This is a genomic window from Roseomonas sp. BN140053, assembly GCF_047690175.1.
Lineage (GTDB): Bacteria > Pseudomonadota > Alphaproteobacteria > Acetobacterales > Acetobacteraceae > Roseomonas.
Map to the genome: position 1 here is coordinate 1 of NZ_JBLLEB010000033.1, position 48,418 is coordinate 48,418.

Sequence of the window (48,418 nt, forward strand, 5' to 3'; positions counted from 1 at the left end):
CCCGCCGCGGCTTCCGCCGATCCGCATGAGCGCTCCCTCGAAGCCTGGCAGCGAGGCGCCCTGCACCTCCCGGATCGGGTCGTCAGGGAAGACATTGGCCGAGTACTCGCGGGCGAGGTCGGCGATCTGCACCGGGAAGCGCCGAGGGCCGTCGGCCACCAAGTTCAGCATGAGCGTCAGCTGGCTTGCCCAGGCCCGGGGTCCGACCGGGAGCTTCACGAGTCCTTGCTCCAGATGTCCACCATCTGGCGGAGCTTCTCCTTAGTCTGGGGGTCCAGGCTCCGGTACTGCCGGTAGAAGGCGTCGTCGGCGACGGCCTCCGTCGGGGTCGTCTGGCTGCCGTCGATAAGGAAATCCGCAGTCACCCCGAGCGCCTCGGCGATCCGGCCCACCTTCTCGGCCGAGGGCCGCGGCGGGTTCTTGTTCTCCAGCTCCCAAATGTAGCTCTTGCTGGACCCGGTCAGCTCGGCCAGCCGGTCGAGGGTGTAGCCCTTCTCCTTGCGGAGCTTCCGGATCTTGTCTCCCAACGCGTTCGCCATGTCCTTGTCCCCCGGGGTGTAAGTTCAGAGTAGGCGCATTTTTTTTCCTTGACAACGGCCACGCGGATCCGCAGCTTCGTGTTCGGAGTAGGCGTATTTCCTTTGCGCCGATTGCTCGGAGTTCCACGCGCGATGAACGACCTCACCCGGATAGCGGGGTACCCGACGGCGGAAGACCCGCTCGCCAACCCGCTGGACGCATTGCTGGCGGATATCGCCATCAGCGTGCAGCTCCCGCCTGGGCTGCACGCGAAGGCCTGCAGCAGGAAGGACAGCGTACAGGCCTTCCTGCAGCGTGAGGGCAGTCCTCTCCGCGGGCTGGTCGCTCGGTTCTACCCCCAGGGCTCCATGGCCATCGACGCCACGATCTCCACCCGGGGGACGGACGACGAGTACGACCTGGACCTGGTCGCCGAACTCCTTGTCCCGCCGGGGACGCCACCTGCCGTTGTCATGGAACTCCTCTGGCTGGCGCTGAAGGATTACCCGGTCGAGGGGGGCGTCACTCGCCAGACCCGGTGCGTGACGATCCACTACGCCGACGGCATGCACCTCGACGTCACGCCGTCGAGGCGGCTGCCGTTCACGGACGACTTCGCCAGCGTGATCTTCCATGCAAAGCCGGATGAGCCTCCGGCCCGGCACGCCGAGGTGCCCATGAACGCCTTCGGGTTTGCGGAGTGGTTCAAGCAGAGGACGCCGGTCGAGGATCGCTTCTCCGCCTCCTACAACACCCGCCTCCTTGCCTTCGACACCGCCATGAAGGCCGAGGCGGAGGTCCACGAGGTGCCGGAGCAGGTGCCGTTGCCTCGGAAGAGCGTCACCACGGTCGGGCTCCAGCTCGTCAAGCGGTTCCGGAACATTTGGAGCAGCACCAGGGAAGGGCGTTACCCGCCGTCGGTCATGCTGTCGTGCCATGCGGGCTACGCCGCCCAGCCCGGCATGCGCCTCAGCGACATGGTGGTGCGCCAGGCCCGATGGACGGCCAAGGCCATCGACGAGGCCGAGGCCCGGGGCAAGCTGGTCGATGTCCGCAACCCCAAGATGACGGAGGACCGCTTTACCGACCGCTGGCCCGAGAACCACGGCCAGCAAGGGGACTTCGCGGCAGCTCTCCATGGGCTGGCAGATGTCCTCGAACACGTGAGCCGCACCGGTGCCCAGCTCGAGGATCTTCAGGAGTGGCTCCGGGGATGCTTCGGCCCCTTGGTCGTCTCCCGCTCGGTCAAGGCGTTGAACGACCGGAACGGCAGGGCCCTGCGGTCAGGCACTCATGGCTACACCAGGAGCGGTGGTCTCCTCGTTCCCGCTGCGCCCGCCCTCGTGGGGGCCGCGAGCCCAGCGGCCGCGTTCGTCGCTCCGCGTCGCCACACCAACATGGGGGAGAGGCGGCCATGAGAGGGCCGCTGACCATCGACGAGCAGATCGCGGGCATGGCGATGGTCTGGCCGCGGTTCAGTCTCCTCGCACGGGACCGGGACAGCGCCATTTGGGAGGGTGAGGTCCGCCCCCTCTTCCAGACCTTCGCCATCCGCGTGTCGTATCGTGCCCCCCTGGTCGTTGAACTCCTCGACCTGAAGCGCCTCCAGCCGTGGGTGAGAGTCGTCGACCCGCCGCTGAGGCCCCGGAGAAACGACCCCGAAGGGCAGCTCCCGCACGTCTACTACACGGGCGAAGGCGCCCTGGACGTGGTGCTGTGCATGTTCGACCCGGAGGCCAACGAGTGGTCGCCGACCATGAGCCTCGCCGAGACCACCATCCCGTGGGCGGTGGACTGGCTGGCTTCCTACGAAGGATGGCGTGCGACCGGCGAATGGACCGGTGGTGGTCGGCACCTCGAAAGCCCCGTTCTGGATGGAGACCCCCGATGAACTACGTGCCACCGCGGCGCTCCGACGGCACCCACCAGGGACGGCGCCAGCAGCTTCCCTGGCCCAAGGACCGGCCCTTCCGGATCCTCTCCATCGACGGTGGCGGAATCTGCGGGATCCTGCCCGCGGCTATCCTTGCCGAGCTGGAAAGCAGGTTCCTCGGCGGACGCTCGGTCGCGGGTTACTTCGACATGGTCGCGGGCACCTCCACGGGAGGGATCATCGCGCTCGGGCTCGCCCACGGCCTCACGGGTCGCGACGTGCAGCGCTTCTACATGGAGAAGGGCGAGCAGATCTTCCCGAACTCGAACGCCCTGGTTCGGTGCTGGCGGTGGGCCCGCAAGTTCCATCGGAGTGCCTACGACAATCAGCCTCTCGAGCAGGAGCTGCTGAAGATCTTCGGCGACACGCCGTTCGGGGATGCAAGGATCCGTCTCTGCATCCCGAGTTTCGAGGGCATCCACGGTGAGCCCTGGATCTACAAGACGCCTCACCATCCGGACTACAGGAAGGACCGCGTCGAGCGCATGGTGAAGGTGGCGCTCGCCACTTCGGCAGCCCCTACCTACCTGAGGGCCGTCCCGAACAACGGTTACCTGATGGTGGACGGCGGTCTCTGGGCCAACAACCCGGTCATGAACGCCGTCACGGACGCACTGGCCTGCTACGACATCGAGCGCTCCCAAATCCGGGTTCTCAGTCTCGGGTGCGGGGAAACCGCCTTCAAGGTCGATCAGGCACGGTCCGGGGGTGGGCTGTTCCAGTGGAAGAACGCCATCAGGGCGGCGATGCGCGCGCAGTCGCACAATGCTCTCGGCCAGAGCTGGCTTCTTGTGGGCAAGGAGAATGTCGTCCGCCTCGACGCGCCCGAAACCAGCAATCCCATAGCCATGGATGACCACCGGCGTGCCGCGGCCGAGTTGCCTGCGATGGCGCGTTCTCTGGTGGAAGGGGCGGGCCAGCACGTCAAGGAACTGTTCCTGAGCGACATCGCCGTGCCCTACGAACCCTGTGCACTCAGCCGAGCCGTTTAACCGGACCTTAAGTTTGTCCGCTTCGCGCCCATTCCAGTCGCCTGCGCACCGCTGAAGGTTACCCAAAAGCGAACCTTCCTCGGTTTAACCGCGCTGATTCGAGGCGGCTATGCGGCCATTTCCGCGCTTCCCAAATTCTGGAGATGGCGGAAGATGCGCGCCGCGTCCTTGGCCGGAGGAGCCCCGAAGAAGCGGGCGTACTCGCGGCTGAACTGGGTCGCGCTTTCATATCCGACGTCAAAGGCCACGTCGCTTGCCTTCACGCCGCCGCTGACCAGCAGCAGCCGTGCCTGCAGCAGTCGGATGCGCTTCTGGAACTGCACCGGGCTTAGTGCCGTCGCGCTCTTGAAGTGCCGGTGGAAGGCAGAGGGGCTCATGGCGGCAATGGCGGCGAGCGCCTCCACCCGCAGCGGCTCGGCGAAATGCTGTCGGATCCACCGGATGGCGAGGTTGATCCGCGCCAGCGCGGTGCTGGGCGTGGCGATGTCGCGGAGCAGCGCCGCGTGCGGCCCTTGCAGCACCCGGTAGAGGATCTCGCGCTCGTAGGCAGGGGCCAGTGCCGGAATGTCGTCCGGCCGGTCCATCAGGCGCAGCATGCGGACCCAGGCATCCAGCAGTTCTGGTGTCACCGCAGCCACCGAGAAGCCCGCCATCGGCGCCTGTGCCGCCGGTGAGGGCAGGTCCGTCAGCAGGGTTGCAATCACCTGCGGGGCCAGCGTGAGGCTGACCGCAAGGTAGGGCGTGCCTAACGTGCTAGGGTGGACAGCCCCGACCGCAGGCAGGTCGACCGACATCACGAAGTAGGTCGCCGGATCGTAGTGCAGGGTCTGATCGCCGACCGTCATCGACTTGCTGCCTTGCAGGATCAGGTTGACCATCGGGTCATAGCAGGCGGCGAGTTCATGCTCGGGCACCTGTCCCTGAACCATCGCCACGCGCGGAATGCCCGTCTCGGTTTTCCGGTTCCCGGCCCGCGCAGCCAGGGCGCGCAGTTCAGTCAGCTGCTGTTCCATGCCTGTCACAGTGTTCTGCCCGGTCAGGGGAAGCAACCCGGAAAGCAGGAATAGGCAAGATTCGGGTAGGAACCGCGACGCGCGGTTGGGTCGTGGCCGCATAGCTTCGTTGGCAGATATCGGAGTTACGCACCATGGAAGTCATCGCTATCACGGGCGGCAGCCGGGGCATCGGTGCGGCCGCGGTACGAGCCTGCGCCGATCGCGGCCTGGGCGTCATCCTGACCTACAACAGCCATCCCGAGGCCGCCGAGGCTGTCGTGACGCAGATTGGGCAAAGTGGCGGTCGCGCGGTGGCGCTGCCGCTCGACGTCGCTGACACGGCGAGCTTCCCCTTGTTCCGGGCGGCAGTGACGCGCGCGCTGGAAGAGACCTGGAACGGCGCCAGCCTGCGCGGCCTCGTCAACAATGCCGGGTTCGGGCTCTACAACCCAATCGAGACCGTTACCGAGGCGCAATTCGACGGCCTGTTCTCAGTGCACCTCAAGGGGCCGTTCTTTCTGACGCAGGCGCTGCTGCCGCTGATCCGCGATGGCGGGGCCATCGTCAACCTGACCAGCGCCACCACTCGCGTGGCAACAGCAGGCGTGGCGCCCTATGCCAGCTTCAAGGGTGGGCTGGAGGTGCTGACCCGCTACATGGCCAAGGAATTTGGCCCGCGCCGAATCCGCGCCAATGCCGTCTCGCCGGGCGCGATCCGAACCGAGTTGGGCGGCGGCCTGACCGACGAATTCGAGGTCATGCTCGAGCCGCAGACGGCGCTCGGCCGTGTCGGCGAGGCGGAGGAGGTCGGCCGCGTCATCGCCAGCCTGCTGGCGGACGAGTTCGGCTGGGTGAATGGCCAGTCGATTGAGGTCGGCGGTGGCTATTGCATCTGAAGGAGCGGTGACCATGCTCGACCACGTTTTCCTGCCGGTCAGCGACCTCGGGCGCTCGATCACCTTCTACCAGGCGGCGCTGGCGCCGCTCGGCATCATCGACCGCTTGGATTACAATGGCCGCAACGGCCCGCCGGGCCATCCGGACCTCAAGGGGTTCGGCGCGAAGGGGCGCGTGTTCTTCTGGCTGCGCCAGGGTGAGGCCAAGGGCCAAGCGGCACATGTCGGCTTCGTGGCGCGCTCGCGCGAGGAGGTCGATGCCGCCCATGCCGCCGCAATGGCGGCGGGTGCTGCGGACAATGGCGCGCCAGGCCCGCGGCTCCACTACGACCCGCGCTACTACGCAGCGAATGTCCTGGACCCGGACGGCTACAGCCTCGAGTTCGTGTTCAAGTCCTGGCAGCACCCGCAATGACCCGGCTGATGATCTACGGGGCGACCGGCTACACTGGCCGCATGGCAGCCGCCCATGCCAGGGCAGCCGGGCTCGACCTCATCCTGGCTGGGCGGGATGAGCCGCGGCTTGCGGAACTCGGCGGCTCTCTCGGCGTGGAGCACCGGGTGTTCGCACTGGACGAGAATACGGTAGTTCATGCTGCGCTGCAGAACGTCGCGGTGCTGCTGAACTGCGCAGGTCCGTTCCAGCGCACGGCCGACCCGCTGATGCGTGGGGCCATTAGAGCGGGCGCCCACTACCTCGATATCGCCGCCGAACTCGACAGCTATCGCTTGGCCGAGGCTTATGACGCGGAGGCGCGGGCCGCCGGGATCATGCTGCTGCCCGGCAGCGGCGGCAGCGTCGCCATGCTAGGATCGCTGGCAGGCCGGGCTGCTGAGCGCATCATCCGCCCCCACACTATCCGCGTCGCACTTCACGTTGCCGGGACAATGTCTCGCGGCTCTGCCATCAGCGCGCGCGAAAATCTGACGGCCGAGTGCCTCGAACGCGCTAACGGCGCTTTGCGGGCCTGTGAGCCGGGCATCACGAGGAATTTCGATTTCGGCAGCGGCCCCGTGCCCTGCTTCCCCGTCACGCTGCCAGACTTGGTGACTCTCTGGCGGGCACTACAGGCACCGAACATCAGCACCTTCGTCCACGTTTCCGGCAGCGCTTTCCCGAGCGGCGAGCTGGATGCCCTGCCGGACGGTCCCTCTGCTGAGGAGCGCGAGGCCAACCGCTACCAAGCCTCGCTCGAGGTGACTGGCGCCGGGGGGAAGACCGTCCGCGCCATCCTCGACACCGTCAATGGCTACAGCTTCACTCCGCTGGCGGCCGCCGAGGCGGCGCGCCGGGTCCTCGCCGGAAAGGCGCGGCCCGGCTTCCAGACCCCAGCGGAACTGTTCGGCAACGGCTTTGCCGAGTCCATCGCCGACACAACCATCCAAATCCTTCAGGACTGACCATGACCATCATCGATAAACCCGTCGCCCTCGTCACCGGGGGATCCAGCGGCATTGGCTTGGCCATCGCCCGCCGCTTCGCCGAGTTGGGCATGCAGGTCGTCCTGGTTGGACGGCGGCAGGACGCCCTGGACACGGCGGCTTCCAGCCTGGGTGCCGCCGCAGTGGGCCTCGCCGCCGATGTGACCAGTCCTGCCGACCTCGAGCGGCTGTTTGCCGAGGTGAAGGCGCGGTTCGGCCGGTTGGACGTGCTGGTGCCCAATGCGGGTGGTGGGCAGCACGCCCCGTTGGGGCAGATCACCGAGGCACAGTTCGACCAGCAGTTCGCCACCAACGTGAAGGGGGTCGTCTTCACGGTGCAGACAGCCTTGCCGCTGATGAAGCCCGGCGCCGCCATCGTCATCATTGGCTCGACGGCCTCCATCGATCCCGGTCCCACCATGAGCATCTACGGCGCGACCAAGGCGGCCGTGCGGAACCTGGTGCGGAGTTGGGTGAGCGACCTCAAGGGCAGCGGCATCCGCATCAACATCGTCAGCCCTGGCCCAACGAACACGGCGTCTCTCCGGGAGGCCTTCGGCGGGCATGCGGAGCAGGGGCTGGCATTCCTGACAGCCAAGAGCCCGATCGGCCGGATCGGCGAGCCGGAGGAGATCGCGGCGGTCGCCGCCTTCCTGGCCAGCGACGCCGCCAGCTACGTCAACGGCGTGGAACTCTTCGCTGATGGCGGGGCGTCGCAGGCGTGACATGGTCCATCCCGCAAAAGCGGAGTGAGCCGTGACCGCGAAGAAGGAGTTACCTGCGCCTATGGGCGATGCGATCCTCGACCACATCGAGTTCACGGTGGCTGACGCGGAGCGGTCGCGCCGCTTCTACGAAGCAGCGCTCCACCCCTTTGGAATGACCGTCGTCATCCGTGTCGGACCCGAGCGGACGCGCACGGGCGGCACACGGTACGGCTTGGGCCGAGATGGGTACCCGAGAATCTGGTTCCACGATGGCGAGGCCCCGGGCAGTCCCATGCACCTCGCGCTTGCGACCACCAACCGTCGTGTCGTGGACGCCTTCCACGCGGCCGCGCTCGCAGCCGGAGGCACGGACAATGGTGCCCCCGGCATTCGGGAGCGCTACCACCCTGCCTACTATGCCGCGTTTGTCCTCGACCCGGACGGGAACAACATCGAAGCCGTGTGTCAGGTGCCCGAGCGGGAGGTGATGCCCAAGCCGTAAGCGTATGGCGTCGTGCCGGAGATAGGCACTCTGCTGCTCGAAGTACGTGCGCATGAGACAGTGCCCGATCCGTGGCGGGCAGACACTGTGCTGGCATGTCCGGAAGGCCGCGACGGTTCCGCCGTCATGTTCGCTTCCCAGCATTCTGGTCTCGGAAGCGGACTGGCCGCTTCCGGCCAGACTCTGTCGTGACGACTTCGCGCTCGAAAGCAGTCGCCGAATGAGCAAAATCGACTTCCTGGGAGCAGACGTCGGCGTCTGAACAGGCTTGTTCATCGAGTGACTGGCTTCCTCTGCCTGATCATGCAGGCGGAAGTGTTGCGGCCGCGCCCCTGTAGCGCATGACCTCAACGAAAGCCGCGAAGGCGGGCGAGTTTCGCTTCCGGCTGGGGTAGTAGAGGTAGAAGCCGTCGATCATCGGGCACCAGTCCGCCAGGACCTCGACCAGCCTGCCGTCAGCGAGGTACGGCGCTGCGAGTTCCTGCGGCACAAAGCCCAGGCCGATGCCGTCAACCGCTGCCCCGAGCACCGGCATGGCACTGTTGAACGCGGTCTGCCCCTCGACCCTCAGGTTGAGGTCACGCCCGTCCGGCAAGCGGAACTCCCATGGCCAATATCCGCCAGCAGTCGAGAGCCGGAGGTTGATGCAGTTGTGGTTGCTCAAGTCATAAGGCGTGGCTGGCGCGGAACGGCGCTCGAAATAGGCCGGTGACCCAACGACACTGAAGCGCCAGTCCGGACCGACGCGTGTGGCGACCATGTCCCGCTCAATGGATTCCCCGATGCGGACACCGGCGTCGAACTTTTCTTCGACGATGTTGGTCAACGCGGGGTCCATGCTCATCTCGACGCGGATGTCTGGGTACTTGCGCAGGAAGGCTGCTAGTCTTGGGCGGAACACGACCTCGATGACCACATCGACGCAGGTGATCCGGATGTTGCCTGCGGGCCTGTCGCGCAGCGCGCCGATGTCGTCCAGTTCAGCGCCGATTTGCTCCATCAGCGGACCGACCCTACGCTGGAGACGCTCTCCTGCCTCGGTCGTTGACACGTTGCGGGTTGTCCGGGAGAGGAGGGGTACCCCGAGGCGGGTCTCCAGCCCCTTGATGGTGTGACTCAGCGCAGAGGACGTGACGCCGAGTTGCCCGGCCGCCTTGGTGAAGCTCCGCTCCCGGGCGACGGCGAGGAAAGCGGCGATCTCGTTGATATGGTCGCGGGGCATTGCTGAGCTTATTTCAGTACCTCACGAACTTTATGCCCGCTAATCGTAGGGATCAACGGCCGATACACTCCTAGGACCATCCTAAGGAGACGAGCGTTGGAAATCATGCGTGCGGGCCGCCCCTCGATGAAGGGGCCGAGCGACTGGTTCACCGGTCAGGTGCGGGTCGACCCGCTGTTCAACGAGCACGCGCCCGAGCGGGTGCAGGGCGTCAGCGTCACCTTTGAGCCCGGTGCCCGCACCGCGTGGCATACGCATCCCCTGGGGCAGACCCTCATCGTCACGGCCGGGATCGGCCAGGTGCAGCGCTGGGGTGGCCCCATCGAGCAGATCCGCCCCGGTGACGTCGTCTGGTTCGCGCCCGGCGAGAAGCACTGGCACGGCGCGGCCCCGCAGACGGGAATGACCCACATCGGCCTCCAGGAAGTCGAGAACGGCCGGATGGTCGACTGGATGGAGCATGTGACCGACCAGCAGTACGGCGGCTGAGGTTGTGACGGTCCGCACTCCTGGCACAGAGGCCGGAACAAGGCGGCCATCAAGGCAGGCGATTGGGTGGTCGCGACGGGTCGCAACGTTGGGAAGATCAAGGCGGCGCTCGAGGGGATCGCGAGCGACAACCTTGCCATCATCGAACTCGACGTGACCGACGAGGCGCAGGCCAAGGAGGCTATCGCGGCCACGATCAGCCGCTTCGGGCGCCTCGACGTCCTGGTCAACAACGCGGGCTACGTCCTGTCCGGCAAGTTCGAGGCCCTCGCGACGTCGCAGGTCCGGCAACTCTTCGACACCAACTTCTTCGGCGTGATCAACCTGATGCGGGCTGCCTTGCCCGTCATGCGGGAACAGCGCGCCGGTCACATCCTGAACGTGAGCTCGGTCGCGGGCGTTCTTGGTATGGCGAACAGCAGCGCCTACGCCTCATCCAAGTTTGCCCTGGAGGAATTGTCGCTGTCGGTGATGCATGAGGTCGCGCCCTTCGGCATCAAGCTCACCGTGGTGGAGCCCGGCTACTTCCGAACCGACTTGGTGAAACCCTCGAACATCAAGTTCGGCGAGAACAAGGTCGCCGACTATGAGAACGGCGGCGACACTAGGCAGAACATGGCGAAGGTCCACGGGAACCAGCCCGGCGATCCGGACAAGTTCGGCGACGTGCTCGTGCAGGTCGTCGGCATGGAAACCCCGCCGAGGATCTTCGTGGCTGGCAGTGACGCCCTGACGATGATCGCACCCTCGATCGACATGCGCCTCGAGGACATGCAGGCCTTTACGGATCTGTCCAAGTCCACGGACGGCCAGTTCTAACCGCCGCGTTGGCTGCGCCGTCGGCCGCCCGGCCGTCGACGCCGCCATAAACCAACGCATCTAGTACATCGGCGCCGCAGGGCGTCTGGACAGGGCATCCTTCCATGAATGCTACACAGCCTGTTTCACGCCTTCTCGACGGCCGCACGGTTCTGGTCGTAGGCGGCACCTCCGGGATTGGCCTGTCCACCGCCCTTCAGGCCAAGGCGGCGGGCGCCGAGGTGACCGGGCAGGAACATTGTCGACGCTTGCAGTCCTCCGCCGGGCAGCGCCAATGCCCTGGCACGGGAAGCCCAGGCCGAAGGGTTAGGCGTCGCCTCCCGGCCGGGCTCCTTCCTGGTACACGTCTTCTGCCCGCCCTCAGCATGGCTGACGCCACTGCCCTGGATCCTTCCTTCCGCCAAGTCTCCCAGGCACTTAAATCGCTAATCAATCTCTGGGCAAAGGTCGCCCGGACCGCCGCCCAGCCTTTTCCAGATGCCTGACGTTGGCCAAGCAAGCCCCGTCGTGTCGCGCCAACTTCCTTTTCATTATTTCCCCTGTAAGCTTGTCCCGTGCACCAGATTCCTTGCTCTTCCTCCCTGGGCTCCAGCCTTCGTGCGGCGCGCCGGGCGGCGTCAAACACTCAGGTTTCCTTGGCAGCTCAGGTCGGTATCTCTCTTCCGTCGCTGCGGCAGGCCGAGCGCGGCCAGGGTGCTCTCGGCACCTTCACGGCGCTCGCCTCCGCGCTTGGGTTGGAGCTCGGCGGACGTTCTCTTCCCCCAGGGGATACACTCGGTTCACGCCTCGCGACGCTTCGAAAGCGACGACGGCTTGGGCGGCGCGTTCTCGCCGAAATCGCGGGGATCAGTCCGACCACGCTGGCAGCCGTCGAACAAGACCAAGGCGCCCATCTCGCGACGGTGGCTCGAATCGGAGAAGCATTGGGTGCCCGGCTCCGTCTCGTGCCTATAGGATCGCCGCCGGATTTTTGGACCGCCGCCGCAGCATCGAGTGCGCATGACGGGTGGACTACACCGCTCGAAGTTCTCGAGCGCCTCTACGAGGTCGTGGGCAGTTCGTTCGATTTGGATCCCTGCTCCCCCGCCAGATCTGGCCTGCGCGCGTTGGTCCGGGCCCGTATTCGCTACGTGGCGGAGGACAACAGCCTTGAGCTCCCCTGGGTAGGAGCGGTGTTCATGAATCCACCGTACGGCAGAGGCCTGTCTTTATGGACCACCAAAGCACGATTGGAAGCGGCAACCGGCCGGGCTTCCGTCATCTTCGGACTCATCCCGGCCCGCACCGACACGCGCTGGTGGCACGCGGACGTCGCGGGCCACGCGGATGTCTGGCTCCTGAAGGGACGTCTGTCATTTGGGGATGGACAGCAAGCTGCCCCATTCCCATCGGCCATCGTCGTCTGGGCTGCGACGGACGAGCACCGTACTCGGATGGCCAAAGCCTTTCCCGATGCGTGGCACGTTCCATCCAGTAAGGCTGCTTCCTTGCGTGAGGAGACGCTGCTGATTGCCACTGACAACTGAACTAGCTTGCCGCAGCGAGGTGCTAGAGTGAGTTCGTCCTTCAAAGGTGCAAGACACAGGCCCGGGGGCACTGGGGAAACCTGACGCCTCCGGGCCTTGTCGCATCCTAGGCCCCTAGTGGATTTGTCATCCCCATGGTGACGATATTCTTGCTCCCGCGCCACTCGCTCCGTCACCCTGGTTTCCAGGAGCGAGGAGGGCACCATGGACGCGCCGCTCGAGATTTCCGTCGGGTCAATGGACGCCGTGATCGACTGCCTCCGGCGTCTCGCCGCGATGCCCGACCTTGGCTCCGACGAGACCTTCGTTGGCGCCGTCTCCCGCCGCGTCGAGCTGTCCGCAGGCGCTGCGCTGGCGTGCCGCAAGATCCTCGCGCGCCACCGGGACCGGTTGCCCGAGCACATGGTCGCCGTGGCTCTCGGCGAGAGCGAGCCTCTTGCGGTCGAGCCCGCTAGCTGCGAAGCACTCGACGAGATGCTCGAGATGCTGGGGCACCCCGCGTTGGGGGCTTCCGTACCCTCGGTCTCGAAGCGGGGTCGGGGCAGGCCGCCCAAGGGCGACGGGGCGATGAGCAAGGCGGAGCGGAACCGGCGGTGGCGGGAGGGGAGGGGCATCGTCTCCCTCGAAGTTCCGGCCGCCGTCGCGGAGCGGGTCCGGCAGCTCCGCGACGGCCGGACAACGGCGCAGCTGCTGCTAGCCGCCCTGGATGCCCTTGAGCGGGCGGAAGGATCCCGGGCGACCTGACAATGCCGCTTCTCGCGCGAACACAGGAACGGCATGATCCGACCATGAAATTGTTCCGGGAAGCTAGGACCCTGAAGGGCAAGGCGCTGTGCTCTCTCCGCAGGGCGGTAACAGCGTTCAATGGGTGCGATGAGGATGGAAGGGTCACCTGCGTCCTCCTGCACATGCAGCACTCCGCTGAGATGCTGTTGAAGGCCATTCTCGTCCAGAAGCGGGTGAGGGTTTTCGACCCGGGTAAGCGCACCAGCATCGGGTTCGCGAAGTGCGTCAACCTGGCCATGCAGCACGCCGGTCTGACAGCAGAGGAAGCCGGTCTGCTGCGCGCAGTCGATGCGTTCCGGGACGCCGAGCAGCACTGGCTCATCGTGGTGCCGGAAGACGTCCTCTACCTCCACGCCCGTGGGCTGGTGACCGTGTTCGACGACCTGCTCCGGCGCACTCTGGGCGACACGCTCGCCAGCCACCTGCCGGGCAGGGTCCTACCCATCAGCACACAGGCGCCAGTCAGCTTCGACCTGCTCGTGGATCGCGAATACACCCAGATCCGGGAGCTTCTGCAGCCGGGGAAGCGGCAGCGCCACGAGGCACGCGGCCGAATTCGCAGCTTGTTGGCGATGGAGTCGCACGCCGCCGAGGAGGTGGACGTCAGCGAGGCTGACATCGACCGTGTGGAGAAGGCCATCCGGGGCAGCAAAGCCCGAAGCGAGGTGTTTCCCCGCCTCAACGGTCTCGACACGCAGATCTCGGGATCGGGCGCGACCATCACAGTGCGCTTCACGAAGAAGGGTGACGAGGCGGCGCCAGTTCGCCTCATTGCCGCCGATGACCCGTCCGAGGCGGCCGCAGTGCGCGAGGTGGACCTGCAGAAGAGGTTCTACCTCTCGGCGACGACCCTTGCGAAGAAGCTGAAGCTGACACCTCCGAAGTCGCACGCTCTGCGGAAGACGCTGGGAATCGATGTCGACCCCCAGTGCATGCACATCTTCACCTTCGGCAAGTCGAAGCACCCGATGTTCTCCGACAACGCCTTCGTCCGGATGAGGGATGCCCTGGCGGCGGCGAAGGCTGCGTCTACCGCAACTGCTGCCCCCAGCATCAGCACGGCGAAAGCAGCATGAAGGCTTTCCCTTTCGGCGGCGGAAAGCAGTGAAGGGCGTCTTCGACACCAGGGCTGGGACCGTTTACGACGACGATATCACCAGCCGATACCATTTCCCGAACCGATACCTGGAAATCGCGAGGCAGTCCGTCGGAGACTGGATCATCTACCGCGAGCCGCGGCGGGGAGGGGGCAGGGAGGGCTACGTGGCCGTCGCGCGTGTGGAGGACCTGGTGGTCGACACCGCCAAGTCCGGGTTCACCTACGCGATTATTACCGACTACCTGCCCTTCGACGCGGTGGTCCCCTTGCGGCGGCCGGGCGGCTTCTACGAGGGCTTCCTGGCCCAGGTCGAGAACCCGAGCCGTATCGGCGCGGCGATGCAGGGGCGGTCGCTGCGGACCGTCACGGACGCGGAGTTCGGAGCCATCGTCAGGGCGGGCCTGCGGGAGACGCTGGCGCCCGCGAACGCAATCCGGCTGGAGCTGGATCCTGCTCACCTCGATGCCGAGGCGCGTGCCCTGGTAGAGGCGCCGCCTGAGGAGCAGGAACGCCGCATCGAACAGGTGCTAGTGAACCGGAAGATCCGCGACGCCGCCTTCCGGAAGTCGGTGGTGGACGCCTACGACGGTCGATGCGCCGTGACAGGCCTCCGGCTCATCAACGGTGGCGGCAAGGCGGAGGCCCAGGCCGCGCACATACTGCCGGTCGCTGCGGGCGGCCCCGACGTGGTCCAGAACGGCATCGCCCTGTCGGCAACCGTCCACTGGCTCTTTGACCGACACCTGATATCGCTGACGGACGAGCTGGGACTGCTCGTGTCCCACAACCGGGTGCCCTCGGAGTTGCGCAGCCTGTTCCAGCAGCAGATGGAGCGTGTCCATCTGCCCAAGGACCGTAACCTCTGGCCTCATCCCCAGTACATCCAAAGGCACCGGGAACAGTTCGCGCCGGGGTAGCCGGTCAGCTCACCAGGGCTTCCCACATCTCGACTGCCTTGGGGGACGCCTCCACCTCGATGAGGCGGTCGCGGATCGTGTCCACCGCCAGAAGTGCAGCCTCGGGCTTCGCCGACGGCGCCCAGAAGAGGCACTGCTCCGCGAACTCGGTCCATGATGTGAACAGGGTCATGCTAACGCCGATGCTGGTCGACCAATCGAGGATCTCACGGCCGTCAAGCTGGGGTTGGCGCTCGGAGACGAGGACCATGGCCGCTTCCCGAACGCCTCTCTCCATGCAGGTGCGGCCAAATAGGGCCACGTCGGAGAATCGGACAGGCTTATCGCGCACCTCGAAGGCCTTCTCGTAGATCCGCGCATCGGTCTCCGAGGAGTCGACCGCAAGAACCGCCACGTCGCCGGGGTAGTGGCGCGACGGGTCGTTGACGCGGCCGCTCTCGATCCTGCTCGTTCCCTCGACGACATCGAGCAGACCTGCCACGACGGCCTGAGCCCGTCGCCCGCCTTCGGAATCCTCCCCCACCAGCTGCCGGATGGCAGTGATCAGCTTTTCCGGAGAGATCGCGGATCTGGCCAGGGTCTCGGTGTAGCGGCGCTGGTAGCGGCGACGGACCGCGATGAAGGCGCGGAGTCCACGGCGTGCGTTCTCCGGTGACGATCCCTGCAGCTCGTCTACCAGTCCGACCATGTAGTCGAAGGCGGTCTTGGCCTTCCCTCGCACGGGTGTCGCGTCGCCCAGGTAGACCATCCGGAAGTAGGGCTGGTTGTTCAGAGGTTCCCGGCCGTTGACGCCGAGGCTGAAGCCCAGCTCGGCCGACAGGGGGACGAGTGTCCCGTGGCAGAGGCTGCGGGCCGAGTAGGCGTTGGCGTTCCCACGCGCGTGACTCGGCTTCACGATGCGCAGGTCGGCATCCGGGTCCAGCGAGCGGGCAAGGATGCTTGTCCCCAGGAAGGCGATGTGTGTCCGCGACGAGCCGCGCTCCTCGCACAGCCTGGACAGTTCCTCGATCTTGCCCTGCCAAGCGGGATCGATCCTGCCGTTCTCCGCCTGGGACGCCTCCTCACGGACGACGGCCTCGGCGTGCTTAGAGTCGATCTTCATGCCCTACTCGCCGCGTCGGAAAGGGCGACATCAAGTTCGAGCAGGTCGCCTGGAGTGCAGCCGCAGGCAAGGCAGATCTTCTCGATCATGGATAGGGTTGCGTTGTAGCCGGGCCGAGATCCGATGGACTGGAGAGTGGCCACCGCTATGCCTGTTTGTGCTGATAGCACCTCGTAAGTCATCCGCCTTCCTGTCCGTTCGGAGCAGGCGCGCATGACTTCCCGCAGGCGAACCCTGATCATAGGGTTTTCTTGTATTGACAATACAAATTCATCCCGGCAGTCTGCGCGCTATGCTAGTGACCGATATGCTAGCAGAGTGTCAGGGAGTCGCCATGAGAGCCATCAGCCTGTTTTCCGGTATCGGCGGGCTGGACTTCGGCTTCGAGGCGGCCGGTTTCCAGACCCGGGTCGCACTGGAGATGGACCGGCACTGCTGCCGGGCGATCCGGTCGAACCGGCCGGACTGGGCGGTGATCGAGGACGACGTGAACGCCGTTCCTGGAGACGACATCCTGTCGAAGGCAGGCCTCGCGGCCGGGGAGGCCGACATCCTGATCGGCGGGCCTCCTTGCCAGCCCTTCTCCAAGTCTGGCTACTGGGTCCGCGGTGATACCCTGCGGCTGGACGACCCCCGCGCTGGCACGCTGCGGGGCTACCTCGACGTGCTGCGACACACCCGCCCGCGGACCTTCCTGCTCGAGAACGTTGGCGGGCTGGCCTATGCGGACAAGAACGAGGGCCTGCGCTTCATCCTCGATGGTGTCCGCCGCATCAACGCCGAGACCGGGACCGACTACCGGGTGTCGTGGAAGGTCATCAACACCGCTGAGTACGGCGTCCCTCAGATCCGGGAGCGTACCTTCCTCATCGGGTCGCGGGACGGACGCGAGTTCCGCTTTCCCGAACCGACCCACACCTCGCTGCCCGTGACGAACGGGGCAGACCTGTTCTCGAGCAGCGGGCCACAGCCCTTCCGGACCGCGTGGGACGCCCTGGGCAACCTTTCGGAGCCGGGGGGAGAGGAGCGTCGCAAACTGGAGATGGGAGGCGCCTGGCGGGACCTGCTGCCCTCGATCCCAGAAGGGGAGAACTACCTCTGGCACACCGACCGGAAGGGCGGCCTGCCGCTCTTCGGGTGGCGCACCCGGTACTGGTCCTTCCTTCTCAAGCTGTCGAAGCGCCTGCCTTCCTGGACGGTGCAGGCCCAGCCCGGCAGCGCGATTGGCCCCTTCCACTGGAATAACCGTCGCCTGAGCTTCGCCGAGCTGTGCCGGATCCAGACCTTCCCTGACGGGTTAGCCGTGGAGGCGGGGCGGACCGAGATGCAGCGGATGCTGGGCAATGCCGTGCCGTCGCTGATTGCCGAGGTGCTGGCGCGCGAAATCCGGCGGCAGCTGCTCGATCAGGCCGTGAACGAGCCACTCCATCTCATGCCGCCGCGCCGGGCGCATGTCCCCGCCGCGGAGGTCCCGCTTCCCGTCCCGACGAAGTATCTCTCGATGCAGGGTGATCACGCGGCCCATCCGGGAACGGGAAAGGGCAGCGCGGCGCGCCGTCGGGCCGAGGAGCAGAGGAAGGCGGCGGCATGACGGCCGGAGCAGCCCGCGAGCGCCGCTGGCTGCTGCTCGCGGAGTCGGGCGATCACTCCTGGCTCGGCCGCGCCACGGATCCCACGGAGGACGAGATCGGTGCTGCCGAGGGCTCGCTGCGCCGCGCAGGCGTGGGTGGGTTCCTGGCGATCTCGGAGGGCGACTACTGGAGCAGGGGGCCGATGAGCCTGCTCGAGGTGCGTCGGCTCAACACCCCCGGTGCTTCCTTCGATGCGGCAGTCTCGGCATTCCTGGTGAAGCGGCAGATGGCCGTGGAGAGTGCTTCCTGAACGGTCCGAAGGACGCATGCCCGCCAGGGCGGAGGAATCATTCCCTTCCGGAACCCTGACGACCGTTTAGTCGACTTCGCCGACGAGTTCGCTTTCGACCTCGGTTTCGGTCATCTGGCTCAGGACGTTCGCTTCCATCCTTTCGTATCGCCTCACGATATTGCCGATATCCGGGTCCGCAAGGCGCTCCTGCGTTCTCCTGAGCTTGTTCATGGCGTCATCGAAGGTCTCGCGGGCACCGCTGTATTTTAGGATATTCAGCCCGACGCTGCAGTAGGCTCCGAACACCGCGCTCGAATTCACGTGCTTGGTCGTGGCTCGGACCGCAGATTCCCGCGCCTGGGCCAGGATTGCCATCCGGTCCTCCAGGAGGATGCCTTCCGTCTCCGTGGCCCGGGCGACGAGCAGCTCTACCTTGAGCCTCGCGACGGGTGCATCTGTCCTGAAGTCCTTCTCGAATATCCTGATCTCGGTCTGAGCCTGATCGAACTGACCCATGGTCGTAAGGTTTCGGATGAGACGGTGACGCGGGACCCGCTGACCGGGCAGCAGGGAGATCATCTTTCGGAGGAGACGGTTCTGGGTCTCCTTGTTCGGGATGCGCGGGATGCCTGTCTGGATATTGCAGAGTTCGATCATGGATCGGACTTCGACGTCATAGGTCGGTGACGCGGTGTCGATGACGTTCTCGAAGAGTGTCACCAGCTTGTCGACCTCGTTGTACTTGTAGTGGGCGACGATGGAGCTGATCACCGGATGCCTGCCCCGCCAAGCATAGATGTGCTGCTGTCTCTCGTTGAGCGTGTACTCGTTGATAATGTCGGTCATGCTGTCGAGCACCGACACGATAGTGTTCATGGGTATGCTGAGGAGCCGGATGATCAGCTGCCTATGGACCTTGATGCCAGCGTTCTCCAGCGCGGCCACATGGCGGTAGACGTCCTGGTGGATACCGGCGAGGTCGGCGAACTCCCGCAGGATGATGTCGTCGAAGCTCTCCGACGCGAAGATGTTCCGCATGCAGACGAACATGTCGGACTCGCAGCGATCGGTTAGGCGGCGTCTCTTCTCGGCCCGACTGAACCCGGAGAAGCTTGTCTCGACGACCTTCGCTAGGTCCTGGTTGCTATCCACCAGGGACACCAACCGCTCGATCTCCTCGGACCCGACCTTGGACAGGACAAAGAGCTTGCCGCGCTTGAAGATGTTCGGCGACTTGATCCGCGGCTTCCAGTGGTTCCGGCTGGACGCCAGCATGAGGCCCAAGGAAGAAAGATTGGAGGTCGCGAGCTTGTCGACGAGGTCGTTGATGTCCCGGATATGGTGATGGGCCTCGTCGACGAAGAGGACGCCCTTGCGGCCCGTCTTGTCGAGCCTGCGCGCGACCCCCGCCCACTCCTCTGCATCCAGGGTAAAGTCCTCCTGGTGCTCCCAACAGAGGTACCCCGCCCTGGAGAGGGAGACGATCGCCTGTCGGACGGCTGTCGTTTTGCCTACCCCGCTCGCACCGACGAGGGTAACGCAGATCCCCTCCCCGGACGTGATGAAGGCGACCATGTCCTTCGCCAGCGTTCTCTCGAACGTCAGCCCCTTCGCGATGTCCGCATAGTTAGCAGGCCACCCGTTGAACATGCGGCTGACGTCGGCGGCTCCGGTCTCGATCTGGTGCTTCACATCGAGGACCGTCGGCACGAGCACCGGATGGGCCTCGAGAACCGAGTCGGTCGGCTGGTAGTCGAAAAGGGGGCCGGGAGACTTCTTCGCCATGTGGGCGAAGAAGTCGTCGATGCCCCCGAACACGACGTTCAGGCCTTGCCCCCGGTACAGGTCGGCGCGTCCCTCGTCCCGCTGATACATCAGGAGGGTGATCCGGCCTCCTACCATGGCCTTGCTGTTGAGCTGGACGGCCTTGGTGATCAGGGGCTTCACGTCTTCATCGGACAGCGAACTCCCGATGATGACCAGGTGGGACTCCGAGAGGTCGGTTTGAAGGGAGTTGAAGAGGTGCTCCCGGAAGTCCAGAGCCACAGTGTAATCGCCCTGGGTTATGATCAGGCGGGCCGCATCCCCAAACGACACATCCTTCTCGATGGTCCCATGAAGCTTGTAGAGGCGGGTCAGGGCGGCCTTGGGACTGTTCCCGAAGTCGAAGTTCGAATTTACGACCCCGAGCATCTTGCCCTTGCGGTGATAGGCCTGCTCGACGAGGTCGTCGTAATTCGTGGTGTAGATCGATTTCCAATCGTAGAGGGGCAGGTTGAGTAGCCCTGCCGTCGGACGCAGCCCTTTGAAGAGGGTGCGCAGCTCGGTGATCATGCGCCTGCGATCCTTGGATCGCTGCTCGACCAGTTCCGTAAATTCCGAGAGGTTGAAACCTGGCGAAGGGATGGAGAACCGCTTCGAGAGGTGGTCGATGATTGCCTGAGGGGTAGGGGCGTGGGATGGAAGAGAGGATCCCGCGCCGAAAAGAAGGATGGTCCGCTCGGGGCTGACGTCTCGGACGAACTCCGTCAATTCCATATTCTTTACCTCGTGGGCCTCAGGCCAAAAAGCGCTCAGTTGGGGGGCTTTGCTGGCCCTGGCCGGGAGGCCGGGGCCACCTGTGGCTACAGGCTTTGCCCATTCGGATAAGATTCGCACGACCTGCCCACACGGGCAACGAGTTGAACGCATGGAAGTCGAGCCCACGAAGAGGTTGGTGTGCTGCAGGCCGGGGCTACCATCATCCGCGTAGAGATGCTGCTTGGCTGCTGCTAAACCCGGGCGGCCTGCTTCTCACCCAGGATCTTCACCATCTCGGCCTCCATGGCCGCGCTGTTCTCGCCGAAATGGGCCTCACGGTGGTGCCTTGGGCAAAGAGCGATCACGTTCGTCATCCGGTCCTCGCCCTGGGCCGCCAACGCGATAATGTGGTGGCACTCCAGGTACCGGGTCCCATCCGCCTTCATAAATCCTGGCTGCTGGCAGAACTCGCACCGGCCTTGGGCGCGCCTCATCACTGCGTCCCGGACGGCCTGATCGCGGACGTAGCGGCGGCCGACCGTCGCGATCACCGGCGCCTGGTCGATGCCGAGGTCGTTCAGGCTGTCCAACCCCGGCGGCGGCGGCTCCTCGCCCTTGAGGCGCGCCACCATCACCTCCTGAGAGATGATGGTCCGGACGTGCTCCCAGGCCTTGCGGTTCCCCATGCCGAGGAGATCATCCAGGGCGCCGCGCATCGCGTACTCGTCGGCCTCAGAGAACTCGTGCGCCTCCGCCTCGACGATCAGCATGTCCCGCAGCTCGGGTAAAGCGTCCTTCACCCAGGCATCGGGGTTGATCTCGCCATTTGCGCTGCGCACCGTCCAGAGCGCCATCAGGGGCCGGTGGGAAAGGGTCGAGGCAGAGTCTAGGAGGTCGCAGACCTGTGCAACAGCCCTCGCGTGCTTGATCGGACGCCCGATCTCCAGGGCCAGCCCCTGGTAGGTCAGCTTGGCTCCTGTCCTCGCCGCCTTGGCGATGATCGGCAATGCCTGGCGCGCCGCCTCGTGCTGCACGCCTGCTGGGAATCCTTCGAGGTTGAGGTCGCCAGGGTTAGCCGCCTCAAGGCCGTCTCGCGGCAGCGCGTAGCGGATGAGGAGCGTGGCGCCAGCGCCGCTGGGTGGGCTGCGGAGGATCTTGTCACCGTCGCGATACTCCTGCCGCATAACGCCGCAGCAGACGGGCATTTGATGCCCCAGTCCAGGGTACCCGCCGAGCATCACATGCAGATCCTTCGAAAGGACCTCGATGCAGGGGTTCCCCGCCGTCTGTGCCTCGTCGAAGATCTTCTTCAGGCCTGCACGGAACTCGATCGCCGTGGGCATGCTCAGCTTTCCTCCATCAGGCGTTGCGATTCTGCAATCATCGTCCGCGTCTCCCGCGCCAACGGCGCCATCCGCTCCTTCCTAGCCTGAGGAACATCTTCGGGAACCTCCGTCTTCACCGGCGCCTGTTCTGCCTTCCACACGATTCCTGCTCTCCTTCTGACGTGGTCTCTGCGCCGTCCGCGGACGCGACATGCCTAGTGACCTGCCCCTTTCCGCACAGGCAGTCCGCGTGCTTTCAGGTGTCGTGCCCGACGCAGGTCATCACAGGAAGTCCTCGCCTGCATGATCGGTGTAGCGGTCGCTCGCGCGCACGTAGTCGGACAGCACCTGCACGCTCTTGTGCCTGCTGACGTCCCGCATCTTCCAGATACTGGAGCCCGCGGCAGCCGCGCTCGTCAGGAACCCAGAGCGCAGGGAGTGGGCCGAGAAGTCCCCGGGCGCGTAGCCCGCCGCGGCGACGCGTCGCTTCACGATGAGGCCCACTGACTGGTCAGAGAGGGCGCGCCGGGACACGGAGCCGTTGACCGTGTTGCGGAATAAGGGTCCCTCCGTGATGCCCGCCCATTCGAGCCACGCAAGCAGATGCGCTACCGGCCGGAGGCGGCGTCCGTCGGGCACCGCGATGGTGACGCCCTTTCCTTCCTGGTCGGTCTTAGAGCGGGAGATCCGGACGTCCATCCCCCGAGGCGTGCGCGTCAGGTCGGCGACGGTCAACGCCACCAGCTCGCTGCGGCGGAGCGCGCAGGCCATGCCGAACGCGATGATGGCGCGGTCCCGGAAGTCCTTCAGCGTGTCACCCTTGATGGACCGCAGGACGTCGCGGACGACGTCGCTGTCGGCGGCCGCCTTGCGGACCGGCGGCTTGCCGTGGCTGCGCCGGATCCCGGCGAGCACGGAGAGGATGAGCTGCCCTCCGTCGGTCTTCTGGGGCGGCTGCAGACCGGCGAGGCGGTGCGTGTAGCCGATAGCGGCGACGATGCGGTTGACGGTGGAAGGCGAGAGGCCCCGGTCCGCAGCCTCGGACACGTAGGCCGCCACCGTCTCGGGGGCCGCGGGCAAGTTCGGCCGTCCCTGAGCCCGGCACCACAAGGAGAAGGCCGCCCAATCGCGCTTGTACTTCTCGCGGGTGCTGTCGGCCCTGGACGCCAGTGCGTAGCGCGTGACCGATGCCACGGTGGCGGGCGAGAGCGCGGGCAGCCGGTCGTCGTCGAGGGGGACGAGCGCGTCCTCGTCAGCCAAGCCTGAACGCCTCGCGCAGCGCCGCCTCGAACTCCTGGCGCATCTCGTCCTCGTCCATGGCGCCCCACGTCTTCCCGAACCCGATGGCATGGAGCAGCTCCGTCCGGACCCACCGTGGCACCGCGTCGGGTTCCTCCGGGTCGTGCAGGCCCAAGGCGATGACGCGGGCCTGCTGGTGGACGGTCCCGGGATCCAGCACGAGGTCGGCTGCCACGGCCTCCCGGCTCAGGCCGTCCCGGAGCATGCGCCGGACCGGCGCCATCTGGTCGTCTTCGATCATCCGACCCCCCTTCCCCGCCTTCCCAATCACATACCGGGAATCGCACTTTCCGCTACCTGGGTGCGGACCGTAGCCGGACGTCCTGCCCGCCGCAACGTCCCGAGACACCCCCTTCAAGCCCAGGAGGATTGCACCCCGTGTGGTATGGATGCCTCGGGCCCTCCGGGGTATCCGGTCGCTATGGCCGATCTTGCGACGACGCGTGAGGGTTTCAGTCCGCCACCGGAGCACCGGCTCCCCGACGCCGCCGACGAGGCGCGTCGGCTCCAGTCGCTGCTCCTTGCCCACGGACCCCTCACGGTCGACGCGCTGGGCGAGACCTTGGTAGCCGCCGCCTTCGGTGGCGCCCGCATGAAGCGGAACAACGCCGACTTCGACGTGCGCTGCCCCCGGTTCGGCCTCGTGGAAGTGCGGAGCCGCGTGCTCGGCACCGACGGATGGCTTCCGCGCCTCACGCTGCGCAAGGCCCCCTTGGGCGTCTACGACCATGTCGCGGCCCTCCGCTTCGCGCTGGACCTCTCTTTCTGGCGGGGCGTGATCCTGCCGACGGCCGCGCTCATCCCGCTCTACGAAGCCCGGAAGCAGGCGTCCGGCATCGCCCACATCGCCTGGAATGACGCGGTCGCGCACTCGGCGGCCTTGGACATCACCGGGGAACTCCGGGCGGTCATTGCTCCGTAACCGGTTGGTCGTGGCATCCTCCTGAAGACGGCGCGCCCGAGTCGGGCAGCCCGGGTGTGGAAAGGAGCGAGGGTACCGGTACCGGATACCCACAAGGGGGCGTGGAATCCAGCGAGCGGACTGTGGAGTCCAGCGAGGGCCGGTGACGAGGATTCAAAGGGTTAGCGGAGTTATCCCGTGGAGATCAGCGAGCAATCTAATAGTAGGAATCTAATAGTTTCTTCAAATAGCTCCATCGCTGCTTTCCACAGCGACGTCAGGCCGGACGTCGGGCACTTTCAGGGAAGTTGGTGTTGGGAGAGCGGCGATGGGGACGGTGCATGACCTCCTGGTTGCCAGGGGAAAGCAGGGAGCGCTCGAGGCAGGCATCGAAAGGCCAGTCGTCGAGGCGGCATCCCAGTATCTGTCCGACGAGGACAGCGCCCTCGCGTTCGCATACAGCGGATGGGCCCAGTGCGCCCTCCCCCACAAGCGCCTTGCCGACGATGCTCCTTGGTCGATTACGTCGGAGAAGGTCCGACTCATGGTGGAGCCCGGTCGGCGACCCATCGGAGAAGGCCAGGAATACGAGTTCATCGGGGTGCCGTTCGGCAGCCACGCCAGGTTGATTCTCCTGTTCCTCCAGACGGAAGCCCTGCGCACCAGTTCGCGGGAAATCGAGCTTGGCGGATCCCTCCGGCAGTGGCTGGGCAGGATCGGCGTCTCGGTGGGCGGCATGACCGGAAAGTCGGTCCGCGACCAGGCTGAGCGGATCTCACGGTGCCGACTGACGTTCCACCTCGCCACCAGCGGAAGCCGCCAAGTCGGGCTGGTGAACCAGACCATCGTTGACCGCGCCATCTTCATTGAGGAAGGCGACGGACGACAGGGGCGGCTGAACCTGGAAACGGCCAAGCTGTCCGAGGGCTTTTTCGAGCAGCTCCAGCGTCATCCGGTCCCCATCGAGGAAGCGGCGATAAAGGCGCTAAATAACAATGCCCCCGGGCTCGATATTTATCTCTGGCTCGCTTACCGGCTGCACTCCCTGTCCTCGGACCGTCTGGTCACCTGGAAGGCGTTGAAGATGCAGTTTGGAACCGGGTTCAAGGAGATGTTCCACTTCAAGCCGCGGTTCACGTCGAGCTTGGCACTGGCCATGGCGGTTTATCCGGATGCCAAGCTCGAAGTGACGGAGCAAGGAGTCGTCCTCAAACCGAGCCGCTCGCCGGTCCAGCCGAAGGTGCATGCCCTCCCCTCTCGCTGAGGTTCAGGGCGTTTCCTTGGCAGCCCGCACGCTCGCCCTCGCTGGATTCCACACCCGGCTGCCATCGCTGGTTTCCACATTTCCTTGCGCCCTCCCCTCCCCGCAAGGAAATCCAAAGGACTCATCGAACCGGTGCCCATCTTCCGTCAGGCGGACGGCCTCGGGATCTACCGCGTCCTCATCCAGCCCGCCGAGTGGCCGGAGCTGCTGGTCGCGCACAGGGCGGCGGACTCCGGCACCCGTGACCTGGAGGACGAGGCACGTTCCCTGGCTGCAGGAGGCTTCCAGCTCCAGGCCGCCCGAACATTCGTGCGGCACGTCTGCGCCTGGGGCAGCTACGATGGAGTTGGCGGCCGGTTCTGAAGGGAAACGCGCCGGAGGATCTCGCCACGGCGCTGCGGGAGGCCCACCAATCGTGCGCCGAGGACCAGCCGGTGGAGGGCCTGCGCCGGATCATCGCCCTCAAGAGCCTCGGAGTATCCTTCGGTTCGAAGCACGCCAAGTTCCTCGCGCCCGACAAGGCCGTGGTGCTCGACAGCATCATCAGCACCCGGTTCGGGTACCCGCTGACCCTGGGCGGATATGGCGAGTTCCTGGGGGACTGCCACGCGCTGCTGGACGCTGTCCTTGCCGCTGGCGTGCCCTACCCGTTCCCCGCCGAGGGCATCTGGCGGGTCAGCGACATCGAGATGTGTCTCTTCCAGCGCGTGAGGCCCTGACCGGTCCTCGTCCTAGCAGCACGCCCAGCAGAAGAGTCCCGCCATCAGAAAAGTTGGCCAACTGACCCGACGGCCATATCGTCATATGACATGACGGCCGCCTCCCTCCCCTGCCCTAACCGCGACGTCGCCGCGGCGGCCCGGCGGACGGAACACGCCAGGGCCCGGCAAGCCCCTTATGGGCAGCCCAGGCCTCCACGGCCTCGAGCAGCAAATCGTGGACCTTGACGCCCTTTTCGACCGCGTAGAGGCGGAGCGCCTTCTTTCCCGTGGGGTGCAGGTACAGGACGGAAGGATCCGCGGCATCCTCCAGCGGTCGACGTCCCCTCCCCTGCACGACCTCCGGCTCGGACACCGGGCTGCGCGCGGCGGCCGGTGCTGCGGGTGCCGGTGCTGCTGGCGCAGGCGCAGGCTGGGACGGCTCGACAGTCAGGGATGCCGCGTAGGAGACAGGGGCTCCGGGACGCTTGCTCACGCCGTCACCTCTTTGTTCGAAGTCTTGCCGCGAGGCCGCTTTGGCTTTCCGTCCTGCGGCGCAGCGGCCGCCTGAACGGCTGGCGCGCTGGCCGTAATGTCATATGACCCAGCGGCCATAAGGCCAGTGCGTTGAAGCCAGCCCCACACCTCCGCTAGCTCGGCCCGGGCCCTGCCCTCGGGCTCGCGCTCCTGCGGCGTCAGGGCCTCGGCGTAGGAATAGGGATAGCTGATGGACGCGGAGATCGCCGTGGGGCAGACGTTCGCTCCCATAGCCTCAAGGGCTTCCCGCGCCAGAGCGACGGCCTTCACCCTCTTGTCCGGTGGCGCCTGCCACAGGATTACGCCGGTCCGACGCTTCTGGGCGCTGGCGACGCGAAGGCTCTCCTGGACGCTCTCCAAATCCTCGGGGTTCGGTCGCGTCACGACCAAGGCTCCGGTGGACTGATCCAGGGCAGCGTTCACCGCAGGCGTCGCCGTAGGCGGCGTGTCCAACAGGACCAGGTCGACGCCCTGGGCCCGGTAGCCCTCGATCTGGGCGGTGAGCCCGCCCGGGGCCGGGACCACGACGAGCGGCACGGGAATTCCGGCCGCCGCCCGTCGCTGCCCCCAGCGGAAGCAGGTCGGCTGAGGGTCCGTGTCGATGATGACCACCCGGCGCCCCGCCTTCAGGGCTTCGACGGCCAGGCAACGGACACAGCTGCTCTTTCCGACTCCTCCCTTGCGGGCCAGCACGCTGATGACAAGCACGGCGGCCTCCGGACGAAGTGACCAGCAGGCCGTAATGCACCGTGGCCATCCGGTCAACATGCGGTGCGGCCATGCGGTCATATGACGCGATGGCAGTAGCCTGCTGTCCCGTCATATGGCACAGCGACGTCAGGACTTTGGGAAGCCTGCCAGGACGGGCTTGGGACGCTGGCCTATTTCAGGCGGCGCGGAGACCAGCCTGGCCAGCCACTTGGCCCAGGCCCTCTCGCAGGCCCGGCGCGCCGCCGCGGAGGTAGCGACCTCGCCCCGGGAGGCGCAGATCCACTTCCAGTGGACACCGTCCAACATCCACTGCCAACGACCCGCCACGTCGCCCTCGTTCCTCCAGATGTAGGCTATCTGGACGTCGCCACTGTAGGCCGCGAGGGCGCCTTTCCTTTGGGGGTGCCAGCGGAGAGGAGTCCGCAGGAAGGAACCCTTCTTCTGATGTGACTTGGCCGCATGGTCGTATGGCACAGTGGCCGCGGGGTCTTCGTGGCGTTCGTCGCCGTCCTCCTCGGCTTCGACGACCCCGATCACCGTGAGGGAACCTCCGCAGCCCAAGGGCAGGATCCGCCTGGTCGGGGCGGAGTTCAGGGGGCGGATGCAGATTTCCTCGACCTGGGGCGCCCAGGTGAGGTCGGTGACCCGGAAGAGGCCGATGCGTCCGAAAGGACCGATGAGGTAAGCCTGTCCGGGCTTGCCGACCTCGATGGAGCAGGTGCGGTCAGGCTGGGTAGGAACGACAGCTTCTTCGGGCATGGGGTTCTCCTTCGAAGCGGCGCGCGCTGTCACTGTGTCATATGACCGCAGGGTCACGAGGCCAGCTTACCACGAGGCCCGAACACAATCCGGTCTTCAACCAGGAGGCGGAGGCAGTCGGGCCAGGCGCAGGCTGCGGCGCCTTGTGAGAAGCTTGTCGAGTTTCTCAGCTATGGCCCAGGGCAGATCGTCCTCCGTAGCGGCAATGGCGCATTCGTCAGGGGAGAAGTTGGCGAAGAATCCTTCACGATCCCGATCAATGCTGAACTTGAACCTCTCCACCCGGAGGTTGGCCGCCGTGGCCCAGGCCGTGCCGGGTGTGTGGTGAGCGTCCCGGCCGGACGCGCAGAGATCTGCGGTGCAGGCGGCAGCTACGCGGCTGCACTCCTGGCCGTAGGCGCGCCAACGCTCATCATTTGCCTCCACGGGAGAGGGCAGATCCTCTTCGACCCGATGCCTGCGGGTGACGGGTGCCAGTAAGTCTTTGGCTTCGACAGGGACGTGGTGCTTCTTCATGAGGGCCTCCTTTTCAGAAAAGCCTATGGCCCACCGGGTCATATGACATGAAGGTCAGACGGCCACCAAAGCGCAGCCGGTGGAGTCCTTGCACGGGGACGCCCCGAGTGTCTGGGACACTTCCCCCATCGCCCCGTTGTAAGTATCGACCGCCACCGCCTCGAAGCGCGCCACGTGCAAAAGCCACGCCTCGACCGCAGCTCGAGACGGCAGGGCCGACCGCTCAAGGCCGTCCGTCGTTACGGCGGTCCACCCATCCTCCAGGAGCACGGCAGACCCGAGGGCCTCGCCGGTTCCTGTGTGGTGGACGAGGTACCTGTCGCCCCGTGCAGGGCGGGCTCCTTCAGCAGGGTCTGCTGTCGCGGGAAGGGCGGGATCCACCAGGCCAAGCAGTGCCCCGACGACCCAGACAGCGTCGGCGAGCGGCATCTCGTCCGGGCCCTCGTAGTCCGGTAGCTGAAACCCGTCCTCGGCCGCGACTGAGAACAGCCCTGCATGGCGCCCGGTGACCGGGTGGAAGAGGGCAACGACGCCGAGCACACGGTCCTCGCTCCGGACCAGGCCCCGAGCGTGCGGTCATCGCCCCAGGCATCACCGAGCCCGAGGCCTTCCAGGGCGCCCATCATCCTGGCGAAGATCTCCGCGTCAGTGTCCGGGACCGGCGACCGGGTAGCCAGGACGGTGCTGAAGTCCGTAACCCTGTCGTTGCTCTCCGCGAGGAGGGCAGGGGCCGTGGTGCCGTCCCCGCTCCCGCGACCGTCCCAGCCGCCCGCCAGTTCTGCCTCTACGCGAGCGATGTCGGCCGCTCTCCGGCGGTCCGCCCGCTCGGCCACGGCGTGCCGCGTCGCCTGTTCGAACTCCGGGCTCGCCCACGACTTCATGGGTTCGACGTGCGAGAGCGGGGCATCCCTCATCATCTCGAGCAGGGTACGGTGGAACATCCGCTTGTCGTGGGCCGCCATCGCCCGCGCGGTCCTCAGGGCGTCCTCAAGGTCAGAGCCGAAGTAGGCCTCCGCGTCCGCCTCTTCGGAACCGGCGGGCAGGTGCAACGGCGTCAGCACGGACTCCCTGGCCGGGTTGAAGTGGATCCTGAAGCCCAGGCGCTCGCACTCTCTGCGGACCTCGTAGACGGACGGGCCTTCGGGCACCGGCAGTACAGGAGGAGGGGCTTCCTCCGCCGGGCCGCCATCCTCCTCCGGCCACTCCAGGTCGAGCAGCCCCCGGGCGCGCTCCGACTTCGACAGCCCGACAGGAACCCAGTCGAGGACGTCCCAGTCCCAAAGCGACGGCCTGCCGTCGTTTGTGGTCCAGTTCGCCCATTCCACTGCGTCCGGCGGCACGGATGCGCGCACCAGGTCCAGGGCGGCCCGGACCGCGTCCTCGGCAGGCAGGCCGGTCATCCCCTCCACGGGGGTGCCGTCGTCTTCGACCACATCAGCCAGCCCGCTGCCGATGCCGACCACAGCGACTGTGCGCGTGGACAGGTGCCCGCCCAGGCCGATGCGGACGCGGTCCACGCGGTCCTCCGACATACTGAACGGGACCCGGACCGTGCCGCAGGCGGACTGGACCGGCATGAGCGCCATGAGGAGCGCGATTTGGCGCCGCCGTTCCGTGACCTTCGAACCCCGGGGCGCGGCAGCGGGAACGGGCGAGGTAACCGCAGCCAGCTCCGACACCGCGACCGGCGCGGGGGCCGCCAGGGCGCCCAAACGCACCGCGAGGTCGCGGAGGATGCCGACCTGTTCGGCGGCTGCGGCGCCCTGGTCGACGGGGAGGATGGCGGCGAGCCAGGTAGCAATCTCGGCACCCTGGCCGAGGAACTCCTGGGAATGGCTTGGTTCCCCTTCGGGCTTCTCGAGCCATCCTCGGGCGAGTTCGGCGTCATACCGAACCTCGGGCGCCAGAAGCTCGGCCGCGACAATCTGCTCGACGTGGGGCCGGAGGAGTTCCACGAGGTCCGCGCCCTCGTCACGACCCAGGGCCTCGAGGCGGGCGACAGCGGCATCCACGGCCGCGTGCTGCTCCGGCGTCATCTCGGTGCTGACCGGCTCCAGCGCGCGGCGCGCCGCCATGTCGGCTTCGTAGAGGGCCTGGACGAAGGGACAGGGTGCCACCGGCTTCCGCGGCTGGCCGTCCTTGCCGGACGCAATCAGACCAACCCGGTAGGACACGTAGGGCCAGTCGGCGCCGTCCCGGTCCGGGTGCAGCGAGCGGCCGTCTTCCTCCAGGGTCCAAGTGCCCTGGCACGCGCCTGGGCGAGCTTCGAGCTGGCGGCCCGCGACGGTCACCACCAGCGTGCCATCGGCGCGGACCTCCACACGCCGGTGCCCGCGCACGGCGAGATCGGCGGCGGCCTCCGCTGCGGTTACCTGCTCCCAGTTCGGCAGGTGCTCGTCGACCACGTGCCCGAGGAGCTTTTTGAACACGAAGGAAGCCCGGACGCCCTTGCCGATGGGGTCGCAGTTGCAGTCGCTCGCGACGTACTTCCCGTCGGCATCCAGAGAGATGCTGCAGAGCTCCTCGTCGTCGCCGCGGCCCAGGATGAGGCACGTGCCCTTGGCGCGCACGACTGGCAACAGGGCGTTGGGCAGCAGGCCTCGCTGGCCCAGTTCGGCCAGCAGTTCCTGCGCCGGGGATGCCGGTACCGAAGTGATGACAGGCGGGCTGACCAACATGGGCACAGGCAGGAAGTCCGGGAGGCGTGCCGGAGCTGCGGAGCCGACATCTGGGACGACTTCGGTAGCGGACGCGTCCTGGTCGCGGGCGGCCAGCAGGTCGGCCAAGGCCTTCTCGGCGGCCCGGAGCGCGGCCTCGGTCTCGGCCAGCCAGCCCTCGGCCTTCGCCAGCCGACGGGTCGCGGCGGACATGTGCTGCTGGGCGGCCTTCATGCCGCCATGACCCGCACCACCGTCCCGTTCCGCATCGCGGACAGCGTCCAATGCGAAGGCCGCGGCCTGGACGCCCTCGCGAGCCCGGTCCCGAGCTTCAGCTGCGTCCGCATCCCGCTGCTTGAGCTCGTCCACGCGCTCCTGGGCGGCTTCGACGGGGCAGCGGCCGATCGGCTCGAGGTCGCCGCAGACTTCGCCGTACTCGCACCACAGCCGCCACCCGGTCGCCAGGAACACGGCGGTCGCGTCACGGAGAGCGCCATCGTGGAGAATGGCGGTGACGATGATGCCGAAGTTCGAGCCCTCGGCGACGTCGCCGTAGCTGTAGGCATCCCTGACCGCCCGAAGCGCCAAGGACACGAAGGTGGTCTTCTTGGCGGTGAGCTTCACCGGGGTCGGCACGTACTCGTCGTCGCCGGTGTACTCGCGGTCGTCGATGGTGACGTGGGTGACCTGCGGGATGAGGTCTGCGGTCAGCAGGTGGTTGTCCGTCTCCATGGTGCGCGTCCTCCGGGTCGGGGGTGACCTTCGAGAACATTATGCGCACTCGGTAGAATTACACCGCAAGGATGTTGAGGGGGCCGTGTAGAAGAAATCTTCGAGCCGCAAGTCTTGTCAACATAGTTTGGCACCTGCAGGCGTTAGGGTCGGCCACCTCTTGTCAGCAATGACAACATTGGGACTTACGCAGACCATATCCACCTGCCAGCAACGCGGCCAAGGACTTCGAGGTCGCCGAACTCCACCACCTCATCGGTCCCGTCGCCGGTAAAGCGGACCCGCAGGCCTTCGGAAGAACTCGGCGCCACGCGGAGGCGGGCCAGGGAAGGGCCTATTCCGTCCCATGTGACGAAAACCCCGGGCGGGGAGGGCAGGCGCTGCCCCAGGTCCAGCAGCAGCCGGTCACCGCGCCGGATATCCTCAAGGTCGTGGGGCGCCTGCATGAGTACGAGTTGGCCGTCACCGCCGCGACCAGCGAGGACGTCAGCGGGAATCCGCCAGGCCGACCCGGTAGGCTGCGGGGAAGGAGCAGCGGACGGCGCCGTCGCGGCCGCCGCGAACGCGACCTCGCGAATCTCGATGTCGCCGCTTGCGGGAACCGAGCCCGAGGGACGCGCGTCGTCGGGGGAGGGCAGGGGCTCCGCGCCGGTGAGGACGCCGAGCGACACGCCTAGCACCCGGGCTAGGCCTTCCAGGGTGTCCGAACGCGGGTGTTGGCTGCGGCCGCGCAAAATGTTCCTGACCGTATCAGGCGGGCCGCCTGCCGCTTCGGACAGCGCCCTGGCCGACAGGCCGCGAGCAGCCATGAGTTCCTCGAGGATGGCGGCGACGGGGCCGGGGACGCGGTCCTTGTCCTTGGTCGCAGGCATGGCAGAGATCCTGGGCAATGTAGATTTCCACTGATCATGCCGCATGATCCATTACAATGAGGGATGTCGAAACGGAGGCACCCCATGAACGCGGCACTGGATCCCCGAGCGATTATCCTCGCGCGCATCGAGCGGTACACGGCAGCGACTGGCGTGTCGGAGTGGCGCCTGGGGCTCGAAGCCGTTCACAACGCGAACTACGCGCGCCGCCTCCGAGCGGGTAAAGGTGCCAGCCTGACCGTGGTGGAACGCGCAGAGGCCTACATGCAGGCCGACCTCGCGCGGCGCGGCCTGCCGAACCTCGAGATTCTGTCCCGGGGCTGAGCGCGGCACGTCCGGCGACCCCGGGTTGAAGAATGTTGATTTCCGGAACGAAGGGGTCCCCAGACCGAGGGCCTCCTTCTATATGGTATGGAACCCCATTTTCGAGGTATCCATGCCGCGCTCCTGCTCCCCGCTGGCCATCCTCGCGTTGACCGCCGCCGACTTGTGGGGCGACGCGTGGCATGAGCCCGCCGCCCGGGCGCTGGCACCCCATGCTCCCCAGGGTGGCCTGACGCCCGAGGCCGTCCGCCGGTGGGCTGACGGTGCCCGGCCGGTCCCCGCCTGGGTCGCTGACGTCCTTCCCATCCTGGTCGCTGATGCCGCTGCGGAACGCCGCGCCGACCTGGCGCGCCTTGATGCTGCCGGTGTCCGGCTCACCGCGACGGCATCCGCAGGAGCGGAGGGCCCGCCCACACATCCGGCATGGAGCTGAAGCGGATCGGGCGATGACCGGAAGCCAGGGGAACGACCTAGAACGATTGGCGGCGGGGCTAGTCGGCATCCAGCGGGCCTGGGCCGCGTTCGTGGTCAATCCACCGCCGTGGGTGCATGAGACTGCAGCGGTGATCCGCGGCCTTTCGCAGGCAGCGGAACGAGCCGCTCCGAAGATATCCGCGGCGCTCGAGGCGCTCCGCCCATTCGCCGAGGCGGTGCAGACCCTGGAGCGCGAGACCGCCAAGGCGGACCTGCTAGACGCGGCGGGATGGCTGCCACACGCGACTTCCCCCTTCCACTTGGTCGACAGGACGATGGAGGTGGCGGAGGTCGGCGCCGTAGCGGAGGCGCATTACAGGGACCACTGGAACGTGGTGCAGGAAGCCCTCCTTGCACGTGTTGCCGCACACGGGGTGGACGAGGAGGCGCAGGTGACCTTCCGCGAAGCGGTTCAGGCGCACGGCCACGGGCTCTACCGGGTCGCGCCGCGGCTCCTCTTCCCGGAACTGGAGCGTGTCGTGCGGCGAGAACTGCTCCGGCGGGAGTTCGGAGGTGGCGCATCGCTCAAGGAGCTATTCCGCCAGATGAGCGGCCTGTCTCTGTCGGAAGTGCTGCCGGACGGGTGGGTGTACCACGCGCTCTTCGGGCGCCTCGCGGAACACCTCTACGAGGACGTCAAGTCGCTCGAGCAGCTGGAGAAGGTGCGTTCGGATCCTGTCCCGAACCGCCACGCGGCGGTGCATGGACTCGTCACCTACGCCACGGCGCAGACCAGCCTCAACGCGCTCATCATGGCCGAGTACGTGCTCGGGCTGGTGGCCGTCCTAAAAACGCTGCCGCCCGAGAACACCTGAACGCCGGTCGGAGGGGCGTTTCCAAGTACTGGAGCGCAGCTTCAGAACTCCTGGAACGGCACGTTGCGATTCCCGCCGTCCTTCTGGTTCAACCCGTCCATTATCGCCTGCGCCTTCGGGCCGAGGCGCGCCCAGCTGACGCCGACACCCATAATGAGTTCCGGCGGGATCCTCCCGCGCACCTGCACCTCAGCGTCCACGCGGGTCGGCTGGTTGGGGCCGAGGCCAACCGCTGCCCGGTAGGAGGCTCCATTGAAGGTCGCAGTCGGCGCCACGTCCTCGAACATGGTCCAGAAGCCCCAGGGGCCACCCCTGAACTTCCTGCACTTGCTCAGGTCGGCATGGGACGCATTGCGGTAACAGAAGCGGCAATCATGCGTCCACAGGACGCTGGGCTCGAAGAAGAGGATTGCCCAAGTGGAACGCGGGGACAGCTCCCGCTTGCGCTCAAGCATGACCCGGGCGGGGTCGGAAATGGAAAGCGAGGAGGCGCCGAGTTCAGCGTCCAGCCGCCAGGAGTCGGTGTAGGTGTACTCCGGGCCGTTGGCGTCTAATTCCGATCGCGGGATAAGGCCGTGCTCGACAATACTCGCCAAGTTCACGAACGGCGTGAAATGAACGAGCCACTGGATGCCTCGTGCCTGCGCGTCGCGCCTTATGTCGTCCCGGTAACTCATGCCCGAACGTTGTAGGTTCCGTGATGTGTGTGAGCTAGGGATATACGGCGTGCGGCTGGGTGGCCTTGTGTGCCGCGACCATGCGCGACCACCCGTTCAAGCCATAGATTTCCAGATCAGGACTAGCAGGCCGCCGCCGCGGAACGGCTGCATCCTGCCCATGACCGGCGTCTCGGCCGTGCTGGAGCCGTGCCCGCGCGGTGAGCGCACGGTGCAGATACCGTAAAACCACGGTGCGTTCAGGGTGGATCACCGGTGCTGGACCGGGGCGCAGACACCCTTCTTCGTGCCTGCCGCCAGCCCGGAAGATGTGTTGCGCGTCGCAACGACGGCCCAGGTTTATCAGGGCTCGCGTGCCAAATAAGTCCTCAATCTGGAGTTATGAGCCAGCCCCTCGAACCCTCCCAGGAAGCCCTTCTCGAACGCGCCGTGCGCGTCATCAGAACGGCCGACTTCGGCCCCATCGCCGCGAACACGGACAAGGAATACAGGCGCGTCGGGCGGCGCATCCTCGTGGCCGCCTACGCTGCCGGTCCGGGCTGGGGCGGGCTGGAAAGCATGACCTCCTCGCCGGGTTACCTGCACGCTTTGCGGAGCGCATGGGCGCGCTGGTCGCATCAGCGGGTCGCGGAGGCAGTACGCGACCTGCGCGAGCGCCGCGTGCCCGTCGATGTCGGGCTCCGGCGGCTGGCCTTCTGGGTGCCGCAGGCCGAGGCGCACCCTCCGCGTCCCGGGCGCGCCATGGCCGGGACGGGCGCGCCGCCGACAGCCAGGATCCGGCCGCCGAGCCGCTCGAAGCGCGGTGGCATCCGCATGCTGCCCAGCACCTGGATGGAAGACGTCTGGGTGGCGGCTGCGGAGCGCGGGTGCCGTCACCTCGATGCGGTGGCGGTTCTGCTGGTCACCGGATGCCGCCCCGCCGAGGTCAGCGCGGACCGCGGCGTGATCGTCCGCCTGGTTCTCGGGGGACTGGAACTGAAGGTGACCGGCGCGAAAGTCGGCGAGATGAACGGCCAGCCCTGGCGCCGTCTGACGGTCGCCGTCGAGGGCGGTGCGGCCGAGCACCTGGCGCGCCTGGCGGGGCAGGGGAGGGGCGAAGCCGTTGTCACCGCGTCCTGCACCTCGAACGCCCTCTCCATGGCCGTGACGGACCTGGGGGAGGCGGCGGGGCTGCCGCAGCGCCTGTCCGCATACGACGCCCGCCACCAGCGTGCCGCCGATGTCCGGATCGCCTTCGGCGGCGACATGGAAAGGTGCGCCGCGTGGATGGGGCACTCCAGCGACAGCAGCCTGCGGTGGTACGGCCGCATGCCGAAGTCGGGGGGCATCCGTGGCGCGCGGCCCCTGGACGTCGAAGTGCCCCGGCCGGTGCGGCGGCACGTCGCGGTGCGCGAGCCAAGCCCGGAACCTGCCGCGTAAGACCTTCCAGCCCCACCACCGACAGCGAGAACCTCGAAGCCCAGGAACGGCTTCGGGAAGGCGCTCTCAGCAGCACCCGCTCGACGGCTTGCAGATGGCGGCCGCCTGGGTCGCCTCCTGTTCCGCCCGGTGCCGCGGCTTGCAGATGGCAGGCCGGGGACCGAGCTCGATCACGGCGCTGGAGGCCTCGATCCGGATGGCCTCGACATCGAAGACCTGCATGGGGCGGCCGGGCGGCCCGACCTCGAAGGTCAACCGGCTTTCCCGCTGGAGGCTGACCCGGGCGGCCACCTTCTCCAGGATCGCGAGGAACCTGCCGACCTCCATGTGGTCCGGCTTCTCGGCCGAGGCAGGCAGGTCCTCCACCTGCAGGATCGTCTCCTGCCAAGCGTCCGGGTTGCCGCCGCAGTCCAGGGTCACGAAGGAACCGGCCTTCACCTCGGTGACGTGGTAGCCGGGCTGCACCAGCCGCCCGTCGTAGTTGATGACCAGGCGGCGCGAGCGGTGGGGCGCGAGGGCGTCCAGCACCGCCCCGAACGAGGCCTCTCCCTGGAAGCCGATGGTCAGGTGCAGAACAGGTGCGTTCATCTTTTCATCTTTCATCTCAACATATCTTGAGACATTAAGAGGAGATGGAAGAAACGCAAGCACTCGATGCCCTCGGCGCCCTGTCGCAGGAGACCCGCCTGCGGATCGTGCGTCTGCTGGTGACGGCGGGCCCGGACGGCATGGCGGCCGGTGCCATCGGCGAGGCCATGGACGCCACCTCCTCGCGCCTGTCCTTCCACCTCACGCACCTCGAGCACGCTGGCCTGGTCCAATCGCGGCGGGACGGTCGCTCGATCCGGTACTCGGCCGTCTACGACGCCCTGTCCGGCCTCATCGCCTTCCTGATGCGCGACTGCTGCCAGGGCCACCCCGACGTCTGCGCACCAGCGGTCGCCGCGCTCTCGGCCTGTGCCTGCCCCCCTTCTGTGGAGCCTGCGGAATGACGGTCACGATCTACCACAACCCGGATTGCGGGACGTCCCGCAACGTCCTGGCCCTCATCCGCAACAGCGGCGAGGAGCCGGAGATCATCGAGTACCTGAAGACCCCGCCAACCCGGGAGGAGCTGGCAGACCTCATCCAGCGCATGGGCATCCCGGTCCGCGACGTCCTGCGCGAGAAGGGCACGCCGTTCGCGGAGCTGGGCCTCCGCGACCTGTCCTTGACCGACGACCAGCTGCTCGACGCGATGATGGCGCACCCCATCCTGATCAACCGGCCTATCGTGGTGACGTCGCTCGGCGTGCGCCTGTGCAGGCCGTCCGAGGCCGTCCTCGACCTCCTGCCGAACCCGCAGCGGGGCGCCTTCGCCAAGGAGAACGGCGAGGCCGTGGTCAGCGCGGACGGGCAGCGCGTCGCCAAGGATTCGGCGGCATGAGCGCGGCCACCGAGGGCGAGGCCGCCATCGGGCGCCGCCGCGCGTCGATGGGCACCTTCGAGCGCTACCTGACCCTCTGGGTCGCCCTCTGCATCGCGGCGGGCATCGCGCTCGGCGCCCTGCTGCCGGGCCCGTTCCGGGCGCTCGGCCGCATGGAAGTGGCCCAGGTCAACATCCCCGTCGCCCTGCTCATCTGGGCGATGATCGTGCCGATGCTGCTCCGCGTGGACTTCGCCGCCATGGGGCAGGTCACCCAGCACTGGCGGGGCATCGCCATCACGGTCGGCATCAACTGGCTGGTGAAGCCCTTCTCCATGGCGCTGCTGGGCTGGCTGTTCATCGGCTGGCTGTTCCGGCCGTGGCTGCCCGCGGGGCAGGTGGACAGCTACATCGCCGGGCTGATCCTGCTCGCCGCGGCGCCCTGCACCGCCATGGTCTTCGTGTGGTCCCGCCTGACGGACGGCGACGCCAACTTCACCCTGAGCCAGGTCGCGCTGAACGACGCGATCATGCTGGTGGCCTTCGCGCCAGTGGTCGGGCTGCTGCTCGGCCTGTCCGCCATCACGGTGCCCTGGGACACCCTGTTCCTCTCGGTCCTGCTCTACATCGTCCTGCCCCTGGTCGCGGCGCAGCTCTGGCGCCGGTCGCTGCTGGCCTCCGGCGGCGAGGCGGCCCTCCAGCGCACGTTGAAGGCGATCAACCCGGTGTCGCTGGTGGCCCTGCTGACCACGCTGGTGCTGCTGTTCGGGTTCCAGGGCGAGCAGATCCTGGCGCAGCCGCTGGTGATCCTGCTGCTCGCAGTGCCCATCCTCATCCAGGTCTACTTCAACGCCGGGCTGGCCTACCTGCTGAACCGGCAGTGCGGCTCGGCGCATAGCGTCGCCGGGCCTTCCGCCCTGATCGGCGCCTCCAACTTCTTCGAGCTGGCCGTGGCAGCCGCCATCGCCCTCTTCGGATTCGAGAGCGGAGCCGCGCTGGCCACGGTGGTCGGCGTGCTGGTGGAGGTGCCCGTCATGCTCTCGGTGGTCCACATCGTGATCCGGACGAAGGGCTGGTACGAGCGCGCATGATGGCCGCGGATCTGACGCGGCGCCGGGGGGTGGTCACCACCACCCTCGGCATCACGCAGACCCTCGCCTGGGGGTCCACCTACTACCTCCCGGCCGTCTTCGCCGACCCGGTCTGCGAGGCCCTGGGCCTGTCCCGGGGGTGGTTCTTCGGGATCTTCTCCGGGGCGCTGCTGCTCTCCGGGCTGGTTGGCCCGACCGCCGGACGGCTGATCGACACCTACGGCGGCCGCGACGTCCTCGCCGCCTCCAACCTCGTCTTCGCAGCCGGGCTGGGAATGCTGGCCTGGGCGTCCGGCCCTGTGACGCTGGCCCTGGCCTGGGCGGTGATCGGGATCGGCATGGGCTTCGGCCTGTACGAGGCCGCCTTCGCCACGGTCACCGGCCTCTACGGGCGCGAGGCCCGCAATGCGATCACCGGCATCACCCTCTTCGCCGGGTTCGCCTCGACGGTGGGATGGCCCGCCAGCGCCTTCATGATCGACGCCCTGGGGTGGCGGAGCGCCTGCCTCGCCTGGGCCGTCCTGCACCTGCTCGTAGCCCTGCCGCTGAACCGCTTCCTCGTGGCCAAGGCGCCCCCGCCCGAACATGCGGCGGCCCCGGCCGACGCGGCGCCCGGCGGCGTGCCCTGGACCATGGTCATCCTGGCGGCCGTTTTCGCCGCCACGACCTTCGTCTCCACCGCCATGGCCACCCACCTGCCGCGCATCATCGAGGCCCTGGGCACCACGCCCGCCGCGGCGATCTTCGCGGCGTCCCTGGTCGGCCCGGCGCAGGTCGCCGCCCGGGTGGCGGAGTTCGCCCTCCTGCGGAAGGCGTCGCCCCTCGTCACGGCCCAGCTCGCCGCGGGCCTGCATCCGGTCGGGGCGGCGCTGCTGGCCTTCCTGGGGCCGGTGGTCGCCATCCCCTTCGTGCTGCTGCACGGCGCCGGGAACGGGCTGCTGACCATCGCGCGGGGGACGCTGCCACTCCAGCTGTTCGGCCCGGCTGGCTACGGCCTGCGGACGGGGCTGCTGGCGGCACCGGCGCGCCTGCTCCAGGCCGGAGCGCCGCTTCTCTTCGCGCTGGTGCTGGACGGGAGCGGACCGCACGTCGCGCTCCTGCTGTCCGGCACCCTCACCATGCTGTCGCTGGTCGCGCTGCTCGCGCTCGCATCCTGGAATCACGAGGGCATCCACAAGGCGAGTATGTAACAACGAGATGAGTCATGCCGGTTCTCCTCGCGGAACCGCCGCAGCGAGCGGAGATGAGGTCGCCCGTGTGGCGAGGGCTGCTCGCCATCAGGAAAACATCGCGGCCGCCAGAGAAGAAGCTCGGGCGGCTAGCAGCTGCGGACTGGATAGCTCGCCCCCGGCAGCCGCATGTCGAAGGCTTCGCCGGGAGGGAGGAAGACAAGGATACGGGTGTCGTGGCCCGCTCCGAGGCCACACTCGACTTGGCAACCGGCTATGGTGCCCAGGTCCGCCGTGAGGTGCTCGTAGCCGTCGGGTGTCGCGAGGCTGCGCGTATACGCCACGAAATTAGGCATGCGGTACCGCCTTGCCGCGACATCTTGTGTTTGCGCAGGTGAGTATGGGACGATTCCGGTCTATACTGCCTGCCAACGAAATCTTGGATCACAGTTCGGCAAGGCTCCCCGAGGTTTTTGTTCAAGGTCTTCGCCATGAGTTCTCCTCCGCCCAGGCGCAAGACGATTTCAAAGGTTGCCGCCGAGGCAATCGGGGAGCGCGTCTTTGAGGCAAGGTTCAGGACCCTGGCCGACCTCAGCGCAATTGCGATCGACCGTGGTAGCCTTACCGCTACCCAACTTGGCGCTGTAGCAGCTCTTCTCGTGGCCGCCCGCGGCGAGCCAGAGCCAGACTTCGACTGGCGGCGGGAACTGGCTGAATGGCTTGCGGGAAACGAGCTTGCACCTTCGCTGGCTGCACTGGCTCCGGACGTCCTAGGCGCTTCGCTTGCTGCGGACGCGCTACGTACTCTCTTCGAGGTAGCCGACGACGATGCTGAGCGGCTTGGCCTGCGGCAACTGGTGTCCGAACGGTTGCGGAGCCGCATTCGACGCCGCGAGGAAGGCGTGCCGCCGAGGCGGGCCGAGGTGGCAGAGCCGTGGAAGGCCGCCGGTGTGGGCAGGGCGACATGGTTCCGCCGCCTTGCAGCCGCCAAGGAGGCAGCGAAGCCGGATGAGACTCCAACGACCCTATTTAAAGAAGAGAATGCGCGCGCGCACGCGATAGGGTCGTTCGAGTCTCACGCCCGCTCGGCTCCTGATGTCAGCAGCCTTTCGGCTGAGGAGAGACGCTATGCGCGGCGTGCGGCCGCATTGGGAGCTTTGTGGAGTGACAATGCCGACGTGACCGACCCCTGGACGTGGTTCGACATTCCGCCCGGCCTCCCGGATATGGAACAAGCGGTGCTGGCGGTGGCATGCGAGGCGGCCGAAAATGCACGGCGGCGACGGGAAGCGGTGGCAAGGGCCCGGGCACGCCGGGCGCCTCCACGGCCGCCGCGCGACCCGCAAGCCTGCCCGGCTCGCGTCAGTCAGGCTGTCTGGGATGAAGTTCCTCCGGAGCGTCGAGAGGACACGGCTTTGCGCGCCGGACGTTTTTTCCTGGCCGGGATGGCTCCGGACGACGCGATCCGCGCGGGTCTCGCGGCGGTTCTGACGGAGCAGGCGCGGCCTGTACCGGGCGGCGAAGCATCGCAGCTCACGGGACCTTCGCCCGAGGTGGTCGAGCGGGCGCGTATGATGGCTGCACAGATCGCAGTGCCACCTTATCCGGAGAGCTATGCCGACCACGCTCTCGCGGCACTCGCGGAGGCTCTCGCGCGCCCAGAGAACCGTCGTGTGGCGCCGCTCCTATTGGTCGAGGGTGCGCGGAACGTCGGGTACGACCGCAGTCGTTTGAAGCATAGGACGGGCGTACAGGTTAGGCTTGAACTGCGGCAGCCCAACCTCGGCGACACCGTCGAATCCTTGCACCATGCCAAGCTCCTAGAAGACGACCAGCCAGAGGCTGGAGGCACAGAGAAGGATGCAGTCACCATCGGCGGGCCGCAGGAAAGGGCAAAGGACCCGTGATCACGGCCTTCACCACCCGCTTCGAGTAGTTCCGCGCATCCCGTGCCTGGTCTGTTTTATCGACCCATGGCTAGTTGCATAAACCAGGCTAGATACCTCATGTGCCAATGAGGTGCGATTTTTTACCACAAACTGCCTCGACGCCCTGGGCGAGTCGTGGTATGCGCCACGGCGTGACTACTCTCCGGACCCTGTCGAGCAAGCGGATATAGCGGCCTACCCCGGCCGCCACCCTCTCCGTACGCCTGCTGCTCCGAGGTCTCGCCATGTCCGCTGACACCGAATTCGATGATGCCGAAGGCTTGCCGTTCGAAGACGCCGAGCCCATGCCGCCGCCTGCTCCCGGCATGAGTGACCCCGCATTGGTCGCGGCTGAGGTGATGATCAGCGCGGCGACGGCAAATCCCGTCGTCCGTGCCGCCGTCACCGCGCCGGGCGGGTGCGTGGTCGTCACCACATCCGGGGACTGGGCTAAGCCGGTCGCGAGCGTGTGGAAGCTGAACCTCCTTGGCCTGCAGTCGGGGCTCCGGAATGCCCGTGGCGGCCCGCACTTGGAAGTCAGGAGCGGCCCGAATGAACGCCCTGCATCTTCGGACGATCACGAGGCCCAGGTCGCCGCGTGGGCAGGGAAGGGGGCTCTCGGGGTAACACCCGCGCTCGAGAACCTGTCGCCGTCCTTGGTGCGGTCCGCCGACATTACCATCGCGATCCCGCCCATGGACGCCGGGATCCTGCGCAATGTGGTCCACCGCATGACCGGCACGCGGCCGGGGGTCCTGCCCCGGGGACTTTCCGAGGCGGTCCAGGCACGTCACCTCCGGCTCGCCCGGCGACCCGGGCAGTCGGCCGAGGACTACGTCCGGCGGCTCGCCGGGCTCGTGGCGGCGGACCGTGCGGCCGAGACGCGTGCCGCCCCGCCCGCGACGACCTGGACGCTCGACCGGCTGCATGGTCAGCCCGAACTGGCGGCGTTCGGCCGCGGGCTGGCGGCGGATGTCGCGGCCTACAGACGCGGAGAGCTGCCTTGGAGCGACGTGCCGCCCGGCGTGCTGCTCAGCGGACCGCCCGGAACCGGGAAGACCCTGTCCGCCCAGGCCCTGGGGCACGCTTGCGGCGCGTCGTTCTTCAGCGGGAGTTTCGCCGCATGGGAATCTGGCCCGGACGGGAGGGGGAGGTACACCGAGCTCATCGCTCGCATGCGGGCGATGTTCGCCGAGGCAGCCCGGCAGGCACCGGCCATCGTCTTCATTGACGAACTGGACTCCTTTCCGACACGGGGCCAAGCGGGTCACAACGACTCGTACTTCACGCCAATCACCAACGCCCTGCTGGAATGCCTGGATGGCGTTGCGGCGCGAGAGGGGGTCATCGTGGTGGCTGCGACCAACCATGGTGACCGGATCGACCCCGCTCTCCGCCGTGCCGGACGCCTGGACCGGGAGATCCGCCTCCACCTGCCGGACGCCGAAGGCCTCGCGGCAATCATCCGAGAGCACTTGGGTGCAGACCTCGCCGGTGTTGACCTTGTCCTGGCCGCCCGAGCTGGTCGTGGAGGCACCGGTGCAGATGCGGCCAGTTGGGTTCGGCAGGCCCGGGCGGTCGCCAGGCACGCCCGGCGTTCCGTCACGGAGGCGGACCTGCTCGGGGCCATCCGGGGCGGCGAGGATCGGCCGCAGTCCGCGGCGACGCTGCGGCGGCTCGTCTACCACGAGGCGGGGCACGCGCTGGCAGCGGTGCTGTCCCGGTCGGGCATGTTGGAAGCTGTGACCATCCGCGGCCGCGGCAGCGTCGCCGGTCAGGCCGACTTCGGAACCGCAGACGGCGACGCTCCCGAGGACGTCGACGCGCTGTTGGTGGCCCTCCTTGCCGGGCGAGCGGCGGAAGAGGTCGTCCTGGGCGGAGCGGGCGCCGGATGCGGTGGACCGGCGGGAAGCGACCTTGCCAGGGCGACCCTAGTGGCCACGAGCGCCGAGCTGGCCTGGGGCCTGGGCGAGCGGTTGACTTGGCGAGGCGACCCGCAGCCGGACAGCCTGCCGATGCTTCTCGCGGCCAACCCGGCTGCGGGCGCACGCGTGGAGGCTCGCCTCCAGGGCGCCTTGGCGGCCGCCCGGGACATGTTGCGGCAACACCAGCCGGAACTGGACGCGGTCGCGGACGCTCTTCTTCAGCGGGAAACGCTGACGGGTGCGGAGGTCAAGGAACTGGTCGCAGCCGCCCGGCAGGCGGTGCGGACGTTGCCCGCGGTCGAGGCGGCCGTCATGGCTGGAGGCGTGCGGTGAGCAAGACCTGGTTCACCAGCGATACCCATTTCGGGCACCACAATATCATCCGCTACTGCTCCCGCCCCTTCGGTTCCACCGAGGAGATGGACGGCGAACTCGTGGCCCGGTGGAACTCGGTCGTCTCGCCCCACGACGAAATCTGGCATCTCGGGGATTTCGTCCACCGTGGACAAAAATCCCCTGGCGACTATCTCCGGCTCCTAAATGGTCGGAAGAACTTGGTCTGGGGCAACCACGACAATTCAGAAGCCCGCACAGACCCGGGATGGGCGTCGAGTCAGGCGATGGCCGAAATCAAGGTCGACGGGCAGCGTATCGTTCTGCTGCACTACGCGCTGCGGGTGTGGCCACGGTCGCATCACGGGGCCCTGCATCTGTACGGTCACAGCCACGGCAATCTCCCGGGCGACCGGCAGAGCCTCGATGTCGGCGTGGACTGTTGGGACTATCGGCCCGTGTCGCTGACCAAGATCCGCGCCAGGCTCGCGACGCTGCCAGAGCGCGTTCCGGTGGACCACCACGGCCGCAATAACGCGGGGGAGGGCTGATCCATGCTCTACTTCCTGGACCTGGAGGCATCATCCCTCCACTACGGCGGCTTCCCCATCGAAGTCGCGTGGGTCGCCGAGGACGGTGTGGGCGAAGTGCATCCCATCAGTCCGGCACCGGGATGGGGGGAGTGGTCCAATGCCTCGTAGGCCGTTCATGGCCTGTCTCGGGAGCACCTTGTTATCCATGGGCGCGAGCATCTCGAGGTGGCGCGCCGCGCAGCCGACGTGCTCGGCGACCCGCGGGCCGTAGTAGCATCCGACGCGCCGGGCTTCGATGGGCGGAGGCTAGGCATGCTGTTGGCGGCCGCAGGCCTGCCACCGGTTCGCGTGGTGGATGCGGAGCAACTGTAATACGAGGCGTGCCGCCCGCTGCTGAGCACGCTGCCGCCGGTGGGGACACGCGGCTACGGGGTTGCCAGGCAGGCGCTCCTGTCTACCGCCTGCGGCATCGTCGGCGAAGCTTACGAGGCCGAACAGGCGCGGTACCGCATCCACCACCGTGCCTTGCCGGACGCAGAAGGACTGTGGTGGATCCTGCGCGAGGTAAGGGAGCGCGTCACGCTGTGCCTGCAAGGCTGATCGTCGGCGAAAAATTAGTTGACGAAAAAGTGAGTAGTTGATATTCATTGGCTCGCATCAGCCCAGGTCGAATCCCGGGTCAATGCGCGCAGATTGGCGGAAGGCCACACCACGGCATGAGTCGTGGCTCGACCCGGGGGTTCGGCCCGGTGAAGAGGGCATTCCTGGGCGTTGCGCGCGGCGACCTATCTCTTCTTGAGAGGGATTCCCAGCCATGTGCGTTCTCCCAGACGACTCAACAGCTACTTCCTACTTCTTCTGTTACGGCCCACGTGTGTGGGGAACGGGAGAGACCGCGTCCCAAGCTCTGCATAGGGCGGCGGAAGAGCAGGTGTGGTCTGACCCGATGGGGCCTGACGGTGAACCTGCTTGGATGATTTTCGAAATCGATAGCCGCACGACATGGCGTGTCGCCATCGATTTGATTTTCAGTTGGCCTGACGGCGCTGCCAGCCCGCGTCTGGTCGAGGTCCTGGATAGCGCCAGGAAAGTACTGCCTCTTTCGGCAGCAGTTCCACTGCAGACTGTCTAACCGACCTGCGGGACGTCCTGCGGTCGACAAGCGAAAATGCCTGGTCCCCACAGGCTTGATGCCTGTGGGGACTACATTCCCGCGCTGAATTTCCTGAGTGGGTCCAACGTGCCCGGCACCGCGCGCTGTCCGATGTTGCGGGGATGCTGTGGGTCCGTCGCGAAACCGGGCGCGTCGCGTGCAGCTCTAGGCTGAGCGCCCGTGTTCCTTGCCACTGCGATCGGCATCATGGGGCTGTCTACGGGCACCTGCCCGTCGACCCCCGGAGACCCGAAAAATGCGCGCATTCTTCGCCCGAATCTTGGACGCTCTCCGCAGTGCGATGTCGAATTTCACCACTGGCTGGGACTGGCTCAGCGATCGCTGGAGCGCGGTAGCCGCAACGCGGGTCGGACGCGCGGTCGGTCAGGCATGGACCTGGGGCGTGAGGCTCCCGGCTCAGGTCGCGGTGGCCCCCATCTGGGGCGAGATCCTAAACAAGAAGGACAAGGCCCAGGCCGAGCCGATGGCGGACCGGTGCGCTGCCGCCATCCACACCGGGCATCGGACCGCGGTGGCCAAGGTCGGTCTTCCTGCCGCGAAGTGCGCTACCACCGGCGCTGCCCTCGGCGTGGCGGCTGTCAAAGGCATGGCATCCCTGCCGATCCGTATTCTACGCACTGCCCTCCAGGCCGTCATGCCGTCTGCTACGGCAACGCCCGCGAAGGCCGCCCACGCCGCCGCTACGCAGACGCGGGAGCAGGAGGAGCGCGCCGACGCCGCTGCTGAGGCCCGGAGTCTCGCCGAGGCATTCCGCCGGGTCGTGGCGGCCCGGGCGCGCGACGCTCGCCCGCCGGAGGAAGCACTCGCCATGCTTCCCCAGAAGGTTGCCGCCTACGCACTCAGTCTGTCGCGCGAGGAGTGCGCCGAACTGGCTGTTGCCCGGACCGCCGTGCTCCGGACGATCGTGGAGACCGGGGTGGCGCCTCGGGGCGTTCGCTCTCCCCAGCAGATTCAGGAAGAGCTGCTCGAGGTGGAGAGGAGCTTTGTGCCCGGCACGGACGCCGACCGTCAGGCCCGGCGCGCCGCAGTGAAGGCCGCACTTCGCTCCCGGCCGCTGAGCCGCGCCGAAGAGTTGGTGAATGCTTATCAGACCGACTAACACTGCAGACAAAAGACGAAGGGCCTACCGGAATTTCCAGTGGCCTTTCATGCAGTTCGGGATCGCTTGGTATCAGGCGGCGATGGTCAGCCGCTGAGAGCGTAGCTTGGCAGCGTAGGCCGTCACCTCCGCGAGGTCGGCACGGGTTGCCCGCAGCTGCTCGCGGAGGGCGTCGGCCTCGGCCCGGGCGTCCGCTAGGCGTTCGCGGAGTTCGGCCGCACTCTCCTGGAGCACTTCGCCTGTCGCGACGGCCGCAGCTGCTTCGCACCGCGCCTGGTTGGCGATGCGGCGCGCGGATGCTGCACGGCCATCCGCCAGTGCGGAAGAAACGCCCAGTGCGAGCAAGCCTAGGCCGGACTCGAAAGTGGAGACGTAGCTCTCAGCGGCAGCGCGGCTCACGTGTCGATCTCCTTGGCCTGTCAGAACCCATCGAAATTGGGTAAGCGTTAGTGATGGTATAAATACCTCGAAATCTAGGATGTGCAAGGGGCCATTTGCCAATCTGTACCACATTCGTGGTATTTTTTGGCAGATGCTAGAAGGCCCTCAGATTCTTCGAGACGGCCTAGCACCAAGAGCTGAGCGGGGGACCGGACTCTCGGACCAACTTCCCTTCCATTCTGGAAGGTTTGCGGCCCCTGACTGCGCCATAATCCTTTCCATTCTTTCTGCGGCGGACGTTATCGCCAACGGCTGTCCACTGGCACTGCGACTGGGTCTTCATCATCGTCGTCCCAGGCCCGCCAGCGCGGTTCCGCGTCACCGAGCAGCAGCAAGGACATGACCATGTCGTACTGCTCGGAGAAGACGGTCATCTCCTTGACCTCGTCCCGGAACCATACGCCGGGCGGGATTGCCGCGCCGCCTCGGTTGTCGAAGGTCATGTCCTGCCTCGCCGCCAGGGACTGCTCCGGTACCTCAACCACATCCTTCGCCGTCCGGAAGAACGCGCCGGTCTTCCTCGCGGCATCGCTCGAACGCGACCAGAGAAGAAAGCCGTCCCTGGACACTGCCAGGACGGCTCGCCGCTCCGTGTAGGAGATCCAGCGTAGGATGGCCGCCAGCAGCGAGACCCCGTACCTTTCCGCGCAGGCGGACAGAGCAGCGATGTCTGCCACACTTCGGGCATGGATCTGCCGCCTGAAATCGTCGAGGGGCATCAGCAGGTCTGCGGCGAACTGGTCCGCCTCGCGTTCGATGTTCCGCAGGCCTTGAACCACGTCGTTCTCGGAGCACTGGATCCCGCCCGGGTGGTCCTTCCTGTGGACGAGGTAATGCCCCAACTCGTGGGCCAGGGTGAAATTGATGCGGCCCGGGGAGGATATGTCTTCGTTGTAGGCGATGCCCCACCCGCCGCGGCTTCCGCCGATCCGCATGAGCGCTCCCTCGAAGCCTGGCAGCGAGGCGCCCTGCACCTCCCGGATCGGGTCGTCAGGGAAGACATTGGCCGAGTACTCGCGGGCGAGGTCGGC

Annotated in this window: 51 protein-coding genes and 1 pseudogene; 32 read left to right on the forward strand and 20 right to left on the reverse strand. The window is 66.9% G+C overall.

The features are described 5' to 3' along the window. A pseudogene (locus ACLIBK_RS20590) lies at positions 1 to 219 on the reverse strand (hypothetical protein); the annotation flags it as partial. Further along, positions 216 to 539 (reverse strand): helix-turn-helix domain-containing protein, encoded by a 324-nt coding sequence (locus tag ACLIBK_RS20595; protein ID WP_415389181.1) that lies wholly within the window; start codon positions 537 to 539, stop codon positions 216 to 218. The gene ACLIBK_RS20595 and the pseudogene ACLIBK_RS20590, both read right to left, overlap by 4 nt. Before the next feature lie 132 nt (positions 540 to 671). On the opposite strand from ACLIBK_RS20595, the gene ACLIBK_RS20600 reads away from it, so the two are divergent. Genes ACLIBK_RS20600 through ACLIBK_RS20610 form a run of 3 tightly spaced genes read left to right on the forward strand, consistent with a single transcriptional unit; the run spans position 672 to position 3,444 of the window. Then, on the forward strand, positions 672 to 1,937 hold the full coding sequence (locus ACLIBK_RS20600; RefSeq protein WP_415389182.1) for a nucleotidyltransferase: 1,266 nt from the start codon (positions 672 to 674) through the stop codon (positions 1,935 to 1,937). Next, positions 1,934 to 2,410 carry a hypothetical protein gene (locus ACLIBK_RS20605; protein WP_415389183.1) on the forward strand — a complete coding sequence of 159 codons (477 nt, stop codon included), beginning with the start codon at positions 1,934 to 1,936 and terminating at the stop codon, positions 2,408 to 2,410. The genes ACLIBK_RS20600 and ACLIBK_RS20605 overlap by 4 nt, the downstream gene beginning before the upstream one ends. Further along, positions 2,407 to 3,444, forward strand: coding sequence for a CBASS cGAMP-activated phospholipase (locus ACLIBK_RS20610; RefSeq protein ID WP_415389184.1), 1,038 nt, complete (start codon positions 2,407 to 2,409; stop codon positions 3,442 to 3,444). Before ACLIBK_RS20605 ends, ACLIBK_RS20610 begins: the two co-directional genes overlap by 4 nt. Positions 3,445 to 3,551: 107 nt before the next feature. On the opposite strand, the gene ACLIBK_RS20615 is transcribed toward ACLIBK_RS20610, so the two are convergent. After that, positions 3,552 to 4,457 carry an AraC family transcriptional regulator N-terminal domain-containing protein gene (locus tag ACLIBK_RS20615; protein ID WP_415389185.1) on the reverse strand — a complete coding sequence of 302 codons (906 nt, stop codon included), beginning with the start codon at positions 4,455 to 4,457 and terminating at the stop codon, positions 3,552 to 3,554. A 134-nt stretch (positions 4,458 to 4,591) separates the two neighbouring features. Between ACLIBK_RS20615 and ACLIBK_RS20620 the strand changes: the two genes are divergently transcribed. Genes ACLIBK_RS20620 through ACLIBK_RS20640 form a run of 5 tightly spaced genes read left to right on the forward strand, consistent with a single transcriptional unit; the run spans position 4,592 to position 7,966 of the window. After that, positions 4,592 to 5,335: an SDR family NAD(P)-dependent oxidoreductase gene (locus tag ACLIBK_RS20620; RefSeq protein WP_415389186.1), complete on the forward strand. Its 744-nt coding sequence runs from the start codon at positions 4,592 to 4,594 to the stop codon at positions 5,333 to 5,335. A 13-nt stretch (positions 5,336 to 5,348) separates the two neighbouring features. Further along, on the forward strand, positions 5,349 to 5,750 hold the full coding sequence (locus ACLIBK_RS20625) for a VOC family protein (protein ID WP_415389187.1): 402 nt from the start codon (positions 5,349 to 5,351) through the stop codon (positions 5,748 to 5,750). Further along, the gene (locus ACLIBK_RS20630) at positions 5,747 to 6,736 is read left to right on the forward strand and encodes a saccharopine dehydrogenase family protein (RefSeq protein WP_415389188.1); all 990 of its coding nucleotides are present in this window, start codon (positions 5,747 to 5,749) and stop codon (positions 6,734 to 6,736) included. Before ACLIBK_RS20625 ends, ACLIBK_RS20630 begins: the two co-directional genes overlap by 4 nt. A 2-nt stretch (positions 6,737 to 6,738) precedes the next feature. Continuing rightward, positions 6,739 to 7,482, forward strand: a complete 744-nt coding sequence (locus ACLIBK_RS20635) for an SDR family NAD(P)-dependent oxidoreductase (RefSeq protein WP_415389189.1) — start codon at positions 6,739 to 6,741, stop codon at positions 7,480 to 7,482. A 31-nt stretch (positions 7,483 to 7,513) separates the two neighbouring features. Further along, positions 7,514 to 7,966, forward strand: a complete 453-nt coding sequence (locus ACLIBK_RS20640) for a VOC family protein (protein WP_415389190.1) — start codon at positions 7,514 to 7,516, stop codon at positions 7,964 to 7,966. Positions 7,967 to 8,267: 301 nt separating this feature from the next. Here the strand turns inward: ACLIBK_RS20640 and ACLIBK_RS20645 are convergent, their stop codons facing one another. Beyond that, the gene (locus ACLIBK_RS20645) at positions 8,268 to 9,188 is read right to left on the reverse strand and encodes a LysR family transcriptional regulator (RefSeq protein WP_415389191.1); all 921 of its coding nucleotides are present in this window, start codon (positions 9,186 to 9,188) and stop codon (positions 8,268 to 8,270) included. 105 nt (positions 9,189 to 9,293) lie between these two features. On the opposite strand from ACLIBK_RS20645, the gene ACLIBK_RS20650 reads away from it, so the two are divergent. The 6 genes from ACLIBK_RS20650 to ACLIBK_RS20675 all read left to right on the forward strand — a co-directional run bounded on the left by ACLIBK_RS20650 (position 9,294) and on the right by ACLIBK_RS20675 (position 14,824). Continuing rightward, the gene (locus ACLIBK_RS20650) at positions 9,294 to 9,677 is read left to right on the forward strand and encodes a cupin domain-containing protein (RefSeq protein ID WP_415389230.1); all 384 of its coding nucleotides are present in this window, start codon (positions 9,294 to 9,296) and stop codon (positions 9,675 to 9,677) included. Positions 9,678 to 9,725: 48 nt separating this feature from the next. Then, on the forward strand, positions 9,726 to 10,496 hold the full coding sequence (locus tag ACLIBK_RS20655; RefSeq protein ID WP_415389231.1) for an SDR family oxidoreductase: 771 nt from the start codon (positions 9,726 to 9,728) through the stop codon (positions 10,494 to 10,496). 635 nt (positions 10,497 to 11,131) lie between these two features. Further along, positions 11,132 to 12,022 carry a DNA N-6-adenine-methyltransferase gene (locus ACLIBK_RS20660; protein ID WP_415389192.1) on the forward strand — a complete coding sequence of 297 codons (891 nt, stop codon included), beginning with the start codon at positions 11,132 to 11,134 and terminating at the stop codon, positions 12,020 to 12,022. Between the two features lie 204 nt (positions 12,023 to 12,226). Then, positions 12,227 to 12,766, forward strand: coding sequence for a hypothetical protein (locus ACLIBK_RS20665; protein WP_415389193.1), 540 nt, complete (start codon positions 12,227 to 12,229; stop codon positions 12,764 to 12,766). Between the two features lie 182 nt (positions 12,767 to 12,948). Next, positions 12,949 to 13,884: a hypothetical protein gene (locus tag ACLIBK_RS20670; RefSeq protein WP_415389194.1), complete on the forward strand. Its 936-nt coding sequence runs from the start codon at positions 12,949 to 12,951 to the stop codon at positions 13,882 to 13,884. Between the two features lie 28 nt (positions 13,885 to 13,912). Further along, complete coding sequence (locus tag ACLIBK_RS20675; protein WP_415389195.1) at positions 13,913 to 14,824, forward strand: HNH endonuclease; 912 nt, start codon at positions 13,913 to 13,915, stop codon at positions 14,822 to 14,824. A gap of 4 nt (positions 14,825 to 14,828) precedes the next feature. On the opposite strand, the gene ACLIBK_RS20680 is transcribed toward ACLIBK_RS20675, so the two are convergent. Continuing rightward, the gene (locus ACLIBK_RS20680; RefSeq protein ID WP_415389196.1) at positions 14,829 to 15,926 is read right to left on the reverse strand and encodes a restriction endonuclease, SacI family; all 1,098 of its coding nucleotides are present in this window, start codon (positions 15,924 to 15,926) and stop codon (positions 14,829 to 14,831) included. Then, positions 15,923 to 16,108 carry a helix-turn-helix domain-containing protein gene (locus ACLIBK_RS20685; RefSeq protein WP_415389197.1) on the reverse strand — a complete coding sequence of 62 codons (186 nt, stop codon included), beginning with the start codon at positions 16,106 to 16,108 and terminating at the stop codon, positions 15,923 to 15,925. Before ACLIBK_RS20685 ends, ACLIBK_RS20680 begins: the two co-directional genes overlap by 4 nt. Before the next feature lie 152 nt (positions 16,109 to 16,260). Here ACLIBK_RS20685 and ACLIBK_RS20690 point away from each other — a divergent pair, with 152 nt between their 5' ends. Next, positions 16,261 to 17,517 carry a DNA cytosine methyltransferase gene (locus ACLIBK_RS20690; protein ID WP_415389198.1) on the forward strand — a complete coding sequence of 419 codons (1,257 nt, stop codon included), beginning with the start codon at positions 16,261 to 16,263 and terminating at the stop codon, positions 17,515 to 17,517. Next, positions 17,514 to 17,807: a hypothetical protein gene (locus ACLIBK_RS20695; protein ID WP_415389199.1), complete on the forward strand. Its 294-nt coding sequence runs from the start codon at positions 17,514 to 17,516 to the stop codon at positions 17,805 to 17,807. The genes ACLIBK_RS20690 and ACLIBK_RS20695 overlap by 4 nt, the downstream gene beginning before the upstream one ends. Before the next feature lie 66 nt (positions 17,808 to 17,873). On the opposite strand, the gene ACLIBK_RS20700 is transcribed toward ACLIBK_RS20695, so the two are convergent. From ACLIBK_RS20700 to ACLIBK_RS20720, 5 genes are all read right to left on the reverse strand, one after another. After that, positions 17,874 to 20,321: an SIR2 family protein gene (locus ACLIBK_RS20700; protein WP_415389200.1), complete on the reverse strand. Its 2,448-nt coding sequence runs from the start codon at positions 20,319 to 20,321 to the stop codon at positions 17,874 to 17,876. A gap of 239 nt (positions 20,322 to 20,560) precedes the next feature. Then, positions 20,561 to 21,652 (reverse strand): HNH endonuclease, encoded by a 1,092-nt coding sequence (locus ACLIBK_RS20705; RefSeq protein ID WP_415389201.1) that lies wholly within the window; start codon positions 21,650 to 21,652, stop codon positions 20,561 to 20,563. A gap of 2 nt (positions 21,653 to 21,654) precedes the next feature. Then, complete coding sequence (locus ACLIBK_RS20710) at positions 21,655 to 21,795, reverse strand: hypothetical protein (RefSeq protein WP_415389202.1); 141 nt, start codon at positions 21,793 to 21,795, stop codon at positions 21,655 to 21,657. A gap of 121 nt (positions 21,796 to 21,916) precedes the next feature. After that, positions 21,917 to 22,894, reverse strand: a complete 978-nt coding sequence (locus tag ACLIBK_RS20715; RefSeq protein WP_415389203.1) for a site-specific integrase — start codon at positions 22,892 to 22,894, stop codon at positions 21,917 to 21,919. Then, positions 22,887 to 23,174, reverse strand: coding sequence for a hypothetical protein (locus ACLIBK_RS20720; protein WP_415389204.1), 288 nt, complete (start codon positions 23,172 to 23,174; stop codon positions 22,887 to 22,889). Before ACLIBK_RS20720 ends, ACLIBK_RS20715 begins: the two co-directional genes overlap by 8 nt. Positions 23,175 to 23,354: 180 nt before the next feature. Here ACLIBK_RS20720 and ACLIBK_RS20725 point away from each other — a divergent pair, with 180 nt between their 5' ends. The 4 genes from ACLIBK_RS20725 (at position 23,355) to ACLIBK_RS20740 (ending at position 25,817) form a co-directional block, all read left to right on the forward strand. Further along, the gene (locus ACLIBK_RS20725; protein ID WP_415389205.1) at positions 23,355 to 23,855 is read left to right on the forward strand and encodes a hypothetical protein; all 501 of its coding nucleotides are present in this window, start codon (positions 23,355 to 23,357) and stop codon (positions 23,853 to 23,855) included. A 307-nt stretch (positions 23,856 to 24,162) separates the two neighbouring features. Further along, positions 24,163 to 25,098: a replication protein RepA gene (locus tag ACLIBK_RS20730; protein ID WP_415389206.1), complete on the forward strand. Its 936-nt coding sequence runs from the start codon at positions 24,163 to 24,165 to the stop codon at positions 25,096 to 25,098. A gap of 132 nt (positions 25,099 to 25,230) precedes the next feature. Further along, positions 25,231 to 25,461 carry a hypothetical protein gene (locus ACLIBK_RS20735; protein ID WP_415389207.1) on the forward strand — a complete coding sequence of 77 codons (231 nt, stop codon included), beginning with the start codon at positions 25,231 to 25,233 and terminating at the stop codon, positions 25,459 to 25,461. A 71-nt stretch (positions 25,462 to 25,532) separates the two neighbouring features. Further along, positions 25,533 to 25,817 carry a hypothetical protein gene (locus ACLIBK_RS20740; RefSeq protein ID WP_415389208.1) on the forward strand — a complete coding sequence of 95 codons (285 nt, stop codon included), beginning with the start codon at positions 25,533 to 25,535 and terminating at the stop codon, positions 25,815 to 25,817. Between the two features lie 471 nt (positions 25,818 to 26,288). Here ACLIBK_RS20740 and ACLIBK_RS20745 read toward each other — a convergent pair whose 3' ends face one another. The 5 genes from ACLIBK_RS20745 to ACLIBK_RS20765 all read right to left on the reverse strand — a co-directional run bounded on the left by ACLIBK_RS20745 (position 26,289) and on the right by ACLIBK_RS20765 (position 32,580). After that, a complete protein-coding gene (locus tag ACLIBK_RS20745) occupies positions 26,289 to 27,041 on the reverse strand; it encodes an AAA family ATPase (protein ID WP_415389209.1) in 753 nt (250 codons plus the stop codon). Between the two features lie 129 nt (positions 27,042 to 27,170). After that, on the reverse strand, positions 27,171 to 27,803 hold the full coding sequence (locus ACLIBK_RS20750; protein ID WP_415389210.1) for a hypothetical protein: 633 nt from the start codon (positions 27,801 to 27,803) through the stop codon (positions 27,171 to 27,173). Positions 27,804 to 27,899: 96 nt separating this feature from the next. After that, positions 27,900 to 28,319 (reverse strand): hypothetical protein, encoded by a 420-nt coding sequence (locus ACLIBK_RS20755; RefSeq protein ID WP_415389211.1) that lies wholly within the window; start codon positions 28,317 to 28,319, stop codon positions 27,900 to 27,902. A gap of 239 nt (positions 28,320 to 28,558) precedes the next feature. Beyond that, positions 28,559 to 31,708, reverse strand: a complete 3,150-nt coding sequence (locus tag ACLIBK_RS20760) for a hypothetical protein (protein ID WP_415389212.1) — start codon at positions 31,706 to 31,708, stop codon at positions 28,559 to 28,561. A 185-nt stretch (positions 31,709 to 31,893) separates the two neighbouring features. Next, on the reverse strand, positions 31,894 to 32,580 hold the full coding sequence (locus tag ACLIBK_RS20765) for a helix-turn-helix domain-containing protein (protein WP_415389213.1): 687 nt from the start codon (positions 32,578 to 32,580) through the stop codon (positions 31,894 to 31,896). Between the two features lie 84 nt (positions 32,581 to 32,664). Here ACLIBK_RS20765 and ACLIBK_RS20770 point away from each other — a divergent pair, with 84 nt between their 5' ends. Further along, a complete protein-coding gene (locus ACLIBK_RS20770; protein ID WP_415389214.1) occupies positions 32,665 to 32,904 on the forward strand; it encodes a hypothetical protein in 240 nt (79 codons plus the stop codon). 446 nt (positions 32,905 to 33,350) lie between these two features. Continuing rightward, entirely contained in the window at positions 33,351 to 34,193 is an 843-nt protein-coding gene (locus ACLIBK_RS20775; RefSeq protein ID WP_415389215.1) for a hypothetical protein, read from the forward strand. Between the two features lie 41 nt (positions 34,194 to 34,234). On the opposite strand, the gene ACLIBK_RS20780 is transcribed toward ACLIBK_RS20775, so the two are convergent. Continuing rightward, a complete protein-coding gene (locus ACLIBK_RS20780; RefSeq protein WP_415389216.1) occupies positions 34,235 to 34,870 on the reverse strand; it encodes a DarT ssDNA thymidine ADP-ribosyltransferase family protein in 636 nt (211 codons plus the stop codon). Between the two features lie 381 nt (positions 34,871 to 35,251). Between ACLIBK_RS20780 and ACLIBK_RS20785 the strand changes: the two genes are divergently transcribed. Next, positions 35,252 to 36,289, forward strand: coding sequence for a hypothetical protein (locus ACLIBK_RS20785; protein ID WP_415389217.1), 1,038 nt, complete (start codon positions 35,252 to 35,254; stop codon positions 36,287 to 36,289). 66 nt (positions 36,290 to 36,355) lie between these two features. Here the strand turns inward: ACLIBK_RS20785 and ACLIBK_RS20790 are convergent, their stop codons facing one another. Beyond that, entirely contained in the window at positions 36,356 to 36,877 is a 522-nt protein-coding gene (locus tag ACLIBK_RS20790) for a DUF6428 family protein (RefSeq protein WP_415389218.1), read from the reverse strand. Between the two features lie 44 nt (positions 36,878 to 36,921). On the opposite strand from ACLIBK_RS20790, the gene ACLIBK_RS20795 reads away from it, so the two are divergent. The 9 genes from ACLIBK_RS20795 (at position 36,922) to ACLIBK_RS20835 (ending at position 46,946) form a co-directional block, all read left to right on the forward strand. Next, positions 36,922 to 37,281: an ArsR/SmtB family transcription factor gene (locus ACLIBK_RS20795; RefSeq protein WP_415389219.1), complete on the forward strand. Its 360-nt coding sequence runs from the start codon at positions 36,922 to 36,924 to the stop codon at positions 37,279 to 37,281. Then, entirely contained in the window at positions 37,278 to 37,715 is a 438-nt protein-coding gene (gene arsC / locus ACLIBK_RS20800) for an arsenate reductase (glutaredoxin) (protein ID WP_415389220.1), read from the forward strand. Before ACLIBK_RS20795 ends, arsC begins: the two co-directional genes overlap by 4 nt. Next, positions 37,712 to 38,785: an ACR3 family arsenite efflux transporter gene (arsB, locus tag ACLIBK_RS20805; RefSeq protein WP_415389221.1), complete on the forward strand. Its 1,074-nt coding sequence runs from the start codon at positions 37,712 to 37,714 to the stop codon at positions 38,783 to 38,785. Before arsC ends, arsB begins: the two co-directional genes overlap by 4 nt. Then, positions 38,782 to 39,975 carry an MFS transporter gene (locus ACLIBK_RS20810; RefSeq protein ID WP_415389222.1) on the forward strand — a complete coding sequence of 398 codons (1,194 nt, stop codon included), beginning with the start codon at positions 38,782 to 38,784 and terminating at the stop codon, positions 39,973 to 39,975. Before arsB ends, ACLIBK_RS20810 begins: the two co-directional genes overlap by 4 nt. Positions 39,976 to 40,427: 452 nt before the next feature. Further along, positions 40,428 to 41,861, forward strand: coding sequence for a hypothetical protein (locus ACLIBK_RS20815; protein WP_415389223.1), 1,434 nt, complete (start codon positions 40,428 to 40,430; stop codon positions 41,859 to 41,861). 266 nt (positions 41,862 to 42,127) lie between these two features. Beyond that, entirely contained in the window at positions 42,128 to 44,140 is a 2,013-nt protein-coding gene (locus tag ACLIBK_RS20820) for an AAA family ATPase (RefSeq protein ID WP_415389224.1), read from the forward strand. Continuing rightward, positions 44,137 to 44,691, forward strand: a complete 555-nt coding sequence (locus ACLIBK_RS20825; RefSeq protein WP_415389225.1) for a metallophosphoesterase family protein — start codon at positions 44,137 to 44,139, stop codon at positions 44,689 to 44,691. Before ACLIBK_RS20820 ends, ACLIBK_RS20825 begins: the two co-directional genes overlap by 4 nt. Positions 44,692 to 44,694: 3 nt before the next feature. Continuing rightward, positions 44,695 to 44,841, forward strand: coding sequence for a hypothetical protein (locus tag ACLIBK_RS20830; protein ID WP_415389226.1), 147 nt, complete (start codon positions 44,695 to 44,697; stop codon positions 44,839 to 44,841). 1,241 nt (positions 44,842 to 46,082) lie between these two features. Further along, the gene (locus ACLIBK_RS20835) at positions 46,083 to 46,946 is read left to right on the forward strand and encodes a hypothetical protein (RefSeq protein WP_415389227.1); all 864 of its coding nucleotides are present in this window, start codon (positions 46,083 to 46,085) and stop codon (positions 46,944 to 46,946) included. A 72-nt stretch (positions 46,947 to 47,018) separates the two neighbouring features. Here ACLIBK_RS20835 and ACLIBK_RS20840 read toward each other — a convergent pair whose 3' ends face one another. Beyond that, positions 47,019 to 47,345, reverse strand: coding sequence for a hypothetical protein (locus ACLIBK_RS20840; protein WP_415389228.1), 327 nt, complete (start codon positions 47,343 to 47,345; stop codon positions 47,019 to 47,021). A 281-nt stretch (positions 47,346 to 47,626) separates the two neighbouring features. Continuing rightward, a partial coding sequence (locus ACLIBK_RS20845; protein WP_415389229.1) for an ImmA/IrrE family metallo-endopeptidase occupies positions 47,627 to 48,418 on the reverse strand: 792 nt, incomplete at its 5' end.

Excerpts from the sequence above, each read along its gene's own strand:
- ACLIBK_RS20830 (WP_415389226.1), top strand. The coding sequence starts at position 44,695 with ATGCTCTACTTCCTGGACCTGGAGGCATCATCCCTCCACTACGGCGGC.
- ACLIBK_RS20720 (WP_415389204.1), bottom strand. The coding sequence starts at position 23,174 with ATGATCGAAGACGACCAGATGGCGCCGGTCCGGCGCATGCTCCGGGAC.
- ACLIBK_RS20650 (WP_415389230.1), top strand. The coding sequence starts at position 9,294 with ATGCGTGCGGGCCGCCCCTCGATGAAGGGGCCGAGCGACTGGTTCACC.
- ACLIBK_RS20615 (WP_415389185.1), bottom strand. The coding sequence starts at position 4,457 with ATGGAACAGCAGCTGACTGAACTGCGCGCCCTGGCTGCGCGGGCCGGG.
- ACLIBK_RS20730 (WP_415389206.1), top strand. The coding sequence starts at position 24,163 with ATGGGGACGGTGCATGACCTCCTGGTTGCCAGGGGAAAGCAGGGAGCG.
- ACLIBK_RS20770 (WP_415389214.1), top strand. The coding sequence starts at position 32,665 with ATGAACGCGGCACTGGATCCCCGAGCGATTATCCTCGCGCGCATCGAG.
- ACLIBK_RS20635 (WP_415389189.1), top strand. The coding sequence starts at position 6,739 with ATGACCATCATCGATAAACCCGTCGCCCTCGTCACCGGGGGATCCAGC.
- ACLIBK_RS20820 (WP_415389224.1), top strand. The coding sequence starts at position 42,128 with ATGTCCGCTGACACCGAATTCGATGATGCCGAAGGCTTGCCGTTCGAA.
- ACLIBK_RS20750 (WP_415389210.1), bottom strand. The coding sequence starts at position 27,803 with ATGCCCGAAGAAGCTGTCGTTCCTACCCAGCCTGACCGCACCTGCTCC.
- ACLIBK_RS20785 (WP_415389217.1), top strand. The coding sequence starts at position 35,252 with ATGAGCCAGCCCCTCGAACCCTCCCAGGAAGCCCTTCTCGAACGCGCC.
- ACLIBK_RS20685 (WP_415389197.1), bottom strand. The coding sequence starts at position 16,108 with ATGACTTACGAGGTGCTATCAGCACAAACAGGCATAGCGGTGGCCACT.
- ACLIBK_RS20795 (WP_415389219.1), top strand. The coding sequence starts at position 36,922 with ATGGAAGAAACGCAAGCACTCGATGCCCTCGGCGCCCTGTCGCAGGAG.
- ACLIBK_RS20810 (WP_415389222.1), top strand. The coding sequence starts at position 38,782 with ATGATGGCCGCGGATCTGACGCGGCGCCGGGGGGTGGTCACCACCACC.
- ACLIBK_RS20690 (WP_415389198.1), top strand. The coding sequence starts at position 16,261 with ATGAGAGCCATCAGCCTGTTTTCCGGTATCGGCGGGCTGGACTTCGGC.
- ACLIBK_RS20680 (WP_415389196.1), bottom strand. The coding sequence starts at position 15,926 with ATGAAGATCGACTCTAAGCACGCCGAGGCCGTCGTCCGTGAGGAGGCG.
- ACLIBK_RS20760 (WP_415389212.1), bottom strand. The coding sequence starts at position 31,708 with ATGGAGACGGACAACCACCTGCTGACCGCAGACCTCATCCCGCAGGTC.
- ACLIBK_RS20755 (WP_415389211.1), bottom strand. The coding sequence starts at position 28,319 with ATGAAGAAGCACCACGTCCCTGTCGAAGCCAAAGACTTACTGGCACCC.
- ACLIBK_RS20665 (WP_415389193.1), top strand. The coding sequence starts at position 12,227 with ATGGACGCGCCGCTCGAGATTTCCGTCGGGTCAATGGACGCCGTGATC.
- arsC (WP_415389220.1), top strand. The coding sequence starts at position 37,278 with ATGACGGTCACGATCTACCACAACCCGGATTGCGGGACGTCCCGCAAC.
- ACLIBK_RS20605 (WP_415389183.1), top strand. The coding sequence starts at position 1,934 with ATGAGAGGGCCGCTGACCATCGACGAGCAGATCGCGGGCATGGCGATG.
- ACLIBK_RS20630 (WP_415389188.1), top strand. The coding sequence starts at position 5,747 with ATGACCCGGCTGATGATCTACGGGGCGACCGGCTACACTGGCCGCATG.
- ACLIBK_RS20625 (WP_415389187.1), top strand. The coding sequence starts at position 5,349 with ATGCTCGACCACGTTTTCCTGCCGGTCAGCGACCTCGGGCGCTCGATC.
- ACLIBK_RS20725 (WP_415389205.1), top strand. The coding sequence starts at position 23,355 with ATGGCCGATCTTGCGACGACGCGTGAGGGTTTCAGTCCGCCACCGGAG.
- ACLIBK_RS20670 (WP_415389194.1), top strand. The coding sequence starts at position 12,949 with ATGCTGTTGAAGGCCATTCTCGTCCAGAAGCGGGTGAGGGTTTTCGAC.
- ACLIBK_RS20610 (WP_415389184.1), top strand. The coding sequence starts at position 2,407 with ATGAACTACGTGCCACCGCGGCGCTCCGACGGCACCCACCAGGGACGG.
- ACLIBK_RS20835 (WP_415389227.1), top strand. The coding sequence starts at position 46,083 with ATGCGCGCATTCTTCGCCCGAATCTTGGACGCTCTCCGCAGTGCGATG.
- ACLIBK_RS20600 (WP_415389182.1), top strand. The coding sequence starts at position 672 with ATGAACGACCTCACCCGGATAGCGGGGTACCCGACGGCGGAAGACCCG.
- ACLIBK_RS20620 (WP_415389186.1), top strand. The coding sequence starts at position 4,592 with ATGGAAGTCATCGCTATCACGGGCGGCAGCCGGGGCATCGGTGCGGCC.
- ACLIBK_RS20645 (WP_415389191.1), bottom strand. The coding sequence starts at position 9,188 with ATGCCCCGCGACCATATCAACGAGATCGCCGCTTTCCTCGCCGTCGCC.
- ACLIBK_RS20790 (WP_415389218.1), bottom strand. The coding sequence starts at position 36,877 with ATGAACGCACCTGTTCTGCACCTGACCATCGGCTTCCAGGGAGAGGCC.
- ACLIBK_RS20780 (WP_415389216.1), bottom strand. The coding sequence starts at position 34,870 with ATGAGTTACCGGGACGACATAAGGCGCGACGCGCAGGCACGAGGCATC.
- ACLIBK_RS20765 (WP_415389213.1), bottom strand. The coding sequence starts at position 32,580 with ATGCCTGCGACCAAGGACAAGGACCGCGTCCCCGGCCCCGTCGCCGCC.
- arsB (WP_415389221.1), top strand. The coding sequence starts at position 37,712 with ATGAGCGCGGCCACCGAGGGCGAGGCCGCCATCGGGCGCCGCCGCGCG.
- ACLIBK_RS20595 (WP_415389181.1), bottom strand. The coding sequence starts at position 539 with ATGGCGAACGCGTTGGGAGACAAGATCCGGAAGCTCCGCAAGGAGAAG.
- ACLIBK_RS20775 (WP_415389215.1), top strand. The coding sequence starts at position 33,351 with ATGACCGGAAGCCAGGGGAACGACCTAGAACGATTGGCGGCGGGGCTA.
- ACLIBK_RS20705 (WP_415389201.1), bottom strand. The coding sequence starts at position 21,652 with ATGCCCACGGCGATCGAGTTCCGTGCAGGCCTGAAGAAGATCTTCGAC.
- ACLIBK_RS20695 (WP_415389199.1), top strand. The coding sequence starts at position 17,514 with ATGACGGCCGGAGCAGCCCGCGAGCGCCGCTGGCTGCTGCTCGCGGAG.